This is a genomic window from Arcobacter pernae (assembly GCF_049472135.1).
Classification (GTDB): Bacteria; Campylobacterota; Campylobacteria; order Campylobacterales; family Arcobacteraceae; genus Arcobacter_B.
The window spans coordinates 1-57,671 of record NZ_JBMOVV010000013.1; the positions used below are offsets into that span (position 1 = coordinate 1).

At 29.6% G+C, this 57,671-nt stretch carries 60 protein-coding genes (1 of these 60 running past the window's edge); 13 read left to right on the forward strand and 47 right to left on the reverse strand.

Annotation, left to right across the window (positions count from 1 at the left end; translation table 11 throughout):
- The 5 genes from ACH5BF_RS12465 to ACH5BF_RS12485 form a co-directional block, all read right to left on the reverse strand.
- A partial coding sequence (locus ACH5BF_RS12465) for a cbb3-type cytochrome c oxidase subunit I (protein WP_423274578.1) occupies positions 1 to 671 on the reverse strand: 671 nt, incomplete at its 3' end.
- Positions 672 to 1,131: 460 nt separating this feature from the next.
- Entirely contained in the window at positions 1,132 to 1,608 is a 477-nt protein-coding gene (gene smpB / locus ACH5BF_RS12470) for an SsrA-binding protein SmpB (protein ID WP_423274579.1), read from the reverse strand.
- Between the two features lie 2 nt (positions 1,609 to 1,610).
- On the reverse strand, positions 1,611 to 2,372 hold the full coding sequence (locus ACH5BF_RS12475; protein WP_423274580.1) for a 4-(cytidine 5'-diphospho)-2-C-methyl-D-erythritol kinase: 762 nt from the start codon (positions 2,370 to 2,372) through the stop codon (positions 1,611 to 1,613).
- Entirely contained in the window at positions 2,372 to 3,220 is an 849-nt protein-coding gene (gene truB, locus ACH5BF_RS12480) for a tRNA pseudouridine(55) synthase TruB (protein ID WP_423274581.1), read from the reverse strand. The genes ACH5BF_RS12475 and truB overlap by 1 nt, the downstream gene beginning before the upstream one ends.
- A 10-nt stretch (positions 3,221 to 3,230) precedes the next feature.
- Positions 3,231 to 5,285 carry an ATP-dependent helicase gene (locus ACH5BF_RS12485; protein ID WP_423274582.1) on the reverse strand — a complete coding sequence of 685 codons (2,055 nt, stop codon included), beginning with the start codon at positions 5,283 to 5,285 and terminating at the stop codon, positions 3,231 to 3,233.
- A 117-nt stretch (positions 5,286 to 5,402) separates the two neighbouring features.
- Between ACH5BF_RS12485 and ACH5BF_RS12490 the strand changes: the two genes are divergently transcribed.
- A complete protein-coding gene (locus ACH5BF_RS12490; RefSeq protein WP_423274583.1) occupies positions 5,403 to 6,299 on the forward strand; it encodes a LysR family transcriptional regulator in 897 nt (298 codons plus the stop codon).
- A gap of 23 nt (positions 6,300 to 6,322) precedes the next feature.
- Here the strand turns inward: ACH5BF_RS12490 and mnmL are convergent, their stop codons facing one another.
- The 4 genes from mnmL to trxB all read right to left on the reverse strand — a co-directional run bounded on the left by mnmL (position 6,323) and on the right by trxB (position 10,435).
- Positions 6,323 to 7,285 carry a tRNA modification radical SAM protein MnmL/YtqA gene (gene mnmL / locus ACH5BF_RS12495; protein WP_423274584.1) on the reverse strand — a complete coding sequence of 321 codons (963 nt, stop codon included), beginning with the start codon at positions 7,283 to 7,285 and terminating at the stop codon, positions 6,323 to 6,325.
- A 1-nt stretch (position 7,286) separates the two neighbouring features.
- Entirely contained in the window at positions 7,287 to 8,636 is a 1,350-nt protein-coding gene (gene purF / locus ACH5BF_RS12500; protein ID WP_423274585.1) for an amidophosphoribosyltransferase, read from the reverse strand.
- Between the two features lie 81 nt (positions 8,637 to 8,717).
- Positions 8,718 to 9,491, reverse strand: a complete 774-nt coding sequence (gene dapB / locus ACH5BF_RS12505; RefSeq protein WP_423274586.1) for a 4-hydroxy-tetrahydrodipicolinate reductase — start codon at positions 9,489 to 9,491, stop codon at positions 8,718 to 8,720.
- A gap of 14 nt (positions 9,492 to 9,505) precedes the next feature.
- Complete coding sequence (gene trxB / locus ACH5BF_RS12510; RefSeq protein WP_423274587.1) at positions 9,506 to 10,435, reverse strand: thioredoxin-disulfide reductase; 930 nt, start codon at positions 10,433 to 10,435, stop codon at positions 9,506 to 9,508.
- 210 nt (positions 10,436 to 10,645) lie between these two features.
- On the opposite strand from trxB, the gene ACH5BF_RS12515 reads away from it, so the two are divergent.
- Positions 10,646 to 11,977, forward strand: coding sequence for an alanine/glycine:cation symporter family protein (locus tag ACH5BF_RS12515; protein ID WP_423274588.1), 1,332 nt, complete (start codon positions 10,646 to 10,648; stop codon positions 11,975 to 11,977).
- A gap of 13 nt (positions 11,978 to 11,990) precedes the next feature.
- Here ACH5BF_RS12515 and ACH5BF_RS12520 read toward each other — a convergent pair whose 3' ends face one another.
- The 5 genes from ACH5BF_RS12520 to trxA (ACH5BF_RS12540) all read right to left on the reverse strand — a co-directional run bounded on the left by ACH5BF_RS12520 (position 11,991) and on the right by trxA (ACH5BF_RS12540) (position 17,109).
- Positions 11,991 to 12,647 carry a response regulator transcription factor gene (locus ACH5BF_RS12520; RefSeq protein WP_423274589.1) on the reverse strand — a complete coding sequence of 219 codons (657 nt, stop codon included), beginning with the start codon at positions 12,645 to 12,647 and terminating at the stop codon, positions 11,991 to 11,993.
- The gene (locus ACH5BF_RS12525; RefSeq protein ID WP_423274590.1) at positions 12,644 to 14,824 is read right to left on the reverse strand and encodes a sensor histidine kinase; all 2,181 of its coding nucleotides are present in this window, start codon (positions 14,822 to 14,824) and stop codon (positions 12,644 to 12,646) included. The genes ACH5BF_RS12520 and ACH5BF_RS12525 overlap by 4 nt, the downstream gene beginning before the upstream one ends.
- A gap of 54 nt (positions 14,825 to 14,878) precedes the next feature.
- Positions 14,879 to 16,291, reverse strand: coding sequence for a DASS family sodium-coupled anion symporter (locus ACH5BF_RS12530; RefSeq protein ID WP_423274591.1), 1,413 nt, complete (start codon positions 16,289 to 16,291; stop codon positions 14,879 to 14,881).
- An 80-nt stretch (positions 16,292 to 16,371) separates the two neighbouring features.
- A complete protein-coding gene (gene trxA / locus ACH5BF_RS12535; protein WP_423274592.1) occupies positions 16,372 to 16,689 on the reverse strand; it encodes a thioredoxin in 318 nt (105 codons plus the stop codon).
- A gap of 102 nt (positions 16,690 to 16,791) precedes the next feature.
- On the reverse strand, positions 16,792 to 17,109 hold the full coding sequence (gene trxA / locus ACH5BF_RS12540) for a thioredoxin (RefSeq protein WP_254577012.1): 318 nt from the start codon (positions 17,107 to 17,109) through the stop codon (positions 16,792 to 16,794).
- Positions 17,110 to 17,270: 161 nt separating this feature from the next.
- On the opposite strand from trxA (ACH5BF_RS12540), the gene alaS reads away from it, so the two are divergent.
- Together alaS and ACH5BF_RS12550 are read left to right on the forward strand one after the other, a co-directional pair.
- Complete coding sequence (gene alaS / locus ACH5BF_RS12545) at positions 17,271 to 19,826, forward strand: alanine--tRNA ligase (RefSeq protein WP_423274593.1); 2,556 nt, start codon at positions 17,271 to 17,273, stop codon at positions 19,824 to 19,826.
- Positions 19,827 to 19,835: 9 nt separating this feature from the next.
- The gene (locus ACH5BF_RS12550; RefSeq protein WP_423274594.1) at positions 19,836 to 20,315 is read left to right on the forward strand and encodes a hypothetical protein; all 480 of its coding nucleotides are present in this window, start codon (positions 19,836 to 19,838) and stop codon (positions 20,313 to 20,315) included.
- A gap of 5 nt (positions 20,316 to 20,320) precedes the next feature.
- On the opposite strand, the gene ACH5BF_RS12555 is transcribed toward ACH5BF_RS12550, so the two are convergent.
- From ACH5BF_RS12555 to ACH5BF_RS12565, 3 genes are read right to left on the reverse strand one after another with little or no spacing between them, the layout of a single operon-like run.
- Positions 20,321 to 21,037: an SIMPL domain-containing protein gene (locus ACH5BF_RS12555; protein ID WP_423274595.1), complete on the reverse strand. Its 717-nt coding sequence runs from the start codon at positions 21,035 to 21,037 to the stop codon at positions 20,321 to 20,323.
- A 13-nt stretch (positions 21,038 to 21,050) separates the two neighbouring features.
- On the reverse strand, positions 21,051 to 22,190 hold the full coding sequence (locus ACH5BF_RS12560) for an MFS transporter (protein ID WP_423274596.1): 1,140 nt from the start codon (positions 22,188 to 22,190) through the stop codon (positions 21,051 to 21,053).
- Positions 22,191 to 22,757, reverse strand: coding sequence for a hypothetical protein (locus ACH5BF_RS12565; RefSeq protein WP_423274597.1), 567 nt, complete (start codon positions 22,755 to 22,757; stop codon positions 22,191 to 22,193).
- A gap of 111 nt (positions 22,758 to 22,868) precedes the next feature.
- On the opposite strand from ACH5BF_RS12565, the gene ACH5BF_RS12570 reads away from it, so the two are divergent.
- Together ACH5BF_RS12570 and ACH5BF_RS12575 are read left to right on the forward strand one after the other, a co-directional pair.
- Positions 22,869 to 23,384: an NlpC/P60 family protein gene (locus ACH5BF_RS12570; RefSeq protein WP_423274598.1), complete on the forward strand. Its 516-nt coding sequence runs from the start codon at positions 22,869 to 22,871 to the stop codon at positions 23,382 to 23,384.
- Positions 23,385 to 23,440: 56 nt separating this feature from the next.
- Positions 23,441 to 24,031, forward strand: a complete 591-nt coding sequence (locus tag ACH5BF_RS12575) for an NlpC/P60 family protein (protein WP_423274599.1) — start codon at positions 23,441 to 23,443, stop codon at positions 24,029 to 24,031.
- 253 nt (positions 24,032 to 24,284) lie between these two features.
- Here ACH5BF_RS12575 and ACH5BF_RS12580 read toward each other — a convergent pair whose 3' ends face one another.
- The 21 genes from ACH5BF_RS12580 to ACH5BF_RS12680 all read right to left on the reverse strand — a co-directional run bounded on the left by ACH5BF_RS12580 (position 24,285) and on the right by ACH5BF_RS12680 (position 42,575).
- Entirely contained in the window at positions 24,285 to 25,574 is a 1,290-nt protein-coding gene (locus ACH5BF_RS12580; RefSeq protein ID WP_423274600.1) for a tellurium resistance protein TerC, read from the reverse strand.
- Positions 25,567 to 26,463 carry a DMT family transporter gene (locus ACH5BF_RS12585; protein ID WP_423274601.1) on the reverse strand — a complete coding sequence of 299 codons (897 nt, stop codon included), beginning with the start codon at positions 26,461 to 26,463 and terminating at the stop codon, positions 25,567 to 25,569. The genes ACH5BF_RS12580 and ACH5BF_RS12585 overlap by 8 nt, the downstream gene beginning before the upstream one ends.
- Before the next feature lie 89 nt (positions 26,464 to 26,552).
- Positions 26,553 to 27,719, reverse strand: a complete 1,167-nt coding sequence (locus tag ACH5BF_RS12590) for an OprD family outer membrane porin (protein WP_423274602.1) — start codon at positions 27,717 to 27,719, stop codon at positions 26,553 to 26,555.
- A gap of 346 nt (positions 27,720 to 28,065) precedes the next feature.
- Positions 28,066 to 29,004: a ketopantoate reductase family protein gene (locus ACH5BF_RS12595; RefSeq protein WP_423274603.1), complete on the reverse strand. Its 939-nt coding sequence runs from the start codon at positions 29,002 to 29,004 to the stop codon at positions 28,066 to 28,068.
- A gap of 11 nt (positions 29,005 to 29,015) precedes the next feature.
- A complete protein-coding gene (locus ACH5BF_RS12600; RefSeq protein WP_423274604.1) occupies positions 29,016 to 29,834 on the reverse strand; it encodes an alpha/beta fold hydrolase in 819 nt (272 codons plus the stop codon).
- A 2-nt stretch (positions 29,835 to 29,836) separates the two neighbouring features.
- Entirely contained in the window at positions 29,837 to 30,844 is a 1,008-nt protein-coding gene (locus tag ACH5BF_RS12605) for an MsnO8 family LLM class oxidoreductase (RefSeq protein WP_423274605.1), read from the reverse strand.
- Position 30,845: 1 nt separating this feature from the next.
- Positions 30,846 to 31,037: a 2-hydroxymuconate tautomerase gene (gene thmT / locus ACH5BF_RS12610; RefSeq protein ID WP_423274606.1), complete on the reverse strand. Its 192-nt coding sequence runs from the start codon at positions 31,035 to 31,037 to the stop codon at positions 30,846 to 30,848.
- A 125-nt stretch (positions 31,038 to 31,162) separates the two neighbouring features.
- Entirely contained in the window at positions 31,163 to 31,951 is a 789-nt protein-coding gene (gene dmpH, locus ACH5BF_RS12615) for a 2-oxo-3-hexenedioate decarboxylase (RefSeq protein WP_423274607.1), read from the reverse strand.
- Positions 31,951 to 32,979: a 4-hydroxy-2-oxovalerate aldolase gene (gene dmpG, locus ACH5BF_RS12620; protein ID WP_423274608.1), complete on the reverse strand. Its 1,029-nt coding sequence runs from the start codon at positions 32,977 to 32,979 to the stop codon at positions 31,951 to 31,953. Before dmpG ends, dmpH begins: the two co-directional genes overlap by 1 nt.
- Before the next feature lies 1 nt (position 32,980).
- Complete coding sequence (locus tag ACH5BF_RS12625) at positions 32,981 to 33,925, reverse strand: acetaldehyde dehydrogenase (acetylating) (RefSeq protein ID WP_423274609.1); 945 nt, start codon at positions 33,923 to 33,925, stop codon at positions 32,981 to 32,983.
- A 9-nt stretch (positions 33,926 to 33,934) separates the two neighbouring features.
- Positions 33,935 to 34,729, reverse strand: coding sequence for a fumarylacetoacetate hydrolase family protein (locus ACH5BF_RS12630; RefSeq protein WP_423274610.1), 795 nt, complete (start codon positions 34,727 to 34,729; stop codon positions 33,935 to 33,937).
- Positions 34,730 to 34,738: 9 nt separating this feature from the next.
- Positions 34,739 to 36,196, reverse strand: a complete 1,458-nt coding sequence (locus tag ACH5BF_RS12635) for a 2-hydroxymuconic semialdehyde dehydrogenase (protein WP_423274611.1) — start codon at positions 36,194 to 36,196, stop codon at positions 34,739 to 34,741.
- Positions 36,189 to 36,617, reverse strand: coding sequence for a GlcG/HbpS family heme-binding protein (locus tag ACH5BF_RS12640; RefSeq protein WP_423274612.1), 429 nt, complete (start codon positions 36,615 to 36,617; stop codon positions 36,189 to 36,191). The genes ACH5BF_RS12635 and ACH5BF_RS12640 overlap by 8 nt, the downstream gene beginning before the upstream one ends.
- An 8-nt stretch (positions 36,618 to 36,625) precedes the next feature.
- On the reverse strand, positions 36,626 to 37,576 hold the full coding sequence (locus ACH5BF_RS12645) for a catechol 2,3-dioxygenase (RefSeq protein WP_423274613.1): 951 nt from the start codon (positions 37,574 to 37,576) through the stop codon (positions 36,626 to 36,628).
- Positions 37,577 to 37,594: 18 nt separating this feature from the next.
- Entirely contained in the window at positions 37,595 to 37,927 is a 333-nt protein-coding gene (locus tag ACH5BF_RS12650) for a 2Fe-2S iron-sulfur cluster-binding protein (protein WP_423274614.1), read from the reverse strand.
- 159 nt (positions 37,928 to 38,086) lie between these two features.
- Positions 38,087 to 39,145 (reverse strand): NADH:ubiquinone reductase (Na(+)-transporting) subunit F, encoded by a 1,059-nt coding sequence (locus ACH5BF_RS12655; protein ID WP_423274615.1) that lies wholly within the window; start codon positions 39,143 to 39,145, stop codon positions 38,087 to 38,089.
- Positions 39,142 to 39,504, reverse strand: coding sequence for a phenol hydroxylase subunit P4 (locus ACH5BF_RS12660; protein WP_423274616.1), 363 nt, complete (start codon positions 39,502 to 39,504; stop codon positions 39,142 to 39,144). Before ACH5BF_RS12660 ends, ACH5BF_RS12655 begins: the two co-directional genes overlap by 4 nt.
- The gene (locus ACH5BF_RS12665; RefSeq protein ID WP_423274617.1) at positions 39,504 to 41,024 is read right to left on the reverse strand and encodes an aromatic/alkene/methane monooxygenase hydroxylase/oxygenase subunit alpha; all 1,521 of its coding nucleotides are present in this window, start codon (positions 41,022 to 41,024) and stop codon (positions 39,504 to 39,506) included. The genes ACH5BF_RS12660 and ACH5BF_RS12665 overlap by 1 nt, the downstream gene beginning before the upstream one ends.
- 11 nt (positions 41,025 to 41,035) lie before the next feature.
- The gene (locus ACH5BF_RS12670; protein ID WP_423274618.1) at positions 41,036 to 41,305 is read right to left on the reverse strand and encodes an MmoB/DmpM family protein; all 270 of its coding nucleotides are present in this window, start codon (positions 41,303 to 41,305) and stop codon (positions 41,036 to 41,038) included.
- 12 nt (positions 41,306 to 41,317) lie between these two features.
- Positions 41,318 to 42,313, reverse strand: coding sequence for an aromatic/alkene monooxygenase hydroxylase subunit beta (locus ACH5BF_RS12675; protein WP_423274619.1), 996 nt, complete (start codon positions 42,311 to 42,313; stop codon positions 41,318 to 41,320).
- 13 nt (positions 42,314 to 42,326) lie between these two features.
- On the reverse strand, positions 42,327 to 42,575 hold the full coding sequence (locus ACH5BF_RS12680) for a phenol hydroxylase subunit (RefSeq protein ID WP_423274620.1): 249 nt from the start codon (positions 42,573 to 42,575) through the stop codon (positions 42,327 to 42,329).
- A gap of 135 nt (positions 42,576 to 42,710) precedes the next feature.
- Here ACH5BF_RS12680 and ACH5BF_RS12685 point away from each other — a divergent pair, with 135 nt between their 5' ends.
- The 4 genes from ACH5BF_RS12685 (at position 42,711) to leuB (ending at position 46,703) form a co-directional block, all read left to right on the forward strand.
- Positions 42,711 to 44,006, forward strand: coding sequence for a sensor histidine kinase (locus ACH5BF_RS12685; protein ID WP_423274621.1), 1,296 nt, complete (start codon positions 42,711 to 42,713; stop codon positions 44,004 to 44,006).
- Positions 44,007 to 44,765 (forward strand): response regulator transcription factor, encoded by a 759-nt coding sequence (locus ACH5BF_RS12690; RefSeq protein WP_423274622.1) that lies wholly within the window; start codon positions 44,007 to 44,009, stop codon positions 44,763 to 44,765. It abuts the gene before it with no gap.
- Between the two features lie 64 nt (positions 44,766 to 44,829).
- On the forward strand, positions 44,830 to 45,624 hold the full coding sequence (locus ACH5BF_RS12695) for an SDR family NAD(P)-dependent oxidoreductase (protein WP_423274623.1): 795 nt from the start codon (positions 44,830 to 44,832) through the stop codon (positions 45,622 to 45,624).
- A gap of 11 nt (positions 45,625 to 45,635) precedes the next feature.
- The gene (gene leuB, locus ACH5BF_RS12700) at positions 45,636 to 46,703 is read left to right on the forward strand and encodes a 3-isopropylmalate dehydrogenase (RefSeq protein WP_423274624.1); all 1,068 of its coding nucleotides are present in this window, start codon (positions 45,636 to 45,638) and stop codon (positions 46,701 to 46,703) included.
- A 15-nt stretch (positions 46,704 to 46,718) separates the two neighbouring features.
- Here leuB and ACH5BF_RS12705 read toward each other — a convergent pair whose 3' ends face one another.
- Positions 46,719 to 47,585: a prephenate dehydratase gene (locus ACH5BF_RS12705; protein ID WP_423274625.1), complete on the reverse strand. Its 867-nt coding sequence runs from the start codon at positions 47,583 to 47,585 to the stop codon at positions 46,719 to 46,721.
- 82 nt (positions 47,586 to 47,667) lie between these two features.
- Complete coding sequence (locus ACH5BF_RS12710) at positions 47,668 to 48,618, reverse strand: ketopantoate reductase family protein (RefSeq protein WP_423274626.1); 951 nt, start codon at positions 48,616 to 48,618, stop codon at positions 47,668 to 47,670.
- Positions 48,619 to 48,699: 81 nt separating this feature from the next.
- Between ACH5BF_RS12710 and maf the strand changes: the two genes are divergently transcribed.
- The 3 genes from maf to ACH5BF_RS12725 are packed head-to-tail and all read left to right on the forward strand — an operon-like array spanning position 48,700 to position 50,846.
- Positions 48,700 to 49,245 carry a septum formation inhibitor Maf gene (gene maf, locus ACH5BF_RS12715; protein ID WP_423274627.1) on the forward strand — a complete coding sequence of 182 codons (546 nt, stop codon included), beginning with the start codon at positions 48,700 to 48,702 and terminating at the stop codon, positions 49,243 to 49,245.
- Positions 49,246 to 49,255: 10 nt separating this feature from the next.
- A complete protein-coding gene (locus tag ACH5BF_RS12720; protein ID WP_423274628.1) occupies positions 49,256 to 49,450 on the forward strand; it encodes a hypothetical protein in 195 nt (64 codons plus the stop codon).
- Between the two features lie 52 nt (positions 49,451 to 49,502).
- The gene (locus tag ACH5BF_RS12725; protein WP_423274629.1) at positions 49,503 to 50,846 is read left to right on the forward strand and encodes a L,D-transpeptidase family protein; all 1,344 of its coding nucleotides are present in this window, start codon (positions 49,503 to 49,505) and stop codon (positions 50,844 to 50,846) included.
- A 17-nt stretch (positions 50,847 to 50,863) separates the two neighbouring features.
- On the opposite strand, the gene ACH5BF_RS12730 is transcribed toward ACH5BF_RS12725, so the two are convergent.
- The 7 genes from ACH5BF_RS12730 to ACH5BF_RS12760 all read right to left on the reverse strand — a co-directional run.
- Entirely contained in the window at positions 50,864 to 51,334 is a 471-nt protein-coding gene (locus tag ACH5BF_RS12730; RefSeq protein ID WP_423274630.1) for a hypothetical protein, read from the reverse strand.
- Positions 51,334 to 53,136 (reverse strand): 1-deoxy-D-xylulose-5-phosphate synthase, encoded by a 1,803-nt coding sequence (gene dxs, locus ACH5BF_RS12735; RefSeq protein WP_423274631.1) that lies wholly within the window; start codon positions 53,134 to 53,136, stop codon positions 51,334 to 51,336. The genes ACH5BF_RS12730 and dxs overlap by 1 nt, the downstream gene beginning before the upstream one ends.
- Before the next feature lie 13 nt (positions 53,137 to 53,149).
- On the reverse strand, positions 53,150 to 54,256 hold the full coding sequence (hisC, locus tag ACH5BF_RS12740) for a histidinol-phosphate transaminase (protein WP_423274632.1): 1,107 nt from the start codon (positions 54,254 to 54,256) through the stop codon (positions 53,150 to 53,152).
- 20 nt (positions 54,257 to 54,276) lie between these two features.
- On the reverse strand, positions 54,277 to 55,344 hold the full coding sequence (gene pheA / locus ACH5BF_RS12745) for a chorismate mutase (RefSeq protein WP_423274633.1): 1,068 nt from the start codon (positions 55,342 to 55,344) through the stop codon (positions 54,277 to 54,279).
- A gap of 21 nt (positions 55,345 to 55,365) precedes the next feature.
- Positions 55,366 to 56,574, reverse strand: a complete 1,209-nt coding sequence (lysA, locus tag ACH5BF_RS12750) for a diaminopimelate decarboxylase (protein WP_423274634.1) — start codon at positions 56,572 to 56,574, stop codon at positions 55,366 to 55,368.
- 229 nt (positions 56,575 to 56,803) lie between these two features.
- Positions 56,804 to 57,631 carry an enoyl-ACP reductase FabI gene (gene fabI, locus ACH5BF_RS12755; protein WP_423274635.1) on the reverse strand — a complete coding sequence of 276 codons (828 nt, stop codon included), beginning with the start codon at positions 57,629 to 57,631 and terminating at the stop codon, positions 56,804 to 56,806.
- On the reverse strand, positions 57,631 to 57,671 hold the final stretch of the coding sequence (locus tag ACH5BF_RS12760; RefSeq protein WP_423274636.1) for a triose-phosphate isomerase. It continues 670 nt past the right edge of the window; 41 of the gene's 711 nt are visible here — the last part of the coding sequence; its start codon lies off the right edge, out of view; its stop codon occupies positions 57,631 to 57,633. The genes fabI and ACH5BF_RS12760 overlap by 1 nt, the downstream gene beginning before the upstream one ends.

Consider the following 57,671-nt stretch of genomic DNA (forward strand, 5'->3'; position numbering starts at 1 on the left):
AATGCAACAGCATTGTGACCATACCACCATTGAACTAATGCATCATTTGTACCTGCATACATAGAAACAGAGTGAATCCACGAACCATAACCAGATACTAACGCAGTTGGAACTTCCATATTGTTAAATAAATATAACATTGCAACAGCAATAAATGTAGCAATGAAATACCAAATTGAGATATATAAAGTTCTCTCTCTTCTAATTCCAATTAAACCAAAAATAGAGATACCCCATAATACCCACCATACAACAACTAAAATGTCTAATGGCCACTCTAATTCAGCATACTCTTTTGAAGTTGTAATTCCCATAAATAGAGTAACAACAGCTAAAAGAATCGTGATGAAGTATAATACAAAGTGTAATTTAGCAATCGTCATTAAAAATGGTGATTCCTTAATTGAAACTTTTAAAACTCTTTGACTAACATAATACCATGCCGCAAAGATACCACTTAGAGCAAAACCAAACGCAACACCGTTAGTGTGTAAAGGTCTTAATCTACTGAAAGTACCATATTCCCCTGCTAAGTTATTTAAACCTGGGAAAGCTAGTTGAAACGCTAATATAACACCAATTGTCATACCAATGATACCAAACAAAATTGTTGCAAATGTAAAGGCTTTTGCAACTGAGTAATCATACTCAATTTTTGCACCGTTTTGCATCAATCTCCTCCTACTAATTTTATATACAAGTCACAAATCGTCACTTATGGCTAAATATTAGCCAAAGCGCACTAAAATTTTTCTTAATTTTAGGGATATTTAAGTATTTTTTTAACAATTATTTAACAATTAAATAACAATAGTATAATGATAATAATTATCTATTTTGCTATTTTAATACTATTTTTGTTATTTCTTTTTTCTGATAAGTTTTACTTATGAAAATATTGATTGTCATCAAGCAAGTTTTTATTTAAATATCCGTAATTATGGGGCTTTGAAGGAATCATATTTTAAATGAATTTTATTAGTATTACACTTTGTATACTAATTGAAATTTGCTAGTAATTATTTTGTTTTTAGATAGTTGAAGTTAAATTTGCTTTTTTCATCAAAAAAAATTATAGGTTTAAATAATAATATTTATTTGATAACTTTTCTTATTATATTGGAAGTTTTTTTACTTCCAATTTTTAAGTGTTATTTGTGTCTCTCTTTGCATAGTTTTTCTCTTCATATCTTCCCTTTTATCATGAAGTTTCTTACCTTGTGCAGTTGCTATTTGAACTTTAACAATATTCTTTGAATTAAAGTAAAGTTTTAAAGCAACAATAGTTATTCCATCTTTAGTTACTTTTGTATATAGTTTTTCTATTTCTTTTCTATGAAGTAACAGTTTTCTATCTCGTCTTTCATCAGGTCTGTACGTAGTATGTGCTGTACTTAAATGTGAAATATGCATATTTAATAAAAATACTTCATTTTTTATAATTCTTACATGTGTATCTTTTAAATTAACTCTACCTTCTCTTATTGCTTTTACTTCACTTCCTTGTAAAGCAATACCTGCTTCAAATGTATCTAAAATATGAAAATCATGCCATGCTTTCTTATTTTTAAACACTAAATTTTTTTTATCATTCTCTTTTTTAGCCATTTCTAATCCTTAAGAACAGTGAAAAATGAACTTCCACTTCCACTAAAATACCAGTCTTTTTTTACAAAACTTTTAAGTTCTGGTTCTGCCATTATTGCTGGTTCGTATAAATCATTAGCCTCATTAATATTAAGTAGATTTAAAATATCCATAGAATTCATGCTTAACAATTTATTTTTATCTTCTTCATTAATTTCTTTATAAAAATTTTCTCTAAAAAGTTTGAAAATCTTTCCCGTGTCACATTTAATTTTAGGTGTAATTGTTTTAATATTTAAAGGCTCTTCTTTAAACTCTTTTACAATTTCTCCAATTCCTGTAACATTTGCACTATCATATTCATAAACAAAAAAAGGAACATCAGCACCAATTTTAGTCGCTATTTCACATAATTCATCTTTTGAAAGTTCTAAATTACAATACTCATTTGCCATTAATAAAAAAGTAGCGGCATTTGAGCTTCCACCACCTAAACCAGCAAATTCAGGAATATTTTTTTCAATTTTTACACTATATTCATTAAAGAATTTTTCAACATTTTTTAGATGTTTTATTAAATTGTATGCTTTATATACAGTGTTTGATTCTAATTTACATCCAAAATCCCCTATAATGTTAAAAGCTTTCCTATTCGTTTTAACAAAAGAGATTTCGTCATACATATTATGAACTCGAACAAATCTAGACACTAGTTCATGATATGTATCTCTTTTTCCTGCAATTTTTAAAAAGATATTAACTTTTGCATAAGATTTAGAGTACACTAAAATGTCACCTTATTTAATAGATATTTTACTTCTTTATTTTCAATTTGGATTATACTAAAAAAATCATCAAAGACAATTAGATATCTTCCATCATTTTTATTTTCAAGAAAATCTACAGAAATCTTTCGTCCACTATCTAACCACTCTTTTGTTCCAAAATATTTATTTACTGGAATATCTAAATAATCAAGAGGATTTAAATCTTTTTCATTTTCATAAAAAAACTTACCTTCATTAATTCTTTCTAAATAAGATAAGGTCCCTACTCTATCTAATTTTTTAAGCAATATTTGAGCTAAACTTCTTATATACGAGCCTTCACTAACTGTTGCTTCAAAAGTGATAAAAGGATGATTATAAGATATAAATTTAGTAGCACTTATTGTCATAGATGATTTTTTCATCTGAACATCTTTACCCTCTCTAGCCATTTCATATGCTCTTTTTCCATTAATCTTTTTTGCTGAGAATTTTGGAGGATAATATTCATGAGTTCCTATTAGTTTATTAATTTCATCAATTAAAAGTTCTGTACTAACTCTTTTTTCTTCTTTTATCCTTATAATATTCTCGATATCTAAAGATTCAGATTGTGTACCTAACCAAATTACTGCTTTATAAGTTTTTGGGGTTTTACTCATATAATTAAATAGTTTAGAATATTGACCAAAAGCTACTATCAAACAACCACAAGCAAAAGGGTCTAAAGTTCCACTAAATCCTGCTTTTTTGTTTTTATATTTTCTTTTAATCTCATTTAAATATGAGTTTGAACTTCTAAAAATTGGTTTTTTAACTACTATTAATTTATTTAAAGCTTCTTTATTATATAACTTTTTCTGCAAGGAGTTCTCTTTATATTTTTTCTACAAATGAAGATAAGATATCTCTTCTTTGCCCACCAAAATTAATAGTAAGCTTATAATCTTTTCCAGCTTTATTAGCCTTTTGAACTCTTCCCATTCCAAATATTTTATGTTGAACTAAATCACCTTTTTTAAACGAAGAATGCTTCTCAATAGTTAAACAACCTTTAATCAATCCTGATTCACTTAGAAATCTTGATTTTGTTAAAGAAGTTCTTTTACCTTTATAAAATCTTGAATGTGCAAATGATAAAGTAAGATTATCCATAGCTCTAGTAATTGCAACATAACCTAATCTTCTTTCTTCTTCTATATCACTTCCATCACCTGTAATAGGGAAGAACCCTTCTTCAAAACCAATAATAAATAAGTGTTTAAACTCTAAACCTTTTGAAGCATGAATACTCATCATAGATACGGCTTCACTATAAAGCTCATCATTTTCACTCTCTAATGCAATTTCATTTAAAAAGTCTTTTAAATCTAAATGTGGATTTTGAATAAAGAAGTCTCTAATATATCCGTAAAACTCATCAATATTTGCTTGTCTATCAAAACCATCAGGTACGTTATCATAAGAAGCTCTATAATCAAATGCTTCCTCAAAAGAGTCTAGGAACTTCATTTTTGATTCTTTTAATTGTTCTTTTAAGTCCATAATTGAAGCTTCAAATACTTTTAATGTTCTTGAGTTTTTCTTTCCAACAACAGCAGTTAACTCTTCCGCATCAAAATTTTGAATTATTTCAAATATAGGTTTTTTAAGTTCAGCAGATTTTGCATCTAATTTTTCAATTGTAGTTTTACCAATACCTCTTTTAGGCTTATTTACAATTCTTTTTAAAGAGAAGTTATCATGTGAATTAGTAAGAACTCTAAAATAAGCAATTAAATCTTTAATTTCGGCTCTTTCGTAGAACTTCATACCACCAACTAATTTATAGTTAAGTCCTGCTCTGTTAAAGCCTTCTTCTAGTGATCTTGATAAAGCATTTACTCTAAATAAAATAGCAACATCTTTAGCACTTACTCCACTATCTAGAAGTTTTTTAATATCATCAATTATTTTTCTTGTTTCTTCATTTTCATCATGTGATTCATATATTCTAATAGAATCACCTTTTTGTCTTGTTCCTATTAATTTTTTACCTAATCTATCTCTATTGTGTTCGATTAATTGATTAGCATGATCTAAAATTGTATCTGTTGATCTATAGTTTTGTTCAAGTTTTACAACTTTTGTATTTTCAAAATGCTCTGAAAAATTCAAAATATTCTTAATAGTAGCACCTCTCCATCCATAAATAGACTGGTCATCATCACCAACTACACAAAGATTGTTATGAGAAGAGCATAGCATCTTTAAAAGTTTATATTGTAGTTCATTTGTATCTTGATACTCATCAACCATAATATATTGATACTTCTGACTTATTTCTTGTGCTAACTTTGGATTTTTCTTTAAAATTAAGTAAGGCAATAAAATTAAATCATCAAAGTCTACAAGATTATTTTTTTCTAAATAAGCTTCATATTTTTCATATATTTCTGCTATTTCTTTATAAAGTTTTAATTGTGCTCCAGCTTTAGCTTCACTTGGAGTTATTAATGTATTTTTATATTTTGAAATTTCACTAACAAGCAGAGAAGTTGTTATATCTTTATCAATTGATTTTAATATTCTTTTTTTATCATCAGTATCAATAATTATAAAATTGTTTTTTCTATCTAACTCACTCATATGAAACTTTAAAAATAGTAGTCCAAATTTATGGAAAGTACATAATAAAGGTGGTGTGTTTATCATAGATGGGTCAATTTGTGAGAAAGCACGTTCTCTCATCTCAGCGGCTGCTTTATTTGTAAATGTAAGTGTTAAAATTGAGCTTGGATCAATTCCTATTGATATTAAATAAGCAAGTCGTGTGGTTATAGTTTTAGTTTTTCCAGAACCAGCTCCCGCTAATATCAGCAGTGAACCATCAATATATTGTGCTGCTTCTTTTTGTGAATCGTTTAATAATGATAATAAATTTTCAGACATTTCTTCTCCCAATAATATATAATTATACCACATATAAATTAAATTCACTATTTCTCTTAATTATTCTATATATAAATAAATGTTATTATAATCATAATTTATTTTACGGAGGTTATAATGCTAACAGATTTTGCTAAACTAGAGACATTTCTAACTGTTGTTAGAGAAAAGTCTTTTTCAAAAGCTTCAGCAAAACTTGGTATTTCTCAACCTGCTGTAACACAACAAATGAGATATATTGAAGACTATTTAGATGTGCAAGTTGTAGATAGAAAAAAGAATGGTATTAGGCTTACAAAAGAAGGTCAAATGCTATACTCAATTGCACTAAAAATTGAGAAGTGTGTTGCAAATGGAGAAAAAGAATTACTAAAAATTATGAACAAAGATGTTACTTTTGTATTTGGTGCATCTTTTATTATTGGAAATTATATTTTACCAAGATTTTTAAACAATCTTAAAGAGAATATTAACAATGAAGTATCAATCAATGTTTCAGTTTCACATGAAGCAATTGAAGATTTACTTGATAAAAAAATTGATATGGCATTAGTGGAGAACTATGTTCCTAATGATGATATCATTTATAGAGAATGGATGGAAGATGAAATTGTTATATTCTCAAATCAGAAACTTCCAGCTCGTGCAAAAGCAGAAGATTTATTATCATATAAATGGGTTTGTAGAAATCCAGATTCTCATACAAGAGCAATTTTTAAAGAGAACCTAGATAAAGCAAATTTCCCTGATTGTGATACTTTTGATGTAACTAGTGAAGTTACAAGTGCTACAACTATTGTACAAACAGTTTTACACTCAGATAAAAATGCAACACCAACAGTTTCAATTGTTTCAAGAAATGCAATTGAATCACTTTTAAAATCTGGTGCTTTATATGAATCAAGAATCAATAATCAAAAAATGGTTAGAAAATTATATATTGCATATAGAAAAGATAGAAAACATGATGCCTTTATAGACAATGTAGTAGACTATCTTCTAAAAATGAAATAAGTATTAGAACCCTAATACTTATTTTAATAGTTAAGACCCTCTTTTTCTAAAGCTAATCTTATTTTTTTCATTTGTGTATGTTTATCTCTACACCATTGTGGTGAAAGTAAAGTATCATCATCAATTCCAGCTGTTATTCTTTGAACTGAAACATCATTTGGTAAATCAACAATAGATTTTACTACTGTATCAATGTATAATTCTTCAGTTATTGGAGTAAATCTTCCTTTTCTAAATTCATTAGTTAAAAGAGTATTTTTAACTACATATAAAGGATGAAACTTAATTGAATCTACATTTAATTCACATGTTTGCTTAAATGATTCAAGCATCATTTCTTGATTTTCCCCAGGAAGACCATAGATTAAATGTCCACAAACATTTAAACCTTTTTCTTTACTTCTTTTAATCCAATATTTCATATTTTCAACACTATCACCTCTATTAATTGCTTCTAGTGTCGAATCATAAAAAGATTGAATCCCATATTCAACCCAAATCTCTTTTTCTTTTGAAAGACCTACTAAATAATCTAAGATTTCATCAGTAACACAATCTGTTCTTGTACCAATACTTAAACCTATTACATTATCAAAAGATAAAGCTTTTTCATATAAAGCTTTTAATGTAGAAAAAGGTGCATATGTATTTGTAAAAGATTGAAAATATACTATAAACTTTCCAACTCCAAATTTATTTTGCAGTCTATCTCTTGTAGCAATAAACTGCATTTCAAGTTGTTTTAGTTGATTATCTAAATAAGGATTTTCTTCAATTCTAGGATTTAATTTGAACTTTGTTCTTTTTTCTTTAAGATTAGGTGAAAAAGAGTCATTCTCACAAAAAGAACAACCACCTTTAGCTACTGTTCCATCAATATTTGGACATGTAAATCCAGATATTGAAATAGGAACTTTATAAATTTTTTCACCAAACTTGTTTTTAAAATATCTACCTATTGTTAAAACGTCTTTTAAATTACTCATCTTACTCTTTTACGAAGTAATCCCCGTTGAAACTTTCTAAAGCGTAATTTCTATCATTTCCAATAGCATTTGTTAAATCATCTACAGAAAGATATTTTAAAGAATCTGCTTGAATATATTCACATACTTCATCTACAGATTTACTGTTTGAAATTAACTCATCTTTATTTGGTGTATCAATACCATAGTAACAAGGGAATTTAATTTCAGGAGAAGCAACTCTAAAATGAACCTCTTTAGCACCTGCATCTTTTAACATTTTAACAATTCTTTTTGATGTAGTTCCTCTTACAACAGAGTCATCAATAACAAGTAATGATTTTCCTGCAATAAGTGATTTCATAGGACTCAATTTCATTCTAACTTTTAAGTTTCTCATCTCTTGAGTTGGTTCAATAAATGTTCTACCTACATAGTGATTTCTAATAATCCCATACTCAAAAGGAACACCACTTTCAGCTGCATATCCTAATGCTGCTGGAACCCCTGAATCTGGAACTGGAACAACCATATCAACATTAATTTGTGAATCTTTATCATTTCTAGCAAGAGCTCTACCCATGTTTTCTCTACTTCTGTATACATTTTTACCATCAATTACTGAATCAGGTCTTGCAAAATATACAAATTCAAAGGCACATGGTCTATATTCACTCTCGAAAAGTTGAATTGATTCTGGTTCTTCTTTATCTTCACTAAAGATTAACATCTCTCCTGGATTAACATCTCTAATAAACTCTGCATCAACTAAATCAAATGCACAAGTTTCAGATGCAACAATATAACCACCTGATTTAATTTTTCCTAAAGACAATGGTCTAATACCATATCTATCTCTGATAACAAATTGCTTTGATCTTGATTGAACAATAAAACAATAAGCTCCAATAGTTTTAGTTAAGGCTTCTTTAATTCTATCTCTTAATCTATCTTTTGTGTTTTTAGCAATTAAATGAATTAAGTTTTCTGTGTCCATTCCAGTTTGGAATATTGCACCTTTGTCAATTAAGTCTTGTCTTACTTCATCTTTGTTAATTAAGTTACCATTATGAACAATTGATATTTCACCTAATTTATACTTTGCAAATACAGGCTGTGCATCTAAAATAGAATCTCCACCAGCAGTTGAGTATCTATTATGACCTATTGCCATATTACCTTGTAAATATTGTAAAGCTTCATCTGTAAATACTTCTGAAACTAAACCTCTATCTTTTTTTGTATAAATTTTTCCATTACTTGATGAAGAAATACCAGTAGCTTCTTGACCTCTATGCTGCATTGAGAATAAAGCTAGTGAAGCTAATCTTGCAGCATTATCATTTCCGTAAATTCCAACTATTGCACACATTTATTTAACCTTTGAAAAGAGGAAGAAGTGAAAGTGTAAATATCTTTTCCTCTTAGTTTTGAATTTTGTTTTTGTTTTATTTTATAGACCTAAAGCGTCATTAATTGAGTAAAGTTTTGGATCTTTTCCGATAATCCATTTAGCAACTTTAATAGCACCTTGAGAGAAAGTGTTTCTTGCTGTTGCAGTATGGTTTAACTCTAAAAATTCACCATCATTGTATAATCCAACTGTGTGTCTTCCTACAATATCTCCACCTCTTAATGCCATAACAGCAATCTCATCTTTTGTTCTAGCACCAATGTTTCCATCTCTTCCAGAAACTCTAACATCATCTAAGTCTAAACCTCTTGCATCAGCTGCATGCTCTGCTAATGTAAGAGCCGTTCCAGATGGTGAATCAACTTTATGTCTATGGTGTTGTTCAACAATTTCAATATCAAAATCAGCAAGTGTTTTTGAAGCTAAGTGTACAAGTTTATTTAAAACTGCAACACCTAAACTCATATTAGTAGCATATAATACTGGTACTAATTTACTAGCTTCTAACAATAAATTTTGTTGATGCTTGTTAAATCCAGTTGTAGCGATAACCAATGGCTTTCTAGCACCATTTTCAACTACTTCTGTAAGTAAAGCTTCTGTTGCTGCAGGAGCTGAAAAATCAATAATTACATCTGAATTTTCAAATAATACTGCAAAATCATTTGTAACTACTGTATCCTCAGGTACAGGCTTTTTTAATTTATCAAAAACGTGTACTGCACCTACTCTTGCTTGCTCATCATTAGCTAAATCATCAATTAGTAATGAACCAACTCTACCTGTACTTCCTAAAATACCTACTTTAATCATTTTTTCTAGCTTCCTTATCCTATATATTCAATAATATTAACTGCTGCAGTTGCTCCATCTCCTGAGGCACATACAACTTGTTTTGCTGCATCAATTCTAATATCACCAGCAGCATATAAACCTGGTGTAGATGTTTCCATCTTAAGGTTTACGATAACTTCACCTTGCTCATTTACATCACAAAGGAAAGACCCGTCTTCTTGTTTAATTGGGTCATTTAAAACATCTCTACCAACAAATACAAAAACACCTGGAGTTGGTAAATCTCTAATTTCACCTGTTTCTTTAGATTTTACTTTTAATCCAAGAACACCAGTGTTATCTCCGAATACTTCTTCAACAGTTACATTTGTAACTTCTTCAATATTTTCTGTATTTTTCATATGTTCAATTGTAGATGGAGCTGCTCTGTAAGTATCTCTTCTATGAACTAAATAAACTTTTGAACAAAGTTTTGCTAAATAAACTGCTTCTTCTAGTGCTGTATCACCACCACCAACAACTGCAACTTCTTTACCTTTGTAGAAGAATCCATCACAAGTTGCACAAGTTGAGATACCTTGACCAAAGAATTTATCTTCACCAGCAAATCCAGCTCTTCTTGGAACAGAACCTGTTGCCATTAAAACAGTTTTAGCTTCATACTCTTTTCCATCAACACCTGTTAATTTAAAGATATCATTTTCTTTAACAACTTGTGTAATTTGGTTCATTTCATGTTTTAAACCAAATTTTTGACACTGTTCTGGCCAGTTTTGCATTAATTCCATACCAGTCATAACTTCACCTTGACCTGGATAGTTCTCAATTTCAGATGAACCAGTGATTTGACCACCAGGCATTCCCATCTCAAACATAACAACATCTTTTAAACCGCCTCTAGTAGCATAAAGCCCAGCAGTTAAACCAGCAGGTCCTCCACCAATGATTGCTAAATCTAACATATTAGTATCCTTTTTTTGTATCGTTTAATTTTATTATAGTTCATAGTATTTTTTAAAACAGTATAATACTAAAAACTATGTAAGTTATAGTTTAATCAAGAGAAAAAACTTAATGGATAAATTTTATCATTTAATAATAAGTATTAACTTAAACCGTGAATTTTTCCTTTAAAACTTTTATGCTATTATTTCATAACTAAAAGGAAATATATGGAAAACTTAAACACAATTGTATCAGATGTCGCATCTTTTGTTTGGGGACCACCTATGTTAATTTTATTAGTGGGAACTGGTCTTTTTTTAACTATTAGATTAAAAGGTATGCAATTTTGGGCATTGGGACATGCTTTTAAATTAATCTTCCAAAAAGAGGATAATGCCAAAGGTGACATTACAAACTTTGCTGCACTTATGACTGCGCTAGCAGCAACTGTTGGTATTGGAAACATAGTTGGGGTTGCAACTGCAATTACGATGGGAGGTCCTGGAGCTGTATTTTGGATGTGGGTTACAGGTCTAGTTGGAATGGCTACAAAATACTCAGAAGCAATTCTTGCAGTAAAATATAGAGAAAAAGGTATAAATGGATACAAAGGTGGTCCAATGTACTATATCTATAAAGGTGCTAACATGCCAAAACTTGCTATGGCATTTGCATTTTTTACTGTTATTGCATCATTTGGTATTGGAAATATGGCACAAGCAAATGCTGTTGCAACAGCTCTTAATTCACAATTTGGGATATCATTTGAAATTAGTGGTATAGCACTTTTAATGATTACAGCTATTGTTGTAATTGGAGGAATTAAATCAATTGGTAAAGTAACCACTTATCTAATTCCTTTTATGATTGCAATTTATTTATTTACAGCATTTATAATTATTGTTACAAATATAGATAAAGTAGCAGATGCCTTAGGAATAATTTTTTACTATGCATTTAATCCAATTGCAGCAACAGGTGGATTTGCGGGAGCTGCTATTGCAGCAGCTATTAGATACGGTATAGCAAGAGGTGTTTTTTCAAATGAATCAGGTCTTGGTTCTGCTCCAATTGCAGCAGCTGCAGCCAAAACAAATGATCCTGTAAAACAAGCTTTAATATCAATGACACAAACTTTTATTGATACTTTAGTAGTTTGTACAATTACAGCATTAATTATCTTAATGGCACCTATTTGGACACAAGGTGGAAGTGCAGGAGAACTAACTCTTAAAAGTTTTGAATACTTTTTAGGTGATTGGGGAGCATTAGTTATTGTTTTTGCAACAATTCTTTTTGGTTACTCAACAATTCTTGGATGGTCATATTATGGTGAGAGAGCATTTGAATATATCTTAGGAGATAAAAAAGTTTACTACTATAGAATATTCTTTATTTTAATAATCTATGTAGGGTGTGTATCTCAATTAAAATTAGTATGGAATTTCTCTGATTTAGCAAACGGTTTAATGGCTATTCCAAACTTAATAGGACTTCTAATATTATCAAAAATTGTAAGTTCTGAAACAAAAAGATATTTTGATAATAAAAAGGTATAAAAGCATTAAGCTTTTATACTAGTTTTGTTGATTTACTTAAACTATAACCTAAACCTTTTATACTAATAATCGCTTCCAAACCTAATTTTTTTCTCAATCTTTTTATCATTGCTCTAATATTAGTAAGATTTGTTTCTTCCCCTTCCCAAACATATTCATAAATCTCATCATAAGAGGCTATATGATGTAGATTCTTTGAAAACAATTCTAAAAAAAGTATCTCTTTTTTTGTTAATTCAATCTCTTTAAAATCTTTATATAAAATCCTATTCTTAAAGTCGTATTTTAAGTTTTCGTCAAACTGTAAAAACATTTTTTCAACTCTGCAAAGTTTTTTTACTTTTTGTACTAACTCAAAAATATAAAAAGGCTTTTTTATATAATCATCACAACCTAAACCATAGGATTTTTCAATTTTTTCAAAATCATGATTTGAACTTATTATGATAACTGGTACATCTTTATGATTTACTCTTAAAAGTTCTAATAATGAGATACCATCTATATTTGGGACATTTATATCTAAAATAAAGCAAGAATAGCCATTTTCTAGACTTTCTAGAGCTTTTTGACCATCTATAAAGGTATCCACTTGGTATGATTCTTTTTCAAGTGATATTTTCATTAAATTTAGCAGTCTTTCATTATCTTCTAAAACTAAAACTTTCAATTTACACACTCCAAAATGATTTCAAACATAGCTTTATTTTTTATATTTTTAGCACTTAACTTTCCATTCATTTTATCTTCAATAATCATTTTTGCCATATATAAGCCTATACCATGTCCCTCTTTTTTTGTAGAAAAATATGCTTTGAAAATCTTTTTTAAATTAGCTTTTTTTATTCCACCAGCATTATCTAAAATCTCGATTTTTACTTTTTCTTGGGCATGTAAAATCTTAATTTTCAATTCTCTATCATTAAAATCTTTTTTTATTAATTCGTCTTTTGCATTATTTATTATATTTAATACTGCTTGCATAAACTCATTTTTATAACCTAAAACTTCTAAATTCTGCTCTTTGTCATATTGTAAATCTAATTTTATATAATTGTATTTTATATTATGACTAACAATTTTTAAAAGCTCTTCAATCGCTTCACTAACACAAAATCGTGTTTTTTTATTTGAAGGAACCATAAAATTTTGAAAATCATTTATAGTTTTATTCATATATTCAACTTGTGTCATAATATCTTTTACATAAGATTCATCTTCATTTTTATTTGATTTATTTAAATAAAAACTCTCTTGAGCAATAGTTGTTATTTCAACTAAAGGAGATTTCCATTGATGAGCTATTGATGAAAATATCTCCCCTATTTCTGCAAGTTTTGACTGCTGAATAATAAACTGCTGATTTTTCTGTCTCTCTAGTTCAATCTTTTTCTCTTTTGTAATATCTGTAAGAATTGTTACCGTTCCTGTTTTTTTAGTTTTACTATCACAATAAGTAGTCTGTTTAATAAAATATATCTTTTCATCAGTACTTGAAACATTTAATTTAAAAGAAGAGTATTTTTTAGAGTTTTTTTGATATTTTTGTAAGGCTTTTCTTAAAACTTTTACATTTTTATTATCTAAAAATTCATCTAATCTTTTATTAATAACTCTACTTTTTTCTATATTTATAATATTGCAAAACATCATATTTGAATCAAGTATCTTTCCTTTTTCATCTTCCCAAAAAATTGGACTCTCAATTGCATTTAATAAAACTTCATCAAAATCAATTCTTTGTTTTAAACTATTTTGAGTTTTTATTCTCATATAAATGTTGTGAATTAAACCCAAAATCAAAAGCAATAAAATTGGTGAAATAATGAAAACAAAATTTATAAAACCTCTATGTTTATCAAAAAAAGTCAATCTTTTATTTACTAGTTCATAATCCTTGCTTACTTGTGCAATTGCAATTGTAAATTCATCTAATTTTTTTGAATCAAATACATACTTAAAATCATCAAAAATATTGATTGATTTCACTTCTTTATTATTTAATATATCTAAAGCAATTAGTGCAGATTTTGTTCCAAAATCTTCTAAATCTACTATTTTACCACCAATTGCTCCATCATATTTAAATATAGAATCTGTAATAAAAACAGGTATTTTAGAGTTCTTTATAAACTTTGCAATTTCATAATTTTTATTTAGTTTTCCATCACTATTTTTATAAAATCTAATAAATAAAATTGCACTATCTTTTTGAAAAGAAGCAAATTTATCTTTTAAGCTATCTAAATCATCTTCTTTTATATAAATCAGATTATATCTTCCAGTAAAATCTTTATAAAGTTCTTTTATTAAAGGCTCTGTATGTAAGGCATTTAGACTTTTATCATTTACAATATAAAGATTTTTTATACTAGGAATAATTCTTTCTATAAGTTTTAGGTTTCCTTTTAAATCTCTTTTTTCAATTAAAGTCCATACTTTATTTTCAAGATTCTTTTTAATTAATCTTTCTTTAGAAAAATTCTCTATTCCAACTGTTAATACTTTACTATTGATAAATAGCTCGTTATAAGAGTCAAGAACAAAATCATAAGCAAATCTATCCACACTTATTACTAAATCGTAGTTTCTATGTCTTAATTGAACTTTATAAAGACTTTTTAGATTCTCACTATATTCACTTGAAGTGATTCTTTTTGAATCCATATATAAAACACTTACATCAAAATTTGTATGTTTATAGAAGATATTTTCAATAGATTTAATAATATCGTCACTCCATTTATAGCCTTTATGGTAAGAGTTTACGATTAGAATTTTTTTTTGAGTTGTATCACTAAATAGAAAACTTGAAATTAATAATAAAAATAGAATAGTTTTTTTCATAAACTAATTATAATAAGATTTATAAAAATAGCACCTTTATTGGTGCTATTTTTGCTAAAGAATGATGAAGCCTAAAAGAACTAATGAAGCTAAGAATAATGCTCCAAAAATTGCCCCTAATTTCCACCATGTAGCTTGAGAGATGTAACCTGCTCCATACCAAATAGGTGAAGGTCCAGTTGCATAAGGAGTAATAATTCCCATAAGTCCTAGTGATCCAACTAACAGAATTGCTAATGAAGGTACCATTTCTGCTGGAATTAAGTTCATTCCAATTCCTAAGAATAATGGTAAAAGAGCAACAACATGAGCTGTAACACTTGCAAATAAATAGTGGAATAAGAAGAATAAAACCACTAAAACTATTACAATATTTACAGGATCAACACCAACTAACCAACTAGAGATTAATCCTGCTGCCCATTTTAAATAACCAACTTTTTTAAGTCCACTTGCCATTGCAACTAAAGTTGCGAACCAAATAAATACATTGATTGCTGCTTTATTTGTAATAACATCTTCCCAATCAATAACTTTTGTTAAAACAAGTAAACATAAAACAACTAAAGCTGCTACTGTTCCATTTACACCAATAGCTTTTCCAAAAATCCACATAACTAAAGCTAAAATTCCAAGACCTAACATAATTAACTCTTTTTTAGTAATTGGTCCCATTTTTTCAAGCTCTTTAGCTGCCCATGCAGGAGCTTCTGGTGAACTTTTTTGTTCTGGTGGATATACTAAATATGTAATATAAGGAACAAGTAAAAATAGTGGTATCATAATTAAAGCTAATGTACTAAACCACTCTCCCCAAGAGATTAAAATACCTGCATTTTTTTCAACTAAAGATACAGCTAATAAATTTGGTGCTAATGCTGTTAAGAACATTGAACTTGTAACACAAGTTGCTGCTATTGCTACCCATGAAATATAAGCACCTAATTTTCTTGGTTCATTCTCAGGAGTCGAATTAAACATTTGAGGAATATTAATAGCTATTGGGAAAATCGTTCCGGCACTTCTTGCTGTATTTGATGGCATAAATGGTGATAGAATACCATCTGCGAATGCAACTGCATATCCTAAACCTAAAGAAGTTTTACCTAAAAGTTTTACTAATAGTAAAGCAATTCTTTTACCAAGTCCTGATTTTTTATAACCTAATGCAAACATAAATGCTGCAAAAATCAACCATATAACCCCATTTGAAAAACCACTTAAAGCCCAATCCCTATTGGCTTTTGCAGTCTCACCTACTAATCCAAAAGCTGCACTGAAAGCAACTCCTGTTAAACCAATTAGTGCTGCTGGAATTGGTTCTAAAATAAGTGCAACAATTACACCTAAAAATACTGCGAAGAAGTATTGAGCATTTACACTTAATCCTTCTGGTGTTGGAATTATTGCAACAATAATTGCAACAATAATTGGTAATGCTATTTTGAAAGTTTGACTTTGAAGCATGACATCTCCTTTTTATTTCTTATAGTGAAATAATAAAAAAGAAGAGTGACCTTAATATGACATTTTAAATTTTTTTGATTTTATATTAGAGAGTTTAATTTATCTGCTAAAGCTTTTTTTGAAGTAACCCCAACAATTTTCCCAACAACTTGTCCATTTTTCATAAAGAATATTGTAGGGATAGATCTAATTTTAAAACTATTTGCTAATTTATTTTCTCTATCTACATTAACTTTACAAATCTTTGCTTTTCCATCAAATTGTTTTGCTAAATCTTTTACAATTGGATTTAATGTTTTACAAGATGAACACCATGAAGCCCAAAAATCAACTAAAACAACACCTTTTCTAGTAATTTTATGAAAATTATTACTATTTAGCTCTATACATTTACTCACTTTTTACCCTTAGAAGAAGATATTTTCTTAATTTTTAGAAATAAAAAAAGGTAAGACATTTGTCTTACCTTTCTTAATAATTGTTTGTATTTTTATTATGAATTATAATAATGAGTTAATTTTGTCAGCAAATGCTTGTTTAGAAGAAGCACCAACCATTTGATCAACTACTTCACCATCTTTCATGAAGATAATTGTAGGAATAGATCTAATTCCGTATTTTACAGCTAAATCTTGCTCTTCATCTGTATTTACTTTACAAATGTTTGCTTTACCTTCAAACTCTTCAGCTAATTCTTCAATAACTGGAGCGATCATTCTACAAGGTCCACACCATGGAGCCCAGAAATCAACTAGTGAAACACCACTTTTTGTAACTTCTTCAAAGTTTGCCGGAGTTAATTCAATATATTTACCCATTTTAATTTCCTTATTATTAATTTTTTAGTTCTCTTTATTAAAATATCTTATAAATAAAACTTATTAATTTTAGCCTAGCTTAACTTAAAATTTCTTTTATAATCTTGCCTAAATCTGTTTTTAGATAAAATAACTCTATTTTAATTAAAATGGAAAGTTTTATGGATATTAGAAAAGAGTATTTAGAGTTTTTTAAAAATAAAGGGCACGAAGTTATATCTTCAATGCCTTTAGTACCGGATGATCCAACATTAATGTTTACAAATGCGGGAATGGTACAATTTAAAGATATTTTTACAGGTGAAGTTCCAACTCCATCTAACCCAAGAGCAACATCTTGTCAGCTTTGTGTAAGAGCAGGTGGAAAGCACAATGACTTAGAAAATGTAGGTTATACAGCAAGACACCATACACTATTTGAAATGTTAGGAAACTTCTCATTTGGTGATTACTTTAAAGAAGATGCTATTGCTTACGCATGGGAATTTGTAACTGTTAATTTAGCACTTCCTATTGATAAGTTATGGGTTACTGTTCACAATGATGATGATGAAGCATTTGAACTTTGGACAAAACATATTGATGCATCTAGAATCAAAAGATTTGGTGATAAAGACAACTTCTGGTCAATGGGTGATACAGGTGCTTGTGGTCCTTGTTCAGAAATCTTCTATGACCAAGGTGAGGAACACTTTAATAGCGATGAAGACTACTTAGGTGGTGAAGGTGATAGATTCTTAGAGATTTGGAACTTAGTATTCATGCAATACGAAAGAGATACAAGTGGTAAGTTAAATCCTCTTCCAAAACCTTCAATTGATACAGGTATGGGATTAGAGAGAGTTATTGCAATCAAAGAGGGTGTATTTAACAACTTTGATTCATCGAACTTCCAACCAATTATCAAAAGAATTGAAGAGTTAGCAATCAATAAAATTAGTGATGAAAACATAGGTTCTTATAGAGTTATCGCTGATCATTTAAGAGCAAACTCATTTATGTTATCTCAAGGTATTTTATTTGGAAATGAGGGTAGACCTTATGTAAATAGAAGAATCATGAGAAGAGCTGTAAGACATGGTTATTTACTTGGATTTAGAAAACCTTTCTTAGCTGAAGTTTATGATACATTATGTGATATTATGGGTGCTCACTATAGTGATTTAGTTGATCAAAAAGATTATATTAAAGAGCAATTAACTTTAGAAGAAGCTAGATTCTTTAAAACGATTGAGTCTGGTATGGCTTTATTTGAAGAAGAATTAAAAAATACTAAAAATGTATTCTCAGGTGAAATCGCATTTAAATTATATGATGAAAAAGGTTTCCCATTAGACTTAACAGAAGATATGTTAAGAGATAAAAACATTAAAGTTGATAATGAGAAATTTGATGAGTTAATGTCTGAGCAAAAAGCAAAAGCAAAAGCTGCTTGGAAAGGTAGTGGTGACGCTGCTACTTCTGGTGACTTTAAAGCTTTACTTGAAAAATATGGTGAAAATGAATTTGTAGGTTATGATAACACTAACTACAATAGTAAAATTCTTGCACTATTAGATGAAAACTTTAAAGAAGTAGATACACTTAAAAAAGGTGAGTCTGGATGGGTTATGTTAGATAAGACTCCATTCTATGCAACTTCTGGTGGACAAAGTGGAGATATAGGTGCATTAGAAGATAATGAGCATATTGCAATTATTGAAGATACACAAAAATTCTATGGATTAAACCTTTCAAAAGTTAAAGTTGAAAATAGTGATATTAATAAAGATGAAGATGTAAAAGCTGTAGTTGTAAATAGATATGAAGTTGCAAAACATCATAGTGCTACACACCTTTTACAAAGTGCATTAAAGATGGTTTTAGGTGATACAGTTGCACAAGCAGGTTCATTAAATGACTCATCAAGATTAAGATTTGACTTTACATATCCAAAAGCAATGACACAAGAGCAAATTGAAGAAGTTGAAGATTTAGTAAACTCTATGATTTCAAGAGGAATTGTTGGGAATGTTGAAGAGTTAGCTATCGAAGATGCTAAGAAAAAAGGTGCAATAGCTATGTTTGGTGAAAAATATGGTGATGTTGTAAGAGTTGTAGAATTTGGTGATGTATCAGTTGAATTCTGTGGTGGAACACACGTTAGAAATACACATGATATTGGTTCTTTTTATATTACTAAAGAATCAGGTGTAAGTGCAGGTGTTAGAAGAATTGAAGCTGTATGTGGAATGTCTGCTATTTCATATGCAAAATCATTTATGAAAAAATACCAAGAAGTTCAAACTGAAGTTAAAAACCAAGATGCAATTACTGGTATCAAAAAATTAAAAGACCAAATTAAAGAACTTAAAAAAGAAGTTGAAGAAGCTCAAAGCCAAAGCTCAGCTCCTATTAGTGAAGAAATGATTGGTGATGTTAAAGTTGTAGTTGACATTGTTAAAAATGGAGACATCAAAAAACTAATTGATGATATGAAAAATGCAAATGAAAAATTAGCAGCACTTCTTATTCAACCAAAAGGTGAAAAAGTTATGATTGTTGCAGGAAGTAAAAACTCAGCAATTAAAGCTGGTGATTGGATTAAAAATATTGCTCCAATCGTTGGTGGTGGAGGTGGGGGAAGACCTGACTTCGCACAAGCTGGTGGTAAAGATGTATCAAAAATTGAAGATGCAAAAAAAGCTGCTTTAGAGTATGCAAAAGAAAATTTATAGGATTAAAAAGTGAGTGAACTATTTGATAACTTTTCATCAATTATAGTTTTTCTACATGTAATCTCAGCTGTATTATGGGTAGGAGGAATGTTAGCAATTAGATTTGCCGTTCACTACTCTATGCAAGATATTACAGATCCAAAAATAAAACTAGGAAGAACATTAGAGTCTTTAAGAAGATTTTTTAATATGGTAATTCCTGCAATTGTTTTACTTTTATTAACGGCTATTATTATGATAGTAGCTTTAGGTTTAAAAGGTACACCTTTATATGGTGTAGCAATTGCAAAAGAAGTGATTTGGACTATTATGACTATAGTTTTTATTACTATTTATATAAAAAGAAATAAAGCAGCAAAAGCTTTCCAAAGCAACAACTTTCCAGCTGCAAAACAACAGCTAGAACCTATAGCTAAATACTTTATTCCATTAAATATAGTTTTAGGAATTATTGCAATATTCCTAGGAGTTACATTAAGAGGATTTTAATCCTCTTAATCATCTAAATAATACTCAACCGTTGACACAACTCTAACTCTTTTTATGTGTTGTGTATTTTGATCTCTACTTGAAATAGAAAACTGACCTTGTCTTGCATTTTTGATTTTTCCTAATTTACTGTTTGAATCTTTAGCAAACTTCATAGCAACTTCTCTTGCTTTTCTAGTAGCTTCCTCAATCATAATAGGTTTTACTTCATTTAACTTTGTAAAAAAGTATTGAGCTTTTGAATCATAATCATTTGTTCTAAATAAAATACCTTTTTTATTCAAAGATGAGATATTTAGAATCGCACTTCTAACTAAATCAACATTTTTAGAATAAACATTTATTGTTTGATTTGCACTATATCTAAACCTTACATTTTCATTTGAGTAACTATTTGCTAATTTATCATTTATTGATGCTGATGGGATTGTCCACTCATCTTTTATAATCCCATTTTTTTCTAAAAATTCAGTAATAATTTTTGTATTTGTTTCAATTTGCTTATTTAAATCATTTAATTCATTACTTGCAACAGTAAACTTTATAGGCCATAAAACAATATCGGCATTGAACTCTTTTTGAGATAATCCTTTTACTGTAACAGTTCTGTCAAACTGCTTATAAGTTTTTATACCTTCAACAAAAAAATAGCCCAATGAACTTAAACCTAAAAAAATTGATATACCTAAAATATAAATTGACTTACTGCTTATATTTGACATATTTAGTATCCTTTTAATCAAATAACTTTTTATTTCTATAAACTAAAATAAGCATTAAAAATATAATGAAAATAAAACTATAAACCATTATATTCCATCCTAAATGCTCATAAATTATTGAAGGTAAAAAAGACCCCATTGCTCCACCTAAATAGTAGAAAGTAAGATACATTCCTGATGTTAGTGATTTTTGTTCCCCTTTCATAGAGTTTGCAAGACCTGTACTCATTGTATGAACTGTAAACATTCCTATACAGAATATAAATAGCATTACAAATAAAAACAGTACATTTGTACTTGTCAAGAAAAAATTAACCGCAATAAAAATAAGTAATCCAACAAGAATTGTATTTAGTTCAGTTTTAAAAATCTTAACTATCTTTTTTGAAAGTAATGAAACTAAAATCCCCATTCCATATCCTAAGTATAAAAGACTAATTTGAAACTCATTTATTGAGCTACTTATATCTTTTACTCTAAATGGAAGAACATTTAATACTCCTGCAAAAACAAAAAATACACAAAACATCAATAAGTAAACCACTACAAATCTTTTATCTTTTAAAATATTTGTAATATCACTTACCTTAGGTTTTGACAAAGTTGCTTCACCTTCATACTTTAACTTTTTAATAAAAAATAGTGAAATAAAAATTGCTAGAGATAAAGAATAGAAAACATATTCATAAGAAAAACTTGTAGCAATAGCACCAGAAAAGATTCTTCCAATCATTCCACCAAAAACAGTTGCAGCAACATATATAGCCATATTGTATTTGATATTTTCTTTATCAATATTCGCTAAAATACTCATAAGAGCTGTTAAAATAGCAGGTACAACTAAAGCTTCACAAAATCTAAAAAATAAAAATGTCTCATAATTTGTACTCAATCCTAAAAAGATATTAGTCACAAGTAAAATAAAAGATGAATACATCAACATTTTTTTAGCACAAACTTTTTCTAAAATATATCCATATACAATAGGTGATATTGCTAAAAAAAGCATAATTACAGCTGTAAACTGCGAAGCTTTTATTACTGATATATTAAATTCATCTGCAAGTAAAGGTTGAAGTGGTTGAGTTGCATACATAACTGAAAGCACAATTACTATGCAATAAATAACAATAAATAAATCTAATTTCTTCACCTAAAACTCACTTTTTAAATCTATTTTTTCAAAATAGTTTTCAACAATATCCATAGTTACTAGACTCTTGAAATAATCTTTATCAAATCTTTGTTTATTAATATTTTCATTAACATAAGAGTTATTGTATTGTCTTAATAATTTTTGGAAATATAAACCATTGTAATCTAAAATAAACATATCTTCAGAAGAGTTAAACTTATAAATCAAATCAATGTAGTATTTTTCATCAATTAAATAAGTTGTAAACTCATAATTATCATAATCATAACTTTGAATCTTTTTCATACTAGTTATTTTAAAATGCTTTTTAAACTGATAAACAAAATATCCTCTAGGAAGTCCACTCCAATTACATGTATTGTTTAAAGAAATATATTCAACAAATAGTTTTTTATATTTACTATCATCAATAGTTTTTATATATGAATCTCTTGTACAAAATCCAAGAGTAGATTGTTCTTTTTGAGTCTGTAATTCTAAAGTGTCAAAAGAGTTTGTATATTTAACAGGTGAACAAGCAGTAAGAAAAAGAAGACTTATAAAACTAAATAGTAGTGTTCTCATAATTAATCCTTCTATTAAAAATGCATTATACCATTTTTGGGATAATTAATTCTTATCATATTATTTTTGATATAATATAATTTAATTATATGTTTAGGAAAATATTTATTCATGATAAAATCAATTGCATTTATTTTTATATCATTAATTTTTATAACAGGATGCTCTAATAAAAATAGTTATGACAAATTTGTAAGTAGCTATAAAGAGCTAGATTCTCTTCCTTTCCCTAGTGCTTCCCTAGAAAATACACTACTTCAAACAAATACTCAACTAAAAGAGTTCTATCAACAATGGAGAGGTGTTAGATATAAATGGGGTGGTAATTCAAAAAGAGGAATTGATTGTTCTGCTTTTGTTCAAAAAGCATATAAAAATAGTTTTAATCTAAAACTTCCTAGAACAACAAAGTCTCAACATAAAGTGGGGAAGTATATAGAAAAAACTTCTCTTAGACTTGGGGATTTAGTATTCTTTAAAACAGGTTGGGATTCAAGACATGTGGGAATATACTTAGATAATGGAAGATTTATGCATGCTTCAACAAAAAAAGGAGTAATTATTTCTTCTTTAAATAACTCATATTATAAAAAACATTACTGGAAAGCAAAAAGAGTTTTATTTTAACACTAAGAAAAAAAAGGGTATAATTTAAGATTAATTTAATTTTTATAGGAGTAAATGTGATAAGAAACTTATCATTTTTAATATTAATCACACTTTTTTTTAGTGCATGTAATAGTACTAAAACAATAGCTTACAAAGAAACTTCACAAGAAAACATAGACGCTCAAATAGTAGCTTTAAAAAATATCAAACCAGTAGATACAAAAGAGTTAACATACCAAACAAAATCATATACAAATGAACCTAAAGAAGATTTATCAGTAAATAATGATGAAATCATAAAAGATGCATTAATGGAATTTTATGATGAATGGAAACATGTAAAATATAAATTTGGAGGAAACTCTAAAAAAGGTATTGATTGTTCAGCCTTTACTCAAAGAATATTTAAAGAAAAATTTAATATCAAAATTCCAAGAAGTACAAGAACTCAAGTTAAAATTGGGGAAAAGATAAAAAAATCTGAACTTAAAATAGGTGATTTGGTATTTTTTAAAACAGGGAGAACAGATAGACATGTAGGTGTTTATATGGGTGATGGAAAATTTATGCATGCTTCAATAAAAGGTGTGAAATTTACAAAAATAGATAAAGCTTTTTATAGAAAGACTTATTGGACATCAAGAAGAGTTATAGAGGATTTATAATACAAAAAAGCCCTAAAAACTTAAATTATGTTTAGGAGAAATGAGTTTATTTTTACTTATTACTCTTAGATTTTAATTCTGATATGAGACTTGAAGAGTAATATTTACTAGGGCTTTTTGTAATTAGGTAAGTTAATGAGGCAAATGCACTTAAATTTATAATTTAGGAAGCAGAAAGGATACAAATGAGAAATGCATCTACCTCTTTAATACTGTAATTTTAATGAAACAATATGATAATTGTATGATTTTATTACAACTTTATGAAATTTGATAAAATAAATAGACAAATCACCCCTACAATGTACATTTTTAGAGCATATAAAATATTGGCTTTAAAAATATCCTTCGCACTTAAATCATATCTTGCTACCATTGTTAGATTTAATCCACTAAAAGGTGAAGTTGAAACTGTCGTTGCCCAAGCTAATAAAAATGTTACCGCTAAAAGTGTATGATTTGCACTACTTAAAAAATCTCCAATAATAGCAATAGTAATAATAGGATGAATTCCTACAAAAGCTAAGACAATAAAAATTGCTAAAAGTATTGAAGCTACTATCCAATCAAACTCTTCAAAAGGTAGAGGAAGTTGCAAACCTAAAAGTATTGAACTTATAGATATACCAAACATACCTGCAATTAAAAAAAGTGAAAGCTCCACTTTCATTTTTGGTAACTCATCATTAATATGATTTAAAAGTTTTATAGAAGAGTTTTTTAATCCTTTTTTTATTGGTAAAACAATAAGAGTTAAAACAAATGAAAATAAGGCAATTAAAACTATCACTTTAATATTTGGGAAATAGTGATTTGCTAAAAGTACTAAAAATGCCAAGAAAAAAGGAAGTGTCAAAGTACTAAAAGCAACAGGATAACCTCTGAATTCCTCAATATTAAAACTCTTATCTCTTGTCACATCATAATATGTAATTAAAAATGCAATAAATGCTAAAACTAATCCATTTGCTAGAATAACTGTTGTATTTAAATTTGGGGCATAAGTAATAGCAGCTGCAAAAGCTACAAAAAATGGTGACCAATAAGCATCACTTGAAAAAGCTCTAGTAAGCAATACTATTTGTACTTTTGTTAGCTTTGCTTTTTTATGTAATTTATCTGCAACCAAAATTAATGAAGATAAATTTATAACTGAACCAAAAAGATGTACTCCTAAATAAGTTTTTAGAAATGAACTTTTACCTTTTGGAAGATTTATACTTTTATCTTTTTTAGGTGTTGCTATTAGTCTTAAAAAACCAACTCCAATTAAAAGTGTTAATAAGTATTGATTTACACTAAACACTTTTACAAAATCAATTGTAAAACCTCTATAAAAAGAGAATGAAAAGGCTATTAAACTTAGAAAAAATAGTATATTTAAAACTTTTCTACTTTTCAATGAAAAGTAAGAAAGAATCAATGCACCCCAAGCAAAACCACTTGCAATTATCAATAATGAATTATTAAAAAAGTATGCAATAAAAGTTACAATAAAAGATGAAAATATCAAAAAACCTGATAAAGTTGAAAGATTAGCCATTTTTTGAACTCTTTTTTACATAAAATATTGATAGATAAATTCCTAAACCTATTAAAAGAACTCCTACTAGATGATATAATTCTAACTTCTCTTTTAAAAATATATATGCTAATACTGCACCAAATATTGGCATTAGATGGGCAAACTGCCCTGCTTTATTTGCTCCTACTTGCACAGTTGAAATATTCCAAAAATAAAAAGACAGAATTGATGGAAATATAACCATATAAATTAATGAGTAAAAAACTGAACTATTATCTACAAAATCAATACTAAAAGTATAACCTTGATAGAAAAATACTACTGCTAAAATAAGTGTTCCTATAAAAGTAGTAATAGCTAAAAAATCAAATGCTTTGATATCTTTTGGCATAAACTTTAAACATATAGAGTATACAGACCAAACAAAACCTGCTAATAGTATCCATAAATCACCCCTTGAAAACTCTAAAGTTTGTAAAGTTTGATACTCACCTTTTAAAATAAGATATATAACTCCAATAGTTGAGATTATAATCCCTAAGACCTGAATAAATTTAATACTTGTCTTTAAAATAATTCCAGATAAAACTACTATCATAATAGGAATAGCTGAATTAATTAATAAGGCATTTATTGCGGTTGTTGTTTGTAATCCGTAATATAAAAAAGTGTTAAAACCTGCTACTCCAAAAGCACCTAATAAAAGTAAAATCAAAAAATCTTTACTCAAAGCTTTAAAAAGCCTTTTTATATTGATAAAAATATAAGGTAAAAGTAATACTAAGACAAAAAACCATCTATAAAAAGATAACTCAGTTGGTTCTATACTTGAAGAAACTAATCTACCAAAAACAAAGTTTCCAGACCAAAAAAGTACTGCTAAAACTAATAAAAAATAATACTGCATAATAACTTCTTTTGAAAAAATTTAAATTAAAAAAGGGTTCAAGTATATACTTGAACCCTTAAAAATAGCTTTTATACTAAAGTAATTTACTAGAATTTATATGAAGTGTACACTCTTAATGCATTTGAATCTTTTAGAGTATCGCTAAATGAAGCATTTTCATACATAACTTTTGTTGAAAAGTTTTTATTAAAGGCATACTGAACAAATCCACCATATGCATCAATCTTATCTGAACCACCTAAGTTATTATCATCAGGTGATTTTACTTGACCTATATATGCAACAACTGTAGCACCTGCTAATTGTGTAGCTGCAACTGCAACCATTGTATCTGTATTTGCTTTATATGTTACACTTCCACCATGAACTGGTAATGCTGTATAACCTGAATCAGCACCATTTCCAGCACCTACAAATACATCTCCATCATCAGTAGTACTTGTATATAATCCAGTTAAATTAACCATTCCTATATTTCCACTAATTTTAGCACCATATAATCTACCATCTGATTTTGCATTACTCTCATTTTTAGAGTCAATTACTTGTAGTGAAACTTTTGCAATCTTTGCATCATAAACACCGTCTACATATAATGCATTTTTATCAGTATTTGCAGTAGCCCCATCTACATCTAAATATTGACCTTGTAGTGTTAAGTTTTCTATAGAGTTATTTTTTACATATAAAGTATATGCTCCATCCTCATACTTATCAAACTCACCTGGTTTTTCACTACCATCAGTTCTTCCTTGGAATTTGCTTACATATCCAGCAACTACAGTTGTATCAGTTAAATCAGTATTTGTTAAAGTAACACCTTCAAAAGACTCTTTAATCATTCTAGAACCAGACCCTGCAACTAACGGAGTTGAAATATATTGTCTACCAACCTTTAATGTTGTATTATTTAAAGTGTATGCTAAGTATGACTCAGACATTACAGCACCTGAAGCATCCATAGTAGAAGCAAAATCATTTGTTCCTTCAATTGATCTATCTACTACATGAGAAGCTTGAAATGTTACTCCTGCATGTAAACCATAAAAAGAACCTGTTACGATATTTATATTTCCACCTGTTACAAAAATATTATCGTTTTTACCATCTGCTGGGCTTTGTTTATCAAAGTATTGTGCTTTGATTTCACCTTTAATTTTTGAATTAGAAAATGCCTCTTCTAAAGTATCTGCAAAAACAGAACTAGTAAGTAGTAAACATGCAGCCATACTTAATTTTGTAATTTTTTTCATTTTATCTCTCCAAGATTTCGAAATTGTTTAGACTACCATACACGCGCAATATAATTGGTACTCTACAAGAATGATTCTAATTAAATAAAATCGCAAAATTATCGCACTTTTGAGAAATAAAAAAGGGGATACGGCATATAAAATGCCGTATTTATGTCTAAATCATTTTTTATAATGAAAGGAGAAACGAAGCGCTTTGAAGTTGTGTAAAGATAAAGCAGAAAGCATAATAAGTTTAAAAGCAAAAATATAGGTGCTACAATTTCAAATATATCTCTTTTATCATTTGCACCTATTTCAAAAATAATAATACAGAAAAGAAATCGCAGATTTATCGCAAATAAGCCTATTTTTCTTTTCTATACACAAAATCTAATAAATAGGAGATAGATTTAGTATATGCACTATCAATATTTTGTTTTTCATTATGTTTTATTACAACATTACATATCTCATCAATTTCAAGTTCTCTTTTAAATTCCCTATCTACTAACATAGATGGTTTAATTGAGTCAAAGTTTTTGATAAGCTCATACATTTGATTTAATTCATCATCATTTATAAAAACATTTGCAGCTTTTGCAGCACTTTGTGTTTCCTTCATCAAACCATAAACTAAAGAAGAAAGCTTTTCATTGTTCATTAAAACACCTGTTTTAATCTCCAATAAAGCACATATGGCATTTACTCCATTATTTATAATAAGCTTTTTCCATAACTCTTTATTTATATCATCTACAACTTCGCATAAAATATCTGCCTTATTTATAGTTTTATTTAGTTCATTTAGAAATTTAGTGTTCTGTTTTGTTTTACTTATTGAACCAATTAAAGTTTCTACTTTTCCTGTTGCTTCAATAACTCCTAATTCAATAATATGAGCACCTATTTTTCTTGTTAGAGCTCCTAATATTTTATCACTTGGAAAATATTCACATAAAATCTTTTCATTTTCAACACCATTCTGTAAAGATAAAATATAAGGTATATTATTTAAAGGCTCTATTTTCTCTAAAAGTTGTTTGGCTATTGTTCTTGTAGTATTTGATTTTGTAGTAAGAATTATTATATCGATATTTAAAGAAGAAAAATCGATATCTTTTAACTCAGAAATATTTACATTTTCTAAAAAAGAAAACTCAGGATGACTCACTTTTAAACCATTTTTCTTTATAGCTTCTAAATGAGCCCCTCTTGCAACAAATGTTACATTATTTAATGAACTTAATAATCTAGCTCCGTAAAATGCTCCTATTCCACCTGTACCTAAAATTAAAAAGTTCATACACTTATCCTTTATTCTAGAAAGAAGTCTTCTAGTAATTTATTAAATCTATCTTTATGTTCAATTTGACTCCAATGTCCACACTCACCAAAACTGTGAAGTTGTGATTTGTTGATTAAACTATGCAATCTAATTGAGTTTTCAAAAGGAATAACTTTATCATCTCTTCCATGAATAATCAATACATCATTTTTTATTTCTTTAATATCTTCTTCATCACTTGCCATTGCTTTTACACTATTTTGTCTTGGTTGGGGGAACATTGAACCAAAAGATTCTTGAAACCCTGGTCTAATACTTGCTTCATATCTCATTTTTGCTAAATCATCAGTTACAAGTTCTCTACTATATGCAAAAGTATCTAATAATACTTTCATATTCTCTATACTTGGTGTATATCCCCAAGCTTGGTCAAGCCCTGCTGTGATTTCAAATTCAACTCCCATTGCACCCATTAAAACAATTTTATCAAATCTTTGAGGGTATTTTATAGCTAAACATAAAGCTAATCCTCCCCCAAAAGAATTACCTACAAGATGAGCTTTTTCTATATTTAAAGCATCCATTAAATCTATAATTTGTTGTACCCATACATCCATACTATATGTGATACTTTCTGGTCTATCACTATAACCAAAACCAACCATATCAGGGGCAATCACTCTAAACTTTTTAGAAATTTCTGGCATAGCTAATCTCCAGTTTGCATATGCAGAAACTCCTGGTCCTGAACCATGCATGAAAATTACTGGTTCCCCCTCACCTAAATCATGATAATTTGTGTTAAAACTTCCTGTTTTTATACTTTTTGCTATTTCTGGATTTGACATTTTTACTCCTTATTTAAATTAAACTCTTTTGCTAAAAGTTCGTATGACCTTTTTCTATGTTCAAAAGAATAAGTCACATTCACAACAATTACCTCATCAACTTCATATTCCAAAGCTAACTGCTCTATTTGTTCTTTACACTCTTTTGCATTTCCTAATATCATGCTATTCATTGTTTCTTCATAATATTTTTTATCTTCCCAACTCAACTCTTTTATTAACTCTTGAACTTTTTGTGGGCTTTGTAAATCATCTCTTAATGGATGTCTAAAAGCTTGTAACTTCCAATAAGTATGAGTACTTGCAATATATCTTGCTTCTTCTTTATCATTTGCAACTATACAAGCAACAGCAATACTTGCTTTTGGTTCTTTAAAATTAAGGCTTTTATTAAAACTCTTTTTATACTCTTGAATTATAGAAGGTGATCTTTCATGTGTTCCAATAAATAGTGCTAAAATAAAACCTGCACCTAAAACACCGGCTAAAGAAGAGCTAGAATTGCTAGAACCAAGCAAATATACTGGTGTACTATTTTCTTGAATAGGAGATAAACCAAGTTCCTTAAAAGGAGAGTTTAAAGGAGCTGCTTTATCAAGGTAGTTTATAAGTTCATATGCTTTATTAGAATAATCACTTTGATTTGAGTGTAAGGCTCTAGTAGCTAAAAAACTTCCACCACTAGCTCGCCCTATTCCTAAATCAATTCTATTATTGTATAAAGCAGTAAGTGTATTAAATGTCTCAGCTACTTTAAAAGAGCTGTAATGATTAAGCATAACTCCACCACTACCTACTCTAATTTTTGAAGTATTAGAAGCTACTGCCCCAATCATAATCTCAGGAGCACAAGAAGCATATCCTGGTGTATCATGATGTTCTGCTAATAAATATCTATCATAACCTAATTCTTCGCAAAGTTTAGCTAACTCAATAGTATCAAATAATCCTTGTTTTGCTTCTTTTCCATCATGAATAGGAGATTGATCTAATACACTTAACTTTAACACTTTATCGCCCCATCTTTTTTACACTTTCTCCACCTATTCCAAAGTGTTGTTTTGGCATTTCATTTAAGATTACCCTAACATTTTGTTTTGGTGCATCTATAGCTTCATGAATTGCTTGGGTAACTTTTTCTATAAGCTTCTCTTTTTGCTCATCAGTTCTACCCTCAATAATATTAATCTGTGCAATTGGCATAACAGTTCCTTTTTTAATGTCCCATCAAAAAAGGGACCATTTCATTTTTAATTTCTTTTATCGGTAAAAGTAAATTTTACCTAAAGAAACAAACCCTAAAGAGAGCAACGAGTTGCTCTTATTTTCTATACAAATTTCATAGTTAAAGTTCCAAGATCTTGGAACTTAACAGTTACATTATCACCTTTATTAACAGTAGTAGCAGCTGTAATTGCTCCACTTAATATATACTCACCTGCTTTTAATTTTTCACCTCTTTCACTTAGCATATTAGCAAGCATAGCAATAGCAGTTGCTGGATGTCCAAGAACAGCAGCTCCTGCTCCAAGTTGTACAACTTCACCATTTATTTCCATTACTACACCAAGTGTTTTTAAGTCTATATCTTCAACTTTTCTAGCTCTACCACCTGATACATATCTAGATGATGATGAGTTATCAGCAATTACAGATTTTAAATCAAATTTAAAATCCTTATATCTTGAATCAATAATCTCAACAGCAGGCATTACAAAATCAGTAGCAGCTAAAACATCACCAATATGACATCCAGGACCTTGAAGATCATCTTTTAATACAAATGCAATCTCAGCTTCAACTTTTGGATGAACTAACTCATCAAAAGGAATTTGTGCCCCATCTCCATATGCGAAGTAATCAGCTAAATATCCATAACAAGGATTTTCAACACCCATTTGTTTCATTTTAGCTTGAGATGTTAATCCCATTTTCATACCAACAATCTTATGACCTCTAGCCTCTTTTGCAGCTCTTGCAGTCCATTGAATATCATATGCATCTTCATATGTCATTTCCGGATAATCATCAGTGATTTTAGTAATCTCATATGCTTGTAATTCAGCATCTTCACAATGCTTTGCAAGTTTTTCTATTGTAGCTTTATCTAATGCCATTATAATAACCCTTTTGCTTTCGCTAATTCCATAGCACAATCATCAATCATATCTTCTTGACCACCAATCATTCCTCTTTTACCTAACTCTACAAGTAAAGTTCTAGCATCTATTCCATACTTTTCTTCGGCTCTTCTTGCAAATAGTAAAAATGACGAATAAACCCCTGCATATCCTAAAGTAATAGAGTCTCTAGAAATTCTTGTAGGTTTCCCCATAATAGGAAGTGCAATATCCTCAGCAGCATCCTCAATAGCTTCTAAGTTAATACCCGTATCAACACCCATTCTATTACAAACAGCTACTAAAACTTCCGTTGCAGTATTTCCAGAACCTGCTCCAAAACCTGCTAGTGATGCATCAATTCTAGTAGCTCCTGCTTCAATTGCTGCAAGTGAGTTTGAAACACCCATTGATAAGTTATTATGTCCGTGGAATCCAAGCTCAATTTCATCACCAAACTCTGCTTTAAGAGCTTTTATTCTAGAACTAACCATATCAGGAAGTAAATATCCAGCTGAGTCAGTTGCATAAATAGTTGTAGCACCATAAGAAACCATCTTTCTAGCTTCCTCAACTAATCTTTTCTCATCAACCATATGAGCCATCATTAAGAATCCAACAGTTTCAATTCCCATTTTAGAAGCAGCTTTAATATGTTGTGCAGAACAATCAGCTTCCGTACAATGAGTTGCAACTCTAACCATAGAAATACCATGATCAACAGCTCTCTCTAAATCTTTTACAATTCCAATTCCTGGCAGTAAAAGAGCAGAAATTTTCGCTTGAGTCATATGAGGAACAACAGCATCTAACCACTCTTCATCTGTATGTCTTCCCCAACCATAGTTAAGTGATGAACCACCAAGACCATCACCATGTGTAACTTCAATTAAAGGAACACCTGCTTGATCCATAGCTTTTGACATATTTGTCATCTCTTCAAGTGAAAATTGATGCCTAATTGAGTGCATTCCATCTCTTAAAGACATATCATGAATTTTGATTTTTTTACCTTGTAAATCCATCTTATAACTCCTCTTGTGTGCTTGAAGCATCACTTGTCATTTCATTTGCAATAACTGTATTAGCAATATTTATTTTTTGACCCATTTGCTCAGCAATATTTGTTGCTGCTGCTGTAATAATGTCTAAGTTACCTGCATATTTAGGTAAATAATCACCTAGTCCTTCAATCTCTAACCAAATAGAGATTTTTTTACCATCAAAAACTGGTCCATTTTTTAATACATATCCAGGAATAAACTTCTGCATAGTTTCAACCATTTCATGAATCGATTTTGTAATAGCTTCTGGATCTGGCTCTTCTGTAGTTAAACAGTGAATAGTATCTCTCATCATAAGTGGTGGCTCAGCAGGATTTAAAATAATAATAGCCTTACCTTTTTTAGCCCCACCAACTTGCTCAATTCCAAGCTTTGTAGTTTCTGTAAACTCATCAATATTTGCTCTAGTTCCTGGTCCTGCTGATTTAGAAGCTGCAGTTGCTACAATCTCAGCATACTCTACTTCTTGAACTTTCGATACAGCTGCAATCATAGGAATAGTTGCCTGACCACCACAAGTAACCATATTTACATTTTGAGTATCTTGCTCTAACAACTCTTCCATATTTACAGAAGGTACACAAAATGGTCCAATTGCAGCAGGAGTTAAGTCAATAACTTTTACACCTTTTTCTGCAAGTTTTCTATTATTCTCACCATGAACATAAGCAGAAGTTGCATCAAATGCAATCTTTACTTCATCCTCTTCAATAAAAGGAAGTAAACCATCAACACCATCTGCTGTGATTTTCATTCCGTCTTTTTGCGCTCTTATTAAACCATCAGACTCAGGATCAATTCCTACCATCCATAATGGATTTAAAACTTCACTTCTTTTTAGTTTATACATTAGGTCTGTTCCAATATTTCCAGACCCAATTAATGCACAATTGATTTTTTTAGCCATTTTTACACCTTATTCAAATCTAATTGAGGCAGAACCTATTCCACCAATACTAGCAGTCATATTATCACCTGGTTTAATATCAACCATTGCACATAAAGCTCCTGATAAGATAACCTCACCTGCTTTTAGTGACACACCAAATTCTCCAAGTTTATTTGCAAGCCAAACTACTGCATTTACAGGACTTCCAAGTGCAGCAGCTCCTGCTCCTGTATGTAATAACTCACCATTTCTCTCTAAAGTTATCCCACAAGTTGTTAAATCAACATCTAAAGGAGATACACTCTGACCTCCAAATACCATATATCCGCATGAAGCGTTATCTGCTACTGTATCTTGGATTTTGATTTTCCAATTATCAATTCTAGAATCAACTATTTCAAAACAAGGCATTACAAATTTAGTAGCTTTTATAACATCAGCAGCAGTAACTCCAGGACCACATAAATCTTCTTTTAAAACAAAAGCTATTTCACCCTCTGCTTTTGGTTGAATCATTCCATTAGTCACATCAATCACATCACCGTCTGAATAAATCATATCTGATAAAAGGTAACCAAAATCAGGCTGATGAACACCTAACATGTCCATTACAACTTTTGAAGTAACACCAATCTTTTTACCAATGATTTTACTTCCATCATTTTCCATTCTTAATTTTAAAAAATGATGTTGAATTGCATATGCATCTTCAATTGTTGAATCAGGTTCTCTGTTTGAGATTGGTTCAATTGAGTAATTACCCTTTAAAGCTTCATATAACTCTTTTCCATATTTTTCAATTTTTTCTTGTGTCATTGCCATAAAAAATCCTTACATCTTTATACATACATTTTTAAGTTCAGTATAGAATTCTAAAGAGTGATGACCACCTTCTCTACCAATACCTGAACCTTTCATACCACCAAATGGTGTTCTTAAATCTCTTAAGAACCATGAGTTAATCCAAACAATTCCAGAATCAATTTGAGAAGCTACTCTATGGGCTTTATCTAAATTTTCAGTAAATACTGTAGATGCTAATCCATAATCAGTATCATTTGCCATTTTGATTACTTCTTCCTCTGTATCAAAAGGTGCAATATGACAACAAGGTCCAAATACTTCTTGTTTTACAACAGTTGCATCTTCAGAAAGTCCAGTCCAAATAGTAGGCTCAACAAAGAATCCATTTGCTAATTCACCGTCCATTTTAGGAGCACCTCCACCTAAAATTACATTTGCACCCTCTTTTTTAGCTATATCATAAAACTCTAATACCTTATCTCTATGAGCAGCACTTACAACTGGTCCCATATCAACTGACTCGTCATTATGAATTCCAAGTTTTAATTTTGAAGCTGATTCTTTTAATCTTGATACAAACTCATCAAAGATTGGTCTTTGAACATAAACTCTTTCCGTTCCAAGACACACTTGTCCAGAGTTAGCAAAACATGATCTTGTTGTTTCATGGATTGCCTTATCCATATCACAATCAGCAAAAATAATTGCAGGGTTTTTACCACCTAACTCTAAAGATACATCCCTTACTCCTTGTGAGCAAGCTTTCATAATCATTTCACCAGTTTTAGTCTCTCCTGTAAATGTTAATGCATCTACGTCTTTATGAGCTGTTAGTAAATTTCCTGTTATTGAACCTTTACCTTGAACAACATTATATGCACCAGAAGGAACACCTACTTTAGACATTACTTCACCTAGTAAAGAAGTTGTTGTTGGAGTTACTTGAGAAGGTTTAACTACTACTGTGTTTCCACAAGCCATTGCAGGACCTACTTTCCAAGTCATAAGAAGTAAAGGTAGATTCCATGGAGAAATAACTCCAATAACTCCTTTTGGTTTTCTCATTGAGTAATTAAGCATTTTTCTACCATCAGGAGTATCTGCTCTATATGCCTCATCTGCATAAGATTTCATAGTATCTGCAAATACTTTGAAGTTTGCAGCTCCTCTTGGAATATCAATATGTCTTGCAATTGAGTATGGCTTACCTGTATCTAAACACTCAGCTTCTAAAAAATCATCAAATCTTCTATCAATCTCATTTGCAATTTCATACATCATGGCAATTCTATCATTTAACTTCATTTGCCCCCATTCACCAGTTAAAGCTGCTTTTGCTGCTGCAACTGCTGCGTTTACTTCTTCTTCTCTTCCAAGAGCTACTTTTGATAGAAGTTGTCCATTCATTGGGTTAATATTGTCAAAAAACTCCCCACAAGCTGAATCTAAAAACTGTCCATTAATATAGTGTTGTACTTTATTCATTATTTAATCCTAATCTTTCTATTGCATATTTTGCACAAATAATATCTTCTTGTTCTGTTCCACCTGAAACTCCTATAGCTCCTACTTTTTCTTTATCTTCAAAGATAGTAAGACCACCACCAAAAGGTATTAACCTTGCTCTATTAGAAAAGCCTTGTTCTAAATGAGGTTCATTTTTAAAAATTTCAGTCCAAGTATTTGAGTCAAACCCAAAACTTGCACTAGTATAAGCTTTGTCTTTTGCTATTTGACTTGAATGGATAAATGAATCATCCATTCTTATAAATGCAAGTTCTAGTCCTTTTGAATCAGTTACACTTACATTTATTTTTATTTTTAACTCTTCTGCTTTTTGTACACTCAATTCACAAAGTTTTAAAGCTGTTTTACTTGTTAAATCTTTTGATACTTTAGTTAACATAATAAATCCTATGTATATACATTTGTAAATGATTCAACTGGTTGGTTCGTATGATAGAAAATCCCTTTCCATAAGCTTTCTTCATACCATGTAATAGGTGGCATATCAGGTTGAACCAAATATCCTAAACCTGCAAATGTTTCATTTCTATTTCCAGATGGGTCAAAGAAATAAATAGTATTTCCTCTTGTGATACCATGTCTTTGTGGTGTAACATCTACTTTTACATTATTTTTAGACATAATGTCTGCTGCTTTTAAAATATCTCCCCAATCATCTAAGAAGAAAGCAAAATGGTGTAATCCCATTTCAGGACCTCCAACAAACGCTAAATCATGTGGTGTAGTACTTCTTGCAAGCCAAGTTGCAGCTTGAATATCTCTATTAGGCCCTACAACTACTTGTTCTGTTAATTTAAAACTTAATACATCTACACAAAACTTAGTATTCTCAGCAACTTTATTAATTCCTTTTTCAGGATTTAACTCACACATTAATAAAGCGTGGTCTAACCAATGAGCTCCAACTCCTGTAAGACCATCTGGCCATGGATCTGGATTTTCAGTACCAACATCTTTTCCAACAAACTCTTTTTGAGCAAATAGGAACATTTCATGTCCTGATGGTAAATTAAACTTAATTCCTCTTCCACAGAAAAGTTCTTCACCCTCTTTTACATCTTGAACTTCAATTCCATAATCTAAGATTTTTTGTTTTAATACATCTAAATCAGAATCATTAACTACTTTGTAAGCAATATTAATAAATCCTGCTTCATTTGCAGGTGTTAATACTAATGAGTACTTATCCCATTCATCCCAACATTTAAGATAAACATTTCCTTTCTCATCTGTATGAGTAACTCTTAAATCCATTACTTTCGTATAGTGTCTTAAAGCTTCATCCATATCAATTACTTTGATATGAATATGTCCAATTCTCATAATCCCTTGATCCATACTAACTCCTTTTTTAAATTAAACTAGTCCAAATTTTTTGTCTTCTGTTTTTTTGCATTTCACTTTTCCAATAAACTCAAAATCTATATCTGTTTGAGGGTAAGCTCTACATGCTAAAACATAACCTTGTTCTCTCTCAGTTTGAGTAATGTGTTTTTCACTCATATGTGAAGTTTCTACATCACCTTTTAAAATTTTAATTTTACAAACACCACATCCTCCACCATGACAACCATTTGGTGCAATCTCTATTCCACCTTTTGCCATTGAGTTTAAAATGTGTTCTGTTCTATTTGCATTTACACTATTATCAAGTCCAAGCATTTTTAATTGAAATATTGAACCATTCATTGTTAATCCTTTGTAACATACAAACAACTTGTTATTTGTATTTTTACTATTTGAACTATACTTGAAAAAATTCGCAGAAAAATCGCAGAAAATCGCTTTTTTTAAAAAACTTTTAAAAATAAAAAAAGGCCCGCATTTGCAGGCCTTCAAGGTAAAAAATTAGATAGATTTAAATAGTGGTGAACGCTGATTTTCAGCATTTAAATCAGCTTTTGAGAAAAACTTTTCAGTATAAATATCTTTTTCAAAAAGTCTTCCTCTCATAAGTGTTGTAATACAAGCATCTATCATAGGTGGAGGACCACAAAGATAAGCTTTTTTGCCTGAAAAGTCATTTTCAAAAACTTCTTTTGCAGCATCATTTACAAAACCTTTTCTTCCTTCCCATGAAGGAGTATCTTCATCAGATAAAACAGGTACATAAGTAAAGTTCTCATACTTTTGTTCTAAATCTCTAAATAAATCAGCATAATATAATTCTTCTTCATTTCTAGCTCCATGGAAAAGTGTTATTTCTTGTTTGCTTCCATTCTCAAGTTGCTCTAAAATCATAGATTTTGGACTTGAAAGACCAGAACCTCCTGCAAAGAAAATCATAGGTTTATTTGCAGATTCTCTTACAAAGAATCTTCCATATGGCCCTGATATTTTCCTTCTAGCACCAACTTTTACATTTTTATGAATCCAAGGAGTTGCTTCTCCATCTGGAACTAAAGAGACATTTAACTCTACAATTTTTTTATCATTTGAAGAGTTACATAAAGAAAATGCTCTTGGTTCATCAAAGCCTGGTACATGATACTGTACATATTGCCCTGCTTGAAAATCAATCTCTTCATCTAATTCTATATAAATACCTTTGATTCTAGGTGTTAAATCTTTCACCTCAACAACTGTTCCCATAAAATCTTTTACTGGAATTGATTTAGCATCTGGATCTTCATCAACATCAGCTTCAATTACACAATCTTCCATTAGTGTAGCAGTACAAGCAAGACATTTTCCCTCATCTTTTTCCATATCCATAAGGGCAAAAGGAGAGGCTGCACCATAGTCAACCTCACCTTCTAAAACTTCTATCTTACAAGTACCACATAAACCATGAGAACACGCATGAGGAATATATACTCCCTGTCTTAAAGCAGCATCAAGAATAGTTTGACCATCTTGAACTTCTACTATATCTCCTGTTGGTTCTATTTCTACTTGATAACTCACATTCCTACTCCGTTAATTCCTGTAAGATTTGGTGTTTCAAATCTTACTAATGATTTATGGTCTATTCCATTATCTTCAAGTGATTTCTCAAAATCAGGAGTAAACTCTTCACCGTTTAATCTCCAAATAACAGAATCATCCCAAACTACTTTTTCAAAATCTGGATGGTCTTTATAACAACCTGGCATTACTTCATGCACTAATGCCTTAAAAGGCATTTGTGGTGGCAAAGGGAAAGCCATTGCTGAGTTTATTAACTTATGTTTATCCCAACCTACATATACAAGTTGATTACCATGAAACTTATCTACACTATCCATCATAATTACTGGATATTCACCTTTTGCTTGAATTGCCATTATGCTTCTCCTTTCCATTCTTTCCACATTTTTTCATCTTGAGAACCTACATAATCAAGATTGTCTTGTCCAAACTCAACTTTATACCATTTAAGAACTTCTGGAAGTGTAGCACCACCACAGTTTCCTTGGAAAATTTGATGAACTGGTAACCATGATTGAACATATTTCTCAGGTTCATTTTCAAAGATATCTTTACAATGATCTGAACAGAAATGGAATCTCTCACCATTGTACATAGTATCTCTATATGCAATTTGTGTTGGCTCACCCTTTTCAACTTCTGTTGCTAACATTGGTAATTGACAAGTTTGACATAACTGAGGAAGCATTTCAGAATAGTATCTTTTACCCTCTTTTTCCAACTTATCCCAATGTTCATATACTGGTCTATAGTATTTATCAAAAGTTTCTGGATACTTTTGGCTTAACCAGTCCATCTTTTTCTCATCTGGAATCCAAGTATGGAAAGGAGCTGCTGCGTTATGAGTATATAATGTCATCCAAACTTGATGAGAAATATGCTCTTTTTCAGCTTTTATTGTTGCTGCACAATCTGGAACTGTTATTCCATATCTTTCTAAGTCTTTAAATAATGCAACTGTATTTTGCTCAAAGTATAACTCCCAAGCTTCTTTCCATGATTGAGGTGATTCAGGTAACATATAATCCATCATTGCAGATACTAGTCCTAAAACTTTATATCCTCTCCAAGTCCACTTATCAATCCACTTTTGAACAATAGGAACATTTGCTGGATCTTGCTCTAATAAGAACTTAATAGCTTGTAAACCTAAAGTCATATGTCTTGCCTCATCACTTTGAGCTGAGAAACCAAATGTTACTGTTGCCATATCTCCATTAAATGCTGCACCACTCATAAATGGTACAAATAAAAGATTTGTTAATACATACTCAAAAGAGAATCCAATAGCAATAATAAACTCAAAAGGTCCTGCTGCTCTTGCATCATCAAAGAATGATTTTGGAACTGATAAGTACCATACTTTATCATGCCAATGTGCCCACTCAGAAAAACCATTAAAGTATTTGTTATAGTGACTTAATGTATGAATTTGTGTTTGAACGTGTCTTAACTCATCAATTGCTTGCATTTGACATGCAACTCTTGGACCATCACCTCTAAAAGCTCTTGCAATGTTTGCAAAACCTCTATGAGCTTGGTATTCTAAAGGAGAAACCCCTGTTAAAAATAGCTTTAATGCAGATACATATCTTGCATCTGTGATATTTTTTTGTCCATTATTTTGAGCAAAAGCATCAATGATTGCATATAGTTTTTTATCTTTTTCACCTTGGTATTTCCAGTAAGCATCCATTGTCATTCTAAATGGATCTTCCCAAGCTTCCCAATCATGAATTTTTATACCTTCAAACTTATCTTCAGGAAAAACATCATCCATATCTTGATATGTAGTTTCCCAACCAAGTCTCGTCATATACTTATATTTGTCCTTCATATTTAGACGTTTTTTTCTTTTTTGTGTACTCATAGTCATAATATCTTCTCCTAATTATCCCAATAAATTGTAAAGTGATCATAATCTTCATCAACATTTCCAGCAAGTGAAATTAATACTAATTGTAACTCTTGTGGATCCCAGTCTCTACCTAGTTTATCTGATACTGTTTGAGCATTGATAACCATCTTTTTTTCTGCTGAAATTTTCATCATTGCAGGTTGAGGCTCAACCTCAACATTTTCATTATCTTCTTTGATTGCTTCAATAATAGCTCTTGTTTCATCTACTGCTTGAAGTGCTAAAAATACCTTTGACATTTATCTTCTCTCCTATAGGTTTAAACCATTTTTATTTAATTTTACTACTAACTCATCTTTAATACTATTTACAGTCTCTTCAGGATTTGAAACTAGGTTTTTAGCAATAGCAAGTGTTGCATCATAAGCAATATCTATATACTTCGCACACCATTGATTTATAAGCTCTTTATTTTCTTGTGACTCTTGTATTGCAATTTTTATTGTCATATCAAGCCATCTTTCACACTCTTCATTCCATGATGTAATAAACTCTGTCATCATAGTTTGAGCAGTTCCACCTCTTTGATTTAATTCTTGTTCATATTTATTAAATACTAAAGGATGAATAAATCCATCAAATATTACATTTTGAGCAATATGCAATTCAAACCAATCTTCAAGTACAAAACTATCTTCCATAGCTTTTCTAAGTGGTTGTAATGACTCATCATTTAACCATCTATCTTTTGCACTATCTAAAATTGAAGGTTCATTTTCACCAAGTAATAATCCAATTCTTGTAAGATATTGAGCATTACCTAATCTATCTTCAGCATGGAACATATATGCATTTGTAAGTGCAGCACCATAACCTTCTGAACATAATTGAAGGTTATTCATATTTGCTCCCCACTCATAATGTCTAAGTGGTAAAACATAGTTTAAAATCTCTTGTTTTACATCTTCTGGCATTACTGCTAACATATCTCTTTTCTCAACAAAAACAAAATTTTGTTCAGCAACTTCTTGTTGTTTTGCTCTTGCCATTACATAAGAAGAGTAGTGATATTGTCTTGGATCTAAAAACTTATACCAATCTTCCATCTTTATTTCTGTTTTCTCTTTATCATATAACTCATACTTTGGATTTGCATATGGTCTATAATGAAAATTTTCAACTGGTTGAATATCATAAGTTGCTTCTTCATATCTTGAAGCCATCTTACCTTCACCAATTCTTCTTTCCACATGACCAAATGTTTCTCTTTTTGGTTTAATCTCAATACTTTTAATATCTAAAGACATATTCTTCACTCCTTTATTTACTTAGTGTTCCAACAACACCATACTGCCACTTATGTTTGTCGTTTTCCACATCAATTTCTTGTTCTTTAGTTAAATGCTTAACAGCATTTCTCTTACAAAACTCATCGAATTGCTTTTTTGGCAATGCAAGTTCAACATACATACATGGATCACCAATAGAAAAATCAAACTCAACTAAATCGTTTGGTTTAATATCAGTAACATGTACATATTTTCTTTTAAACGGTGATTCACTAGCCATAACACCAACCTTTTCAATTATGAATTTTTAATTCAATTTGAATCTTAATGGAAAAAAATCGCAAAATTATCGCAGTTATTATTGAATTTTTTTATTTATGATATAATTTTTCAAATTTACAAATAAGAGCGAAAAATGGGAAGAGTTAAGAACTATATATTAAATAATAAATCTATTCCTACAAAGTTTTCAGTAACTTATATAGCAATTGGTGCAATTGGTATTTTGTTTATTGATAGACTTGTAAGTGAGTTTTCAAAATACCACTCACTAAGTAAAGAAGGACCTTTAACTTTTGGTATTTTATTTTTGATTACTACAGGAATTATTCTATTTATTATGTTAAATCATATGCAAAAAGTAGTATCAAGAATAGAGAAATCATATAAAGAATTAAAAGATAAAGATAAAGAGAGACTTGTTCCTTATGAGTTTGCTTTAAATAACTCAATTGATGCAATTTATTGGTTTACATTAGATGCAAAGTTTATTTATGTAAATGAAGCTGCTTGTAAAATGATTGGAAGAAGTAAAGATGAGTTCTTAAATCATATGTATTTAGAAGATATGGATCCAAATTTTGATAGGCAAACTGCAAAAGAGTGTATGCATAATATTTACCATCATAAAGATTGGAGATTAGAAACAACTCAAATTAGAAAAGATGGCACTATTTTTCCAGTAGAAGTATCAGGGCATGGCTTTACACATAATGGACATGAGTATATTTGTGCTTTTGCAAGGGACATGACTCAAAGACAAGAGTATAGAACAAAAATCACAAAAATGAATCAAGAACTGCAAAAGTCAGTTGAAGAGAAAGATATCTTACTAAAAGAAATACACCATAGAGTAAAAAACAATATGGAGATAATCTCATCACTACTTAATATGCAAGAGCGACGAACGAAAGATAGAGATATGATTTATATTCTGCAACAAAGTAGAAGTAGAATTCATACTATGGCATTAGTTCATGAGTTTTTATATCTAGGGGAAAACCTTGCATATATAAATCTAAAAAACTATATTAAAAAATTAGTTGATGATATAAAAGAGTTATATATCTCTCAAAATACAACATTAAATGTTGATTTACATATTGACAATCTAAGTTTTTCTACAAATAGATGTATTCAAATGGGAATGGTTTTACATGAACTTTGCGTAAACTCTTTAAAATACGCATTTAAAGAAGATAGAGAAAACCTTCTTTGTATTCATATGAAAAAAGAAGATGAACAAATTCATGTCAAAATCAGAGATAATGGAGATGGACTTGAAGATATAGACTCTCTATACAAAAGTGATTCAATTGGAATGCAACTTATTCACTCAATCATTGAAGATCAACTTGATGGAACTATAGAGTTTAAGAATAATAACGGCTTAGAGTGTAATATAATTTTTTCTAAGGATGAAGGGGAGTAAATGAGTAAAGTAGAGATTTTAATAGTAGAAGATGAATCAATTATTGCACTAAATCTAAAAGAAACACTTTTTGAATTAGGATATAAAGTTTGTGGAGTTGCACCTAATAGATGTAAAACTTTAGCTTTATTAGAAAAAGGTGCTAAACCTGATTTAATTTTAATGGATATTTACCTAAAAGGTCCAACAACAGGAATAGAACTTGCAAAAGAGTTAAAAAACTCAATTCCAGAAGTACCCGTAGTATTTCTTACTGCAAATTCAGAGATTAAAACTATTAAAGAAGCTTCTGAGACTTTTGCTTATGGATATATAATCAAACCATATAAAAAACAAAGTCTTCATGCAGCAATTGAAGTAGCCCTTAGCAAAGCAAAAGAGGATAATGAAAAAATTAAAAAGCTTGATGCAGTTGAAAATATAAATAAAACTTTAGAGCATCAATTATCTTTAAATAAAGAGCAAAACCATAGAACAATACAGCTAAAATATGGTTATCTTTATGATAAAGAGACTAAAACTTTATATTATGGTGATGAGCCTATAAAACTAACTGCAAAAGAAAAAGAGATTATCAATCTTTTATGTAAAAGTGCAGGACAATTTGTATCACAAGAACAAATGGAGTATGCAATTTGGCAAGATGAACCTGCTGGATATGCTGCATTTAGATCTGTTTTATTTAGACTTAGAAATAAAATACATAAAGACTTAATAGTAAATCAAAACAACTCAGGTTATAAAATAGAGCTTTTCTAAAACTGCGATAATTTTACGATTAAATTCTACTAAGATGCCTTTATTTTTATAAAGGAGTATTAGTATGGATTTAAAGCTTGAAAATAAAACTGCTCTTGTTACAGGTTCAACTTTAGGTGTTGGTTTTGCAACAGCTAAAAAACTATGTGATGAGGGTGCGTATGTCTATATAAATGGAAGAAGTGAACAAAATGTTCAAGAAGCTATCAATAAAATAAAATCACATAATCAAAATGCAAAAGTTGAAGGAATAGTTGCTGATTTATCAAATAAAGAAGGTTGTGACAAACTAATAAAACAGCTACAAAAAGTAGATATTTTGATAAATAACCTTGGAATATTTGAGCCAAAAGAGTTCACAAGTTTAGAAGAAGATGACTGGCTTAAAATGTTTAATGTCAATGTAATGAGTGGAGTAAGACTATCTCAAAGCTATCTTCCTTTTATGTTAGAGCAAAACTGGGGAAGAATTATCTTTATTTCTAGTGAATCAGCATATCAAATACCAAAAGAGATGATTCACTATGGTATGACTAAAACTGCACAACTATCAGTTGCAAGAGGAATAGCAGAGCTTACAGCAGGTACTAATGTAACTTCAAATTCTATAATAATAGGACCTACAAAATCAGAAGGTGTTACTACTTTTTTAAATGACTATGCAAAACAAATGAACTTTACTTTTGAGCAAATGCAAGAAGAGTTCTTTAAAAATGTAAGACCTACATCACTACTTAAAAGATTCACAGAAACTGATGAAGTATCAAATATGATTGTTTACACAGCAAGTGCCTTATCTAGTGCTACAAATGGTGCAGTTTTAAGAGCAGATGCAGGTGTGGTTCAAAGTGCAATATAAAAGGATAATAAATGAAAAACTATGAGATATCACTAATAAGAGGCGATGGAATTGGTGTTGAAATTATAAATGAAGCTGTAAAAGTATTAGAGGCAGTTAGTAAAAAATGTAACTTCAAATTAGAGTATAAAGAGTATTTAATGGGTGGAGCAGCTATTGATAAAGTAGGTCACCCTCTTCCAAAAGAAACAGTTGATGGAGTTTTAAAATCAAAGGCTTGTTTGTTTGGTGCTATTGGTGGTGAAAAATGGGATAATTTGCCTAGACATCTAAGACCTGAATCTGGGCTTTTAAAATTTAGAGAAGAGTTAGGAGTATTTGCAAATTTGAGACCTGCTATTGTTTATGATGAGCTAACAAATGCTTCAACCTTGAAGCCTGAAATTATTAAAGGCTGTGATATTATGGTTGTAAGAGAGTTAATTGGTGGTATATATTTTGGAGAGCCAAGGCAAAATAATGGACAAAAAGCTTTTAATACAATGGTTTATACAAAAGAAGAAATCCAAAGAATAGGAAAAACAGCTTTTGAACTTGCTATGAAAAGAAATAAAAGATTATGTTCAGTTGATAAATCAAATGTTCTTGAAGTATCACAACTTTGGAGAGCAACTATGATTGAACTATCAAAAGAGTATCCAGAAGTGGAATTAACTCATATGTATGTAGATAATGCCGCTATGCAGTTAGTGCGAAATCCTAAACAGTTTGATGTAATAGTTACTGGAAATATTTTTGGAGATATTTTAAGTGATACAGCTTCAATGGTAGTAGGTTCAATCGGTCTTCTTCCTAGTGCTTCGACTGGAAATAAAACAGCAGTTTATGAGCCTATTCATGGTTCAGCTCCTGATATTGCAGGTTTGGGAATAGCAAATCCAATAGCTACTATTGAAAGTGCTAGTATGATGCTTAAGTATTCACTAAATGAAGAAGAAGCTTCAAATATAATTCAAAAAGCTATAAAAGATGTATTAAAAGATGGCTATAGAACAAAAGATTTAGCATCTTTTGATGCCAAAGAGGTTTTAAGTACTTCTCAAATGGGAGATATTATAGTTGAGTATATCAACAAATAAAATGAAGCAAAAGCTTCATTTTATTACTTGGTTTAATTCACACATTTTATCTCTATATTCATGTCTTTCATAAACACCAATTATTTTTAACTCTTCCACAAAAAACCTCAGCTCATCAAGGGCTAATTGCAATCTTTTTTCATCAGTATGACCGTATAAATCCACATGAAACTGAGTAGAGTACATACTTCCAATTCCTGAGTAACTCTCTATTTTAATTAAATCTATTCCATTTGTAGCAAAACCACCCAAGGCTTTATATAGTGCTGCTGGAATATTTCTTACACTAAAAATAAGAGAAGTAATATAAGATTTATTTTGTTCAAACTTTGGTACTCTTTTTTCTTTAGTTAAAACAATAAACCTAGTAACATTTCCTGCATAGTCTGAAAACTTTTCTTTTACAATCTCTAAATTATAAATCTTTGCAGCTAATGTTGAAGCAATTACAGCATGAGTTTTATCTTTTGATTGCTCTAATTTCATAGCAGAACCTGCTGTATCAAACTCTGATATTGCTTTTAGATTTAACTCTTTAATATTATTCATACATTGAGCTAGAGCTTGTGGATGAGAAGATACTGTTTTTAAATCTTCAAGCTTATAGCCTTTTACAGCAATTAGGGCATGCTCTATTGGATGAAAGTATTCATCTATAATATTTAATTGCATTTTAGGAATAAGTCTATAAATCTCTTCAACTCTACCTGCTGATGAATTTTCAATTGGAATAACACCAAAATCAGCCTTTCCTTGTTCAACTAATTGCATTGATTCCAAAAATGAATCAGAAGCTATAAAGTTTGAGTTTGGGAAAAGATTACTGCTTGCAAGGTGTGAATAAGCACCTTCAACTCCTTGGTATACAACAGTTTTATTCATAATACTCCTTTTTGCTATGAACAATTATATCTATGAAAATAAGAAATTTAAAATCATGCGAATGTTTCGCGATTTTATGATTTTATTTATTTCTTTGTCTATTATATGTGAACTCTAAAAGTGTTGAAATTGTTCTTGTATAAGGAGCATCAAACCCTTGCTTTTCACAATTTTTTATAACAACACCACAGATTTGCTCTAACTCTAAATCTCTATTATTCTCTTTATCAACCCACATAGATGGTTTTACAGATTGAAATTTTGTATAAAGCTCAAACATTTTTTTGGCATCTTCTTGAGTTAGATTTACACCTACAGCATTTGAAGCAAGAGCAGCTTCACTCATAAGTCCATAAATCAACTTTGATGTTTTTTCATTTTTCATCAAAGGACCTGACTCTTCCTCTAGTAAAGCACATATTGCATTTACACCATTATTAACTATTAGTTTATTCCAAAGCTCTAGTTTTATATTTTCACATATAATAGTTTTTGTTGGTGTTTTATCTAAGATGGCTTTTAACTCTTCTAAAAATTTACTATTCTTTTCATTTGGATTTACTGCACCAATTAAAGTTTCAACTCCACCCTCACAATGTACATGACCTAAAGATATAGTATGTGAAACAATAAGTCTTGTAAGTCCTCCTATTACATACTCTTTATTGTAATACTCTTCCATAATATCTTCATTATCTACACCATTTTGTAAAGATATAAAGTATGGAACTGAACTGCTATCTTTAGTCCATAATGCTAGTTTTTCAGAAATAGCTTTAGTACTCATACCTTTTGTAGCTATGAAAATTGCATCTATATTTTCTGGTTTATTTGTATTTGTAAACTCTTCAATATCTAAAGTTTCTATCTTATCTTCTAAAGTATAATCTGGATGAGTTACTTTCATTTTATTATTTTTTAAATATTCTAAATTCTCACCTCTTGCAATAAATTTTATATTACATCCTACACTATGAAGAATCATTCCATAAAAAGCACCTATTCCACCTGCACCTATTACAACTATATTCATTATTTAATCCTATAAAATATTCATTTTTTAAAATTGTTATTATATACTAATAGAGTATAATTAAAATAAAAAAGGTTAAACTTGATAAGACTTGGTTCAAATTCTCCTACAAGAGCATTAATACTTAAAAATTTTGGAATTGATTTTGTACAAAATGGAGGAAGTTTTGATGAAGACTCTATAAAAACTACTGACCCTAAATCCTTTTGTTATGAAGCAACTAAAGGAAAGTTTGATGAGTTATATAAAATATATGGGGTAGAAGATATGCCATTATTAGTTGCAGATTCAGTAGTTACAGCAAACAATAAACTTCTTAGAAAAGCAAAAGATGAAGCAGATGCAAGAGATATGTTAGAGCTTCAAAGTGGAAATGAAACCTCAGTTATAACATGTATGATTTACAAATCAAAAGAAAAAGAGCTAATAGATATTAGTATTACTACCTATGAATTTGATAAATTTGATGAAGTACATATGAATGAATATATTAAATCAGGTGAATGTTTTGGAAAAGCAGGAGCTATTATGGTTGAAGGCTTTTGTAAGCCATATATCAAAAATGTAAAAGGCTTTGAAAGTACGGCCATGGGTTTATGTGCCCAAAAATTAATCGCATTTATGTAAAGGATAAAAAATGTATAAAAGCTTTAAATCTATAATTAAAAATCAAAAAGGTGCAATAGAAAATATTCTTGTTGCAATTTTATTAGTAATGATTGGAGTAGGAGCTTTTATAGGTTTATCATCATGGATTGATGATGAGAATACAAAAGTTAAAGAAAAAACTACAACTCATATACAAAACTCATTAACTGACTCTAGTAATTGATTTAATAATATTTATGTAAATTTATTGTAAAATATTGCCCTGAAAGGTTAAAATGAAAACAATAATAAAACTATTTTTATTAACTACTATAATTACTCTATTTACTGCTTGTAGTAATAAAAATTTACCCGAACAATATGTTATAAACAGTGAATACAATAAGATTGAAATAAGTACTAAGAATAAAGGTATTCAAAAAAATCCTCTAAACACTTTATCAAAAAAAGAAAAAGAGTTTTTAGAAGTTATTAAAACAGACGCATACTCATCTTTATGTGAAAACAAAAATATTTATAGTAATTTAGAGAAAATTGATAATGAAATAGAACTAAAAAAAGAGTTAAGAGCTTTTTTTATAGTTTACGTTAATAACTTAGAGAATTCATGTATCGATACAAAATCATTCTATAAAGAACTTCAAAAAGCTCAATATAAAGATATGAAACACTCTTATGAAATATATACAAAAGACATAAACCAGAAAAATTTACTAAAAGACTATGACAACAAAAACTTATCAATAAAAACAATTTTAGATAATCACACACCTAAACATCCAGATTTTTTTAGATTTATCTCTTTTAAAAATAGCAAAAGTTTAAGTAAATCTCAAAAACATAGACTAAAACTAAATATTGAAAGACTAAAAGTTTTAAAAGAGTTTGATAGTAGTAATTTTATTCAACTAAATATACCTTCATACAATTTTACACTATATGAAGATGGAAAAAATGTAAAAAGCTTTGGTACAGTTGTAGGTTCTCCAAAAGATCAAACACCAATTTTGTCAAGTAAACTTTCATATTTTATAGTAAATCCTACTTGGAATATTCCAAGTTCAATTGCCAAAAAAAGTATTATTCCAAAAGCTTTAAAAGATAAAAAGTTTTTAAAAAAGAAAAATATTGTGATTAGAAAAAAAAGATATGATTTAGACTTAGATGAAGTTAAATTTGAAGATGTTAAATGGGAAGCATACTTAAAAGAAGATGTTAAAAATATTCCATACAAATTTATACAACTTCCATCAAAAACAAATGGAATGGGAAGAATAAAATATATGTTTGATAATGACCATGCTGTTTATATGCATGATACAATTGGCTCTTGGAGATTTAAAATCCCAAAAGAGAATATTAGAGCTGTAAGTCATGGATGTGTAAGATTAGAACATCCTCTAGCTTTAATGAAACACCTTACTAAAAACTATACTCCAAAAACATATCAAAGCGTAAGACAAACTTACAATAAAGAAGAAACAGACTCTATTAATTTAACAAAAAAATTACCTTTACATATTACATATATTACTTCATATATAAAAGATGGGAAGTTAAGATTTACAAATGATATTTATGGATATGATAAAATCCAGAAGTTAAATTATGAGATTTAAATAGGTAAAATAAATACCTATTTAATTAATGTTTTAATAGTTGTTAACATACCTGTATGTAAATTATAATTTGCTACAGGAAAATCTAGATTATCTTCATCAGTTAAATTAACTCTGTAAGAGTTTAAATATTTAGCTAAAATTTCTAAATCTATTGTTTCATAAGATACATCTTTATAAGAAGTTCTAACTAATTGTTTTTTACTATTTGATTCTTCTAAGATAAAAGCCATTGTTCTTAAACAAACTAAGTCAGACCATCTATAAAAGAACTCTTTATCTATTTGCTCTACTTTTCTTCCTTCTGGAGTAAAAAGTAAATTCTGTTCTCTAAGAGGTAAAAGTACTGAAAGAGTAGCTTTAATATAAGGCAAAATTTTCTCTTTCCAAAAATCTTCTTCTTCACTTTTATCTAAAGCTTTTGAGTACTCTTCTAATATCTCATCTAAAGAGGCTGTTTTTAACAGTTCATCCAATGATTTACTCATTATTTTACCTTTTTAACTAATTGTTCTGGAAGTAGTTGTAATGACTCTTCAACTTTTTTTGTATCACCATGATTAATAAAGTCATCTTCATACTCAAAAGATGTAAGTTTTACACAAACTTTCTCTTCATTTAAAAACTCTAAAATAGCACTTGCAACTCCACCTTGTTTTTGTGAATCACTAAATACATACCAATCATCATATTTTTTTGATAACTCTTTTAAAGTTTCTGTATCTAAAGGTTTTACAAATCTTAAATCTAAAATAGCAATGTTTTCATCATGTAAAGCTTCTGTTTTACAGGCTTTTCCAACTGCTGCACCATAACCTATAAATAGTTTATTTGAAGTACCTTCTTTTAAAAGTTCAGCCTTACCTAATTCAAAGCCTTCACTTTTATAATTAGTCTCAATATATGCACCTCTTGGATATCTTATAGCACATGGTTTATTTAAAGTATAAGAGAATTCAATCGCTTGATTTAAAGTTTCATTATCTCTTGGTGCAAATAAGACCATATTAGGAATAAATCTTAAGTATGAAATATCAAAAGTCCCTTGATGTGTTTCCCCATCATTCCCTACAATACCTGCTCTATCTATAGCAAATACTACTGGTAAATCCATAAGACATACATCATGAATTATTTGATCAAAGCCTCTTTGTAAGAATGTTGAATAGATTGTAATAAATGGTTTAAAACCTTCTTTTGCCATAGCAGCCATTGAAGTTACAGCATGTTGTTCAGCAATTGCAACATCCCAAAATCTATCAGGGAATTTATCCATAAGCTTATTTATTCCTGTACCACTTGGCATTGCAGCTGTAACACCTACAACGTTATCATGTTTACAGGCTAAATTAGTAAGGGCATCTGCAAATACAGCAGTTGCAGCTTTTGGAGCTTCTTTTTTTACAAATGCTCCATCTTCAACATTGAAAGGACCTACCCCATGCCAATGTTCATGTTGACCTTCAGCTACTTTATAGCCTTTTCCTTTTACTGTTCTTGCATGAACAATTACAGGTTTTTTCATAGCTTTTGCTATTTCTAAAGTATCAATAACTTCTTCTAAGTTATGTCCATCAATAGGTCCTATATAATCAATACCCATTTCTTCAAAAAGTATACCAGGAGTAATTAACTTCATAGCCTCTTCCATTCTTTTAGCTATATATGTTGTTCCTTCTGGCATATTTTTCTTAATAAAATTATCAACTTTTCCTTTGAAACCTTGATAATATTTTCCTGCTAAAAGCTTTGAAAGATATTTTGAGATAGCTCCAATAGGTTTTGCAATTGACATTTCATTGTCATTTAAGATAATCACAACTGGAAGTTTTAAATCACCTAATTCATTTAGAGCTTCATATACCATACCAGCTGTCATTGAACCATCACCTATCATTACAACAGGTACTCTGTCTTCTTTTTTTAGCTGTATTGATTTAGCAGCACCAACTGCTAATGATATAGATGTTGAACTATGACCTGCAACAAAATAATCTGCCACAGACTCTTTGGGTTTTGTAAAACCACTTAATCCCCCAAACTGTCTTATAGTTTCAAACTCTTCCCATCTTCCTGTTAAAAGTTTATGAGGGTAACATTGATGTGATACATCAAATATAAAAGGGTCTTTATATGCATCAAATACATAATGCATTCCAATTGTAAGCTCAACTGCACCTAAAGTTGAAGAGAAGTGTCCACCCTTTCTAGATACAACATCTATAATTCTGTCTCTAATTTTTTGAGAAATATCCTCTAGCTCTTCTAATGATTTGTTTTTTACTTCCATAATAATTTCTTATCTACTTATTTTCCTCTAATACCTCATCTAAGATACTAAAAACTCTTGTATTTTGGCTTTGAGAACCAATTGTTACTCTAATTGCATTTACACCATAACCAGTAAGGTCTCTTACAATTACACCTCTTTTTAGAAGTTGTGTTGCAACTTCTTTAGAACTATATTTATCACCAAATTTAAGTGTGATAAAATTTGTATATGAATCAATATATTCAAAACCTTTTTGTTTTGCATACTCTTCATATCTTTTCATTTCTTCAAAATTTAAAGCAATACAGCTTTGAACAAACTCTTCATCTTTTAATGCTTCAATTGCCGCAGCTAAAGATAAAGTTGTAATATTAAATGGTGCTCTTAATTTATAGAAAGTTTTAATAATTTCTTCATTCGCAACACCATATCCAACTCTCATACCACCTAAAGCATAAGCTTTAGAGAATGTGCCTAAATAAATTGCATTAGGGAATTTAGTGATTAAATCTTTTGCATCAATCTTTTTCTTTTCATCTTTGAAAGAAGCATACTCTTGATAAGCTCCATCAACTACAACTAAAGTATCTCTATCAATAGTTTCTAGAAATTTATATACATCATCTTTATCTAAACACTCACCTAAAGGATTATTTGGTAAACATAAGAAGATAACATCAGCACCATGTTCTTTATACATAGCACTAAATTGTTCTAAGTTATGTTCATCATCTTCAGTTTTTAGGATTGTACATCCAGTTTGTTTTCCATAAATTTCATACATAGCAAAAGTAGTTTTTGCCATTAAGATTTTTGAATTTTCATCACATTTTGCATGAACACAGAACTCTAATATTTGGTCACTTCCAGAACCTATAATAATATTCGAATCTTTAACATCAAACTTATTAGCTAATGCAGCTTTTAATTCAAACATTGAATCATCTGGATAAATAAACATATTTTTTGCTAATTCTTGAATCTTAGCAGTTACTTTTGGAGATGTTCCATATGGGTTCTCATTTGATGCAAGCTTTATAATATCTTTTTCATCAATTCCATACTCTCTTACAACTAACTCTATTGGCTTCCCTGCTTCGTAAGTTGTAACATTTTCTAAAACTTTATTAAATTTCATTTTTTTTCCTAATCTATTGATTAAATATCATTTATCTCTTTAACATAAGACCCTAAAACTTTTACAGTATCTTTATGTTTTTCTAATACAGCTTTTACATGTTCATCATCTTTATGACCATCAAAATCAATAAAGAATATTGAGTTACCCTGAACAATATGCGATTTAATTTTTGTTAAGTTAATTCCTGAATTATTAAAATCAGTTAAGAACTCAACTAATGCCCCTTGTCTGTCAGGAAATTCAACTAAAATTGAAGTTTTATCATTTCCTGATTGTGCATTTTCAAAGTCACTTATTATAAAGAATCTTGTTTTATTGTTGTCTTTATCTTCAATATTTTCAAATAAAATTGGAAGATTGTTAAGCTTTGCACCAACATGAGGACAAATGGCAGCACTAAATGGCTCTTTTGCTGCAAGTTTTGCAGCTTTAGTTGTTGACTCAATTGGAATTTGCTCTACCTCATCTAAACCAAAGTTTGCTAAGAATTTTCTACACTGATCAAAAGCAATATCTTTAGAATAGATTCTTTTAATATCTTTCACTTTATCACATGTACTTGCAAATGTATGATGAATATCCAATACAACTTCTGCAATAATTTTTAAATCATACTTATTTAAACAATTTATTGTATCAGTTACAATCCCATTTGATGAATTTTCAATAGGAACAACACCAAATTTTGCTTTTTTTGTATCAACTTCCCTAAAGATACCATTTATTGAAGAAATAGATACATATGAACTCATAGCTCCAAATCTTCCTTCAGCAGCTTGATGCGTAAAGCTTCCTTCAGGTCCTAAGTATGCTACATTTTCTGGAAGTTCTAAATTTCTTGAAATTGCAAAAATCTCTAAGAATAATGCTTCTATAGCAGCTCTATTTAATTTTCCTGTATTTAGAGATTCTAATCTATCAATAATCTCTTTTTCTCTTTCAGGTCTATAAATAGCTCCACCACTTTTAGCTTTTAAAAGTCCAACTTGATGTACAACTTCCATTCTACTATTAATAAGTTTTAATAGTTCTTCATCAATAGTATCTAGTTTATTTCTTAACTCTAATAAGCCCTGCTCGTTCATTTGTACCCTTTGTGTTTTCTGCTATTTTATGAACTCTTCTTCTAAAGCAATTAAATCTTCAAAAGTCTCTCTTTTTCTAATAATTCTATCAACCCCATTCTCAACTGCTATTTCAGCTACTTTTCCTCTAGTATTGTAGTTTGATGCCATTGTAAAACAGTATGCACCTGCACTGTAAATAGCTACTAAATCATTGTGTTGTGTCTTTGGTAAGTCAATATTTTTAGCAAAGAAATCTCCACTTTCACATACTGGACCAACTAAATTACAATCACTTAATTCATTATTATCATTTAATACTTCTATTTTGTGATATGCATTATATAATGATGGTCTAATTAAATCATTCATTGCACCATCAACAATTACAAATCTTTTTTCACCATTTACTTTTTCATATAAAACTTTAGTTACAAAAACTCCTGAGTTTCCAACTAAAAATCTTCCTGGTTCACAAACAACTGTAATATCTAAACCAAATAATGCTTCTAAAATTGATTGAGCATACTCATTTGTGTCAATTAGTTTTTCATCATCATAAACAATACCTAATCCACCACCAACATCAAAGAAGTTTAATTCAATTTTAATAGCAGCTAAATTTCTTACTAAATCAGCAACTAATTTTACTGATTCTTTAATTGGTTCTAACTCTGTTAATTGAGAACCAATATGACAATGAATTCCTGTTGGCTCTAATGAATTGCTATTTTTACATTGAATATACATTCTTTTTGCTGTATCAACATCAACACCAAATTTGTTCTCATGTAAACCTGTTGAAATATATGGATGAGTTTGAGGATCAATATTTGGGTTTACTCTAATAGAAATTCTAGCAACCTTTCCTAACTCTTTTGCAATTAACTCAACTCTATCAAGTTCTGCTGCACTTTCAACATTGATCATTAAAATTCCAAGTTCTAATGCTTCTTTAATTTCGCTATCTATTTTTCCAACACCAGAAAAAATGATTTTGTAAGGTTGAACTCCTACTTTTAATGCTCTTTTTACTTCACCAATCGAAACACAATCAGCTCCAGCACCTAAATCTGCTAAGTGCTTAATAACAGATAAATTTGAATTTGCTTTTACAGCATATGCTAAAAGTGATTTTCTTGCTTTAAAAGCTCCTTTTAGTTCATTATATTGTGCCGTAATATGATCAAAGTCATACACATAATATGGCGTTTGATACTTGTTTGCTAATTCTTTAAAATTTATATTCATACTCTTTAATTACCTATTCCTCTTTAAAATCTTAATTTAAAATTTCAATAAATTAAAAATTAAAACTTTTTTGTTTTGATAATTATAATTTAAATAAGTGGTAGAAAGTTATGATTTTGAGTAAAGACCAAGGCGAAAGTAAATTTTGAGCAGGAGCTTACTTGTAGTAAGTGAGTGTTCAAAATTTACTTGACAACGTAGGTATTTGCCAAAAGCTTAAGCTTTATACCTACTTATCTGTACCGTTCCATGCAATATTTGGCCTACCATTCTCATCAAATTTAACCGCTGGCATACCCATTACATTATATCCTGAATCCACATAGTGAATCTCACCTGTAACAGCTGAGCTTAAATCAGATAGTAAATACATACCTGAATTTCCTACTTCATCAATTGTTACATTTTTCTTTAATGGAGCATGAGCTTCATTCCACTTAAGCATAAATCTGAAATCACCAATTCCAGCAGCTGCTAAAGTTTTAATAGGTCCTGCAGAAATAGCATTTACTCTAATTCCATCTTTACCTAAATCTTCTGCTAAATATTTTGTAGTCATTTCTAATGCAGCTTTTGCAATACCCATTAAGTTATAGTTAGGGATATATTTAGCTCCACCATAATATGTTAAAGTTAAAACAGAAGAGTTATCACTTAATAAAGGTTTTAATTCTCTAACTACTTCAATTAAAGAGTAAACAGAGATATCCATAGCAATATCAAATGCCTCTTTAGAAATATCATAGAATCTTCCAGATAATCCCTCTTTTGGAGCAAATGCAATTGAGTGAACAATAAAGTCAATTTGACCCATATCTTTCTCAATTGATTCTTTTAATGCTTTAATTTCTTCAGGTTTTGATACATCACATGGATATACATAATCAGCACTTCCAAACTCAGCTGCGATTGGTTCTACTCTTTTCTTTAAAGAATCATTTAAATAAGTAAATGCAATTTCAGCACCTTGAGCTGCACAGGCTTTTGCAATACCATAAGCGATAGACTTATTGTTTGCAACACCTAAAATAACACCTTTTTTACCTTTCATAAACATTATACATCCTTTGTGTTTTCAATAATTTGCTTGAAGTCTT

Coding starts and splice junctions, on each gene's coding strand:
- smpB (WP_423274579.1), bottom strand. CDS start 1,608: ATGGCTAAAAAAGAGAATGATAAAAAAAATTTAGTGTTTAAAAATAAG.
- ACH5BF_RS12485 (WP_423274582.1), bottom strand. CDS start 5,285: ATGTCTGAAAATTTATTATCATTATTAAACGATTCACAAAAAGAAGCA.
- ACH5BF_RS12490 (WP_423274583.1), top strand. CDS start 5,403: ATGCTAACAGATTTTGCTAAACTAGAGACATTTCTAACTGTTGTTAGA.
- mnmL (WP_423274584.1), bottom strand. CDS start 7,285: ATGAGTAATTTAAAAGACGTTTTAACAATAGGTAGATATTTTAAAAAC.
- purF (WP_423274585.1), bottom strand. CDS start 8,636: ATGTGTGCAATAGTTGGAATTTACGGAAATGATAATGCTGCAAGATTA.
- dapB (WP_423274586.1), bottom strand. CDS start 9,491: ATGATTAAAGTAGGTATTTTAGGAAGTACAGGTAGAGTTGGTTCATTA.
- trxB (WP_423274587.1), bottom strand. CDS start 10,435: ATGTTAGATTTAGCAATCATTGGTGGAGGACCTGCTGGTTTAACTGCT.
- ACH5BF_RS12515 (WP_423274588.1), top strand. CDS start 10,646: ATGGAAAACTTAAACACAATTGTATCAGATGTCGCATCTTTTGTTTGG.
- ACH5BF_RS12525 (WP_423274590.1), bottom strand. CDS start 14,824: ATGAAAAAAACTATTCTATTTTTATTATTAATTTCAAGTTTTCTATTT.
- ACH5BF_RS12530 (WP_423274591.1), bottom strand. CDS start 16,291: ATGCTTCAAAGTCAAACTTTCAAAATAGCATTACCAATTATTGTTGCA.
- trxA (WP_254577012.1), bottom strand. CDS start 17,109: ATGGGTAAATATATTGAATTAACTCCGGCAAACTTTGAAGAAGTTACA.
- alaS (WP_423274593.1), top strand. CDS start 17,271: ATGGATATTAGAAAAGAGTATTTAGAGTTTTTTAAAAATAAAGGGCAC.
- ACH5BF_RS12555 (WP_423274595.1), bottom strand. CDS start 21,037: ATGTCAAATATAAGCAGTAAGTCAATTTATATTTTAGGTATATCAATT.
- ACH5BF_RS12565 (WP_423274597.1), bottom strand. CDS start 22,757: ATGAGAACACTACTATTTAGTTTTATAAGTCTTCTTTTTCTTACTGCT.
- ACH5BF_RS12570 (WP_423274598.1), top strand. CDS start 22,869: ATGATAAAATCAATTGCATTTATTTTTATATCATTAATTTTTATAACA.
- ACH5BF_RS12580 (WP_423274600.1), bottom strand. CDS start 25,574: ATGGCTAATCTTTCAACTTTATCAGGTTTTTTGATATTTTCATCTTTT.
- ACH5BF_RS12585 (WP_423274601.1), bottom strand. CDS start 26,463: ATGCAGTATTATTTTTTATTAGTTTTAGCAGTACTTTTTTGGTCTGGA.
- ACH5BF_RS12590 (WP_423274602.1), bottom strand. CDS start 27,719: ATGAAAAAAATTACAAAATTAAGTATGGCTGCATGTTTACTACTTACT.
- ACH5BF_RS12595 (WP_423274603.1), bottom strand. CDS start 29,004: ATGAACTTTTTAATTTTAGGTACAGGTGGAATAGGAGCATTTTACGGA.
- ACH5BF_RS12600 (WP_423274604.1), bottom strand. CDS start 29,834: ATGTCAAATCCAGAAATAGCAAAAAGTATAAAAACAGGAAGTTTTAAC.
- thmT (WP_423274606.1), bottom strand. CDS start 31,037: ATGCCAATTGCACAGATTAATATTATTGAGGGTAGAACTGATGAGCAA.
- dmpH (WP_423274607.1), bottom strand. CDS start 31,951: ATGGCATTAGATAAAGCTACAATAGAAAAACTTGCAAAGCATTGTGAA.
- dmpG (WP_423274608.1), bottom strand. CDS start 32,979: ATGGATTTACAAGGTAAAAAAATCAAAATTCATGATATGTCTTTAAGA.
- ACH5BF_RS12625 (WP_423274609.1), bottom strand. CDS start 33,925: ATGGCTAAAAAAATCAATTGTGCATTAATTGGGTCTGGAAATATTGGA.
- ACH5BF_RS12630 (WP_423274610.1), bottom strand. CDS start 34,729: ATGGCAATGACACAAGAAAAAATTGAAAAATATGGAAAAGAGTTATAT.
- ACH5BF_RS12635 (WP_423274611.1), bottom strand. CDS start 36,196: ATGAATAAAGTACAACACTATATTAATGGACAGTTTTTAGATTCAGCT.
- ACH5BF_RS12640 (WP_423274612.1), bottom strand. CDS start 36,617: ATGTTAACTAAAGTATCAAAAGATTTAACAAGTAAAACAGCTTTAAAA.
- ACH5BF_RS12645 (WP_423274613.1), bottom strand. CDS start 37,576: ATGGATCAAGGGATTATGAGAATTGGACATATTCATATCAAAGTAATT.
- ACH5BF_RS12650 (WP_423274614.1), bottom strand. CDS start 37,927: ATGAATGGTTCAATATTTCAATTAAAAATGCTTGGACTTGATAATAGT.
- ACH5BF_RS12660 (WP_423274616.1), bottom strand. CDS start 39,504: ATGGCAATTCAAGCAAAAGGTGAATATCCAGTAATTATGATGGATAGT.
- ACH5BF_RS12665 (WP_423274617.1), bottom strand. CDS start 41,024: ATGACTATGAGTACACAAAAAAGAAAAAAACGTCTAAATATGAAGGAC.
- ACH5BF_RS12670 (WP_423274618.1), bottom strand. CDS start 41,305: ATGTCAAAGGTATTTTTAGCACTTCAAGCAGTAGATGAAACAAGAGCT.
- ACH5BF_RS12675 (WP_423274619.1), bottom strand. CDS start 42,313: ATGTCTTTAGATATTAAAAGTATTGAGATTAAACCAAAAAGAGAAACA.
- ACH5BF_RS12680 (WP_423274620.1), bottom strand. CDS start 42,575: ATGGCTAGTGAATCACCGTTTAAAAGAAAATATGTACATGTTACTGAT.
- ACH5BF_RS12685 (WP_423274621.1), top strand. CDS start 42,711: ATGGGAAGAGTTAAGAACTATATATTAAATAATAAATCTATTCCTACA.
- ACH5BF_RS12690 (WP_423274622.1), top strand. CDS start 44,007: ATGAGTAAAGTAGAGATTTTAATAGTAGAAGATGAATCAATTATTGCA.
- ACH5BF_RS12695 (WP_423274623.1), top strand. CDS start 44,830: ATGGATTTAAAGCTTGAAAATAAAACTGCTCTTGTTACAGGTTCAACT.
- leuB (WP_423274624.1), top strand. CDS start 45,636: ATGAAAAACTATGAGATATCACTAATAAGAGGCGATGGAATTGGTGTT.
- ACH5BF_RS12705 (WP_423274625.1), bottom strand. CDS start 47,585: ATGAATAAAACTGTTGTATACCAAGGAGTTGAAGGTGCTTATTCACAC.
- ACH5BF_RS12710 (WP_423274626.1), bottom strand. CDS start 48,618: ATGAATATAGTTGTAATAGGTGCAGGTGGAATAGGTGCTTTTTATGGA.
- ACH5BF_RS12720 (WP_423274628.1), top strand. CDS start 49,256: ATGTATAAAAGCTTTAAATCTATAATTAAAAATCAAAAAGGTGCAATA.
- ACH5BF_RS12725 (WP_423274629.1), top strand. CDS start 49,503: ATGAAAACAATAATAAAACTATTTTTATTAACTACTATAATTACTCTA.
- ACH5BF_RS12730 (WP_423274630.1), bottom strand. CDS start 51,334: ATGAGTAAATCATTGGATGAACTGTTAAAAACAGCCTCTTTAGATGAG.
- dxs (WP_423274631.1), bottom strand. CDS start 53,136: ATGGAAGTAAAAAACAAATCATTAGAAGAGCTAGAGGATATTTCTCAA.
- hisC (WP_423274632.1), bottom strand. CDS start 54,256: ATGAAATTTAATAAAGTTTTAGAAAATGTTACAACTTACGAAGCAGGG.
- pheA (WP_423274633.1), bottom strand. CDS start 55,344: ATGAACGAGCAGGGCTTATTAGAGTTAAGAAATAAACTAGATACTATT.
- lysA (WP_423274634.1), bottom strand. CDS start 56,574: ATGAATATAAATTTTAAAGAATTAGCAAACAAGTATCAAACGCCATAT.
- fabI (WP_423274635.1), bottom strand. CDS start 57,631: ATGTTTATGAAAGGTAAAAAAGGTGTTATTTTAGGTGTTGCAAACAAT.